This is a genomic window from Umezawaea sp., assembly GCF_036375055.1.
Taxonomy (GTDB): Bacteria; Actinomycetota; Actinomycetes; order Mycobacteriales; family Pseudonocardiaceae; genus Umezawaea.
This window is the reverse complement of the sequence record NZ_DASUSQ010000092.1, coordinates 1-57,671: the sequence shown is the minus strand read 5'-3', so window position 1 is coordinate 57,671 and position 57,671 is coordinate 1. Positions and strand designations below refer to the sequence as shown.

The 57,671-nt window shown below is 74.4% G+C and carries 37 protein-coding genes and 2 pseudogenes (1 of these 39 running past the window's edge); 28 read left to right on the top strand and 11 right to left on the bottom strand.

Going from position 1 to position 57,671, the window contains the following annotated elements; genetic code table 11:
• A protein-coding gene (gene bla, locus VFZ92_RS25400; RefSeq protein ID WP_330878537.1) for a class A beta-lactamase crosses the window boundary here: on the top strand, nt 1–527 show its 3' portion. Its footprint begins 379 nt before the window's first position; 527 of the gene's 906 nt are visible here — the last part of the coding sequence; its start codon lies beyond the left edge, outside the window; it ends in the stop codon at nt 525–527.
• A 61-nt stretch (nt 528–588) separates the two neighbouring features.
• On the opposite strand, the gene VFZ92_RS25395 is transcribed toward bla, so the two are convergent.
• Complete coding sequence (locus VFZ92_RS25395; RefSeq protein WP_330878536.1) at nt 589–1,188, bottom strand: chemotaxis protein CheB; 600 nt, start codon at nt 1,186–1,188, stop codon at nt 589–591.
• Between the two features lie 227 nt (nt 1,189–1,415).
• Here VFZ92_RS25395 and VFZ92_RS25390 point away from each other — a divergent pair, with 227 nt between their 5' ends.
• From VFZ92_RS25390 to VFZ92_RS25375, 4 genes are all read left to right on the top strand, one after another.
• Entirely contained in the window at nt 1,416–1,589 is a 174-nt protein-coding gene (locus VFZ92_RS25390) for a CsbD family protein (RefSeq protein WP_330878535.1), read from the top strand.
• Between the two features lie 71 nt (nt 1,590–1,660).
• Nucleotides 1,661–1,831: a PspC domain-containing protein gene (locus tag VFZ92_RS25385; RefSeq protein WP_330878534.1), complete on the top strand. Its 171-nt coding sequence runs from the start codon at nt 1,661–1,663 to the stop codon at nt 1,829–1,831.
• Nucleotides 1,832–1,996: 165 nt separating this feature from the next.
• A complete protein-coding gene (locus tag VFZ92_RS25380; RefSeq protein ID WP_330878533.1) occupies nt 1,997–2,956 on the top strand; it encodes an ATP-binding cassette domain-containing protein in 960 nt (319 codons plus the stop codon).
• The gene (locus tag VFZ92_RS25375; RefSeq protein ID WP_330878532.1) at nt 2,953–3,741 is read left to right on the top strand and encodes an ABC transporter permease; all 789 of its coding nucleotides are present in this window, start codon (nt 2,953–2,955) and stop codon (nt 3,739–3,741) included. Before VFZ92_RS25380 ends, VFZ92_RS25375 begins: the two co-directional genes overlap by 4 nt.
• Here the strand turns inward: VFZ92_RS25375 and VFZ92_RS25370 are convergent.
• Nucleotides 3,719–6,889: an ATP-binding protein gene (locus VFZ92_RS25370; RefSeq protein WP_330878531.1), complete on the bottom strand. Its 3,171-nt coding sequence runs from the start codon at nt 6,887–6,889 to the stop codon at nt 3,719–3,721. The two genes, VFZ92_RS25375 and VFZ92_RS25370, sit on opposite strands and share 23 nt — an antisense overlap.
• Nucleotides 6,890–6,998: 109 nt before the next feature.
• Here VFZ92_RS25370 and VFZ92_RS25365 point away from each other — a divergent pair, with 109 nt between their 5' ends.
• Both VFZ92_RS25365 and VFZ92_RS25360 read left to right on the top strand, forming a co-directional pair.
• Nucleotides 6,999–8,948 carry an FAD-dependent oxidoreductase gene (locus tag VFZ92_RS25365; RefSeq protein ID WP_330878530.1) on the top strand — a complete coding sequence of 650 codons (1,950 nt, stop codon included), beginning with the start codon at nt 6,999–7,001 and terminating at the stop codon, nt 8,946–8,948.
• A 62-nt stretch (nt 8,949–9,010) separates the two neighbouring features.
• A complete protein-coding gene (locus VFZ92_RS25360) occupies nt 9,011–9,841 on the top strand; it encodes a helix-turn-helix transcriptional regulator (protein WP_330878529.1) in 831 nt (276 codons plus the stop codon).
• 10 nt (nt 9,842–9,851) lie between these two features.
• Here VFZ92_RS25360 and VFZ92_RS25355 read toward each other — a convergent pair whose 3' ends face one another.
• Nucleotides 9,852–10,811 (bottom strand): YafY family protein, encoded by a 960-nt coding sequence (locus VFZ92_RS25355; RefSeq protein ID WP_330878528.1) that lies wholly within the window; start codon nt 10,809–10,811, stop codon nt 9,852–9,854.
• Between the two features lie 96 nt (nt 10,812–10,907).
• On the opposite strand from VFZ92_RS25355, the gene VFZ92_RS25350 reads away from it, so the two are divergent.
• The 4 genes from VFZ92_RS25350 to VFZ92_RS25335 all read left to right on the top strand — a co-directional run bounded on the left by VFZ92_RS25350 (nt 10,908) and on the right by VFZ92_RS25335 (nt 14,750).
• Nucleotides 10,908–11,933, top strand: a complete 1,026-nt coding sequence (locus VFZ92_RS25350) for a saccharopine dehydrogenase family protein (RefSeq protein ID WP_330878527.1) — start codon at nt 10,908–10,910, stop codon at nt 11,931–11,933.
• Entirely contained in the window at nt 11,930–12,307 is a 378-nt protein-coding gene (locus tag VFZ92_RS25345) for a hypothetical protein (RefSeq protein ID WP_330878526.1), read from the top strand. Before VFZ92_RS25350 ends, VFZ92_RS25345 begins: the two co-directional genes overlap by 4 nt.
• Nucleotides 12,308–12,697: 390 nt before the next feature.
• A complete protein-coding gene (locus VFZ92_RS25340; protein WP_330878525.1) occupies nt 12,698–13,198 on the top strand; it encodes a hypothetical protein in 501 nt (166 codons plus the stop codon).
• A gap of 31 nt (nt 13,199–13,229) precedes the next feature.
• The gene (locus VFZ92_RS25335) at nt 13,230–14,750 is read left to right on the top strand and encodes a DUF4185 domain-containing protein (RefSeq protein ID WP_330878524.1); all 1,521 of its coding nucleotides are present in this window, start codon (nt 13,230–13,232) and stop codon (nt 14,748–14,750) included.
• 26 nt (nt 14,751–14,776) lie between these two features.
• On the opposite strand, the gene VFZ92_RS25330 is transcribed toward VFZ92_RS25335, so the two are convergent.
• Complete coding sequence (locus VFZ92_RS25330) at nt 14,777–15,367, bottom strand: helix-turn-helix domain-containing protein (RefSeq protein WP_330878523.1); 591 nt, start codon at nt 15,365–15,367, stop codon at nt 14,777–14,779.
• 82 nt (nt 15,368–15,449) lie between these two features.
• Between VFZ92_RS25330 and VFZ92_RS25325 the strand changes: the two genes are divergently transcribed.
• From VFZ92_RS25325 to VFZ92_RS25305, 5 genes are all read left to right on the top strand, one after another.
• The gene (locus VFZ92_RS25325) at nt 15,450–16,931 is read left to right on the top strand and encodes a carboxylesterase/lipase family protein (RefSeq protein ID WP_330878522.1); all 1,482 of its coding nucleotides are present in this window, start codon (nt 15,450–15,452) and stop codon (nt 16,929–16,931) included.
• 216 nt (nt 16,932–17,147) lie between these two features.
• Entirely contained in the window at nt 17,148–18,182 is a 1,035-nt protein-coding gene (locus VFZ92_RS25320) for an iron-siderophore ABC transporter substrate-binding protein (protein ID WP_330878521.1), read from the top strand.
• Nucleotides 18,179–19,225, top strand: coding sequence for an iron ABC transporter permease (locus tag VFZ92_RS25315; protein WP_330878520.1), 1,047 nt, complete (start codon nt 18,179–18,181; stop codon nt 19,223–19,225). Before VFZ92_RS25320 ends, VFZ92_RS25315 begins: the two co-directional genes overlap by 4 nt.
• Complete coding sequence (locus VFZ92_RS25310) at nt 19,222–20,253, top strand: FecCD family ABC transporter permease (RefSeq protein WP_330878519.1); 1,032 nt, start codon at nt 19,222–19,224, stop codon at nt 20,251–20,253. The genes VFZ92_RS25315 and VFZ92_RS25310 overlap by 4 nt, the downstream gene beginning before the upstream one ends.
• A complete protein-coding gene (locus VFZ92_RS25305; RefSeq protein ID WP_330878518.1) occupies nt 20,250–21,056 on the top strand; it encodes an ABC transporter ATP-binding protein in 807 nt (268 codons plus the stop codon). The genes VFZ92_RS25310 and VFZ92_RS25305 overlap by 4 nt, the downstream gene beginning before the upstream one ends.
• Here the strand turns inward: VFZ92_RS25305 and VFZ92_RS25300 are convergent.
• Nucleotides 21,043–22,722: a serine/threonine-protein kinase gene (locus tag VFZ92_RS25300; protein ID WP_330878517.1), complete on the bottom strand. Its 1,680-nt coding sequence runs from the start codon at nt 22,720–22,722 to the stop codon at nt 21,043–21,045. The two genes, VFZ92_RS25305 and VFZ92_RS25300, sit on opposite strands and share 14 nt — an antisense overlap.
• A gap of 92 nt (nt 22,723–22,814) precedes the next feature.
• Nucleotides 22,815–23,192 (bottom strand): hypothetical protein, encoded by a 378-nt coding sequence (locus tag VFZ92_RS25295; RefSeq protein WP_330878516.1) that lies wholly within the window; start codon nt 23,190–23,192, stop codon nt 22,815–22,817.
• Between VFZ92_RS25295 and VFZ92_RS42520 the strand changes: the two are divergent.
• A pseudogene (locus VFZ92_RS42520) lies at nt 23,130–23,282 on the top strand (nitroreductase/quinone reductase family protein); the annotation flags it as partial. The gene VFZ92_RS25295 and the pseudogene VFZ92_RS42520 sit on opposite strands and share 63 nt — an antisense overlap.
• A 190-nt stretch (nt 23,283–23,472) precedes the next feature.
• On the opposite strand, the gene hemA reads toward VFZ92_RS42520, so the two are convergent.
• Nucleotides 23,473–24,696: a 5-aminolevulinate synthase gene (gene hemA / locus VFZ92_RS25290; protein WP_330878515.1), complete on the bottom strand. Its 1,224-nt coding sequence runs from the start codon at nt 24,694–24,696 to the stop codon at nt 23,473–23,475.
• Between the two features lie 255 nt (nt 24,697–24,951).
• On the opposite strand from hemA, the gene VFZ92_RS25285 reads away from it, so the two are divergent.
• The 8 genes from VFZ92_RS25285 to VFZ92_RS25250 all read left to right on the top strand — a co-directional run bounded on the left by VFZ92_RS25285 (nt 24,952) and on the right by VFZ92_RS25250 (nt 48,091).
• On the top strand, nt 24,952–26,496 hold the full coding sequence (locus tag VFZ92_RS25285) for an AMP-binding protein (RefSeq protein WP_330878514.1): 1,545 nt from the start codon (nt 24,952–24,954) through the stop codon (nt 26,494–26,496).
• Complete coding sequence (locus VFZ92_RS25280; RefSeq protein ID WP_330878513.1) at nt 26,493–28,034, top strand: long-chain fatty acid--CoA ligase; 1,542 nt, start codon at nt 26,493–26,495, stop codon at nt 28,032–28,034. The genes VFZ92_RS25285 and VFZ92_RS25280 overlap by 4 nt, the downstream gene beginning before the upstream one ends.
• A 53-nt stretch (nt 28,035–28,087) precedes the next feature.
• Entirely contained in the window at nt 28,088–29,668 is a 1,581-nt protein-coding gene (locus tag VFZ92_RS25275) for a BTAD domain-containing putative transcriptional regulator (protein ID WP_330878512.1), read from the top strand.
• A 151-nt stretch (nt 29,669–29,819) separates the two neighbouring features.
• A complete protein-coding gene (locus VFZ92_RS25270; protein WP_330878511.1) occupies nt 29,820–30,764 on the top strand; it encodes a hypothetical protein in 945 nt (314 codons plus the stop codon).
• Complete coding sequence (locus VFZ92_RS25265; protein WP_330878510.1) at nt 30,761–31,846, top strand: hypothetical protein; 1,086 nt, start codon at nt 30,761–30,763, stop codon at nt 31,844–31,846. The genes VFZ92_RS25270 and VFZ92_RS25265 overlap by 4 nt, the downstream gene beginning before the upstream one ends.
• A gap of 683 nt (nt 31,847–32,529) precedes the next feature.
• Complete coding sequence (locus VFZ92_RS25260) at nt 32,530–46,332, top strand: SDR family NAD(P)-dependent oxidoreductase (protein WP_330878509.1); 13,803 nt, start codon at nt 32,530–32,532, stop codon at nt 46,330–46,332.
• Between the two features lie 15 nt (nt 46,333–46,347).
• Nucleotides 46,348–47,430, top strand: coding sequence for an HAD-IIIC family phosphatase (locus tag VFZ92_RS25255; protein WP_330878508.1), 1,083 nt, complete (start codon nt 46,348–46,350; stop codon nt 47,428–47,430).
• On the top strand, nt 47,423–48,091 hold the full coding sequence (locus VFZ92_RS25250; protein ID WP_330878507.1) for an O-methyltransferase: 669 nt from the start codon (nt 47,423–47,425) through the stop codon (nt 48,089–48,091). Before VFZ92_RS25255 ends, VFZ92_RS25250 begins: the two co-directional genes overlap by 8 nt.
• A gap of 43 nt (nt 48,092–48,134) precedes the next feature.
• Here the strand turns inward: VFZ92_RS25250 and VFZ92_RS25245 are convergent, their stop codons facing one another.
• The 3 genes from VFZ92_RS25245 to VFZ92_RS25235 form a co-directional block, all read right to left on the bottom strand.
• On the bottom strand, nt 48,135–51,311 hold the full coding sequence (locus VFZ92_RS25245) for an ATP-binding protein (protein ID WP_330878506.1): 3,177 nt from the start codon (nt 51,309–51,311) through the stop codon (nt 48,135–48,137).
• A gap of 114 nt (nt 51,312–51,425) precedes the next feature.
• Entirely contained in the window at nt 51,426–51,683 is a 258-nt protein-coding gene (locus tag VFZ92_RS25240; protein WP_330878505.1) for an acyl carrier protein, read from the bottom strand.
• Nucleotides 51,680–52,561, bottom strand: a complete 882-nt coding sequence (locus VFZ92_RS25235) for a 3-hydroxyacyl-CoA dehydrogenase family protein (RefSeq protein ID WP_330878504.1) — start codon at nt 52,559–52,561, stop codon at nt 51,680–51,682. Before VFZ92_RS25235 ends, VFZ92_RS25240 begins: the two co-directional genes overlap by 4 nt.
• A gap of 189 nt (nt 52,562–52,750) precedes the next feature.
• On the opposite strand from VFZ92_RS25235, the gene VFZ92_RS25230 reads away from it, so the two are divergent.
• The gene (locus tag VFZ92_RS25230) at nt 52,751–53,959 is read left to right on the top strand and encodes a cytochrome P450 (protein ID WP_330878503.1); all 1,209 of its coding nucleotides are present in this window, start codon (nt 52,751–52,753) and stop codon (nt 53,957–53,959) included.
• Between the two features lie 139 nt (nt 53,960–54,098).
• Nucleotides 54,099–54,251 carry a hypothetical protein gene (locus VFZ92_RS25225; RefSeq protein ID WP_330878502.1) on the top strand — a complete coding sequence of 51 codons (153 nt, stop codon included), beginning with the start codon at nt 54,099–54,101 and terminating at the stop codon, nt 54,249–54,251.
• Nucleotides 54,252–54,318: 67 nt separating this feature from the next.
• Here VFZ92_RS25225 and VFZ92_RS25220 read toward each other — a convergent pair whose 3' ends face one another.
• The gene (locus tag VFZ92_RS25220) at nt 54,319–55,521 is read right to left on the bottom strand and encodes a cytochrome P450 (RefSeq protein WP_330878501.1); all 1,203 of its coding nucleotides are present in this window, start codon (nt 55,519–55,521) and stop codon (nt 54,319–54,321) included.
• Nucleotides 55,522–55,850: 329 nt separating this feature from the next.
• On the opposite strand from VFZ92_RS25220, the pseudogene VFZ92_RS25215 reads away from it, so the two are divergent.
• Nucleotides 55,851–57,671: pseudogene (locus VFZ92_RS25215) on the top strand (type I polyketide synthase); the annotation flags it as partial.

Sequence of the window (57,671 nt, the reverse complement as noted above, 5' to 3'; positions counted from 1 at the left end):
TGACGCTGCGCGAGGTCGCCGACGCGGCGATCCGGTACAGCGACAACACCGCCGCGAACCTGCTGTTCCGCGAACTGGGCGGTCCGGCGGCGCTGGGCGAGGCCCTGCGGGCGATCGGCGACACCACCACGCACGTCGACCGGCTGGAGACCGAGCTGAACGACACGGCCCCCGGCGACGTCCGGGACACCAGCACGCCCCGCGCGCTCGCCACGAGCCTGCGCGCCGTGGCCGTGGACGACGTGCTGCCCGCCGAGAAGCGCGAGGTGCTGGTGGACCTGCTGCGCCGCAACACCACCGGTGACAAGACGATCCGGGCGGGGGTGCCCGACGGGTGGGTCGTCGGCGACAAGACCGGCAGCGCCGCCTACGGCACGCGCAACGACATCGCCGTCGTCTGGCCGCCCGGCCGGGCCCCGGTCGTGCTGGCCGTGCTGACCGACCGGGACACCGTCGACGCCACGCGCGACGACGTGCTCCTGGCCCGTGCCACCGAGGTCGTCGTGGACGCGCTGGGCCTGGCGTAGCGGCGCCCGCGCCGGTCGGGCCCACCGGCCCACCGGCGCGGGTCGTCGGCGCGAGGTCGGCTCACCGGTGGGTGAGGACGTGCGCCACGACGGCCTCGGCGATGTCCGCCAGCGGCAGCACCCGGTGCACGAGGCTCGTGTCGATGGCGGCGGCGGGCATGCCGAAGTGCGCCGAGCTGGCCTCGTCCTGCGCGAACACGGTGCCGCCGCAGTGGGAGATGGCGCGGATGCCCGCCTGGGCGTCGGTGCCCCGCCCGGTGAGCACGACGGCGAGCGCGCGAGGGCCGCAGGTGACCGCCAGCGTGGCCAGGAGGAGGTCCGCCGACGGGCGGGCCGGGGGCAGCGCGCCGGAGTCGATCAGGCCGAGGCGGGCCTCGGAGGTGACCAGCAGGTGCCGGGCCGGTGGTGCCACCAGCACCGTCCCCCGTCGCAGTTCGTCGCGGTCGTGGGCCGCACGGACCTCCAGCGCGGTGCGCTCGTCGAGGATCCGCGCCAGGTAGCTCGGGTGTTCGGGGCTCTGGTGCTGGACCACGAGGAGCGCGGCGGGGAGGTCGGCGGGCAGCGGCCCCAGCGCCGCGGACAGCGCGGCCAGGCCACCGGCCGAGGCGACCAGCGCCACGACGGGGAAGGTGAGCGCGTAGGGGTCGGACCGGACGCTCATCGCGGTCCGCTCCCCGGTGCGCACCGGATCGTCCTGCTGTGCGTCATGGGGCCATCATCCCGCAGACCGCGGCCGGGTCGGACCCACCGCGCTGGGTCCACAAGCGACGCCGTCGCGCACGGTCCCGAGCGACCACGGGGCCGCGGTGGACCGGTGCGGGTTTACCCGCTCGCCGGATGGGGAATTCCCCGGGAGAACCGTTGCCGCACAAAAGGACGGAACAGCTCATGGGACTCGACGACAAGATCGACGCCAAGGCCGAGGAGCTCAAGGGCCACGCCAAGGAGGGCGTCGGTCGCGCGACCGACGACGAGCAGCTCGAGGCCGAGGGCAAGGGCGACCAGGCCAAGGGCAACCTGAAGCAGGCGGCCGAGAAGGTCAAGGACGTCTTCAAGAGCTGACGTCCCGACCCAGGCCGACACCACCTCGAACGTCCGGAGGGCTACCAGTGGACAGCACGGCACCACGAGCGTTGAGCAGGCCGAGGAACAACCGCAAGATCGCGGGCGTGTGCGCGGGGCTCGCCGAGCGGTGGGGCATGGGGGCGGGCACGGTCCGGCTGCTGTTCGTGCTGTCCTGCCTGCTGCCCGGACCGCAGTTCGTCGTCTACCTCGCGCTGTGGGCCGTCCTGCCCTCGCGCTGAACGACCGGGGGACCACCCCCGCGGCACCACCGGCCCCGGACCTCGTCCGGGGCCGGTCCCGTGTCCGCCGAACCTCGCTGAACCGCGGTGGAACCCCGCTGAACCCCGACGCGCGCACCCTCTGCCCAGACGTGGCCACCAGGCCACCGGGACGAGAGGGGAACCGTGACCACCACCGCATCCCAGCCCGCGGTCGGGGTGACCGGGCTGCGCAAGGCCTTCGGCGACCACGTGGTGCTCGACGGCATCGACCTGGAGGTCGAGGCGGGAACCGTCTTCGCACTGCTCGGTCCCAACGGCGCGGGCAAGACCACCGCGATCCGGATCCTGTCCACGCTGATCGGCGCCGACGGCGGCGAGGTGAGCGTCGCGGGCCACGACCTGGCCGCGAACCCCGACGGCGTCCGCTCCGCGATCGGCGTCACCGGCCAGTTCTCGGCGGTGGACGACCTGCTCACCGGCGAGGAGAACCTGGTCCTGATGGCGGACCTCCGCCACCTCGGCCGGGTGGAGGGCAGGCGGCGCACCGCCGAGCTGCTCGCCCGGTTCGACCTCGTCGAGGCCGCGCGGAAGCGGGTCGCGACCTACTCCGGCGGCATGCGCAGGCGGCTCGACCTCGCGATGACGCTGGTCGGCGACCCGAGGGTCATCTTCCTCGACGAGCCGACCACCGGTCTCGACCCGCGCAGCCGCCGCACGACGTGGCAGGCCGTCCGCGAACTCGTCGCCGACGGCGCCACCGTCCTCCTGACGACGCAGTACCTGGAGGAGGCCGACGAGCTGGCCGACCGGATCGCCGTCCTCGACCGCGGCAGGGTGGTCGCCGAGGGCACCCCGGCCGAGCTGAAGCGCCGGGTGCCCGGCGGGCACGTCCGCCTGCGGTTCCCGGACACCGCCGGTCTCGCAGCGGCGTCCGCGCTGCTCGGCGGGGTGGTCCGCGACGAGGGCGAACCGGTCCTCCAGGTCGTGGGCGACGGCGGTGCGGGCTCGCTGCGCGACCTGCTCGACCGGCTGGACCGCGCCGGGATCGACGTCGCCGAGCTGTCCATCCACACACCGGACCTCGACGACGTGTTCCTCGCCCTCACCACCCGGTCCACCCCCGAGCAGGAGGGCGCCCGATGACCACGACCTCCCACGCCGTGACCGACTCGGCGACGATGCTGCGCCGCAACCTGCGGCACGTCCTGCGCTTCCCCGACGTGCTGGTCATGTCCCTCGGGCTGCCCGTCATCCTGCTGCTGCTCTTCGTCGGGGTGTTCGGCAGCGCGCTCGGCGCGGGCCTCGGCGGCGCCGCGCGCGGCGGCGACTACGTCGACTACCTCGTGCCGGGGATCATCACCATGTCCGTGGGGTACGGGGCCACGACGACGGCGCTCGCGGTCAACAAGGACATGACCGAGGGCGTCATCGCCAGGTTCCGCACCATGGCGATCTTCCGCCCGGCGGTCCTGGTGGGCCACGTGGTCGCCGCCGCCGTCCGGACGATGGTGAGCACGGGCCTCGTCATCGCGGTCTCGCTGCTGCTGGGGTTCCGGCCCGCCGCGGGGCCCGCGGGGTGGTTCGCGGCCATCGGCGTGCTCGCGCTGCTGGTCCTCGCGCTCACCTGGCTGGCGGTCGCGATCGGCCTCGCGGCCCGCAACGCGGAGGGCGTCAGCCTCTTCACCCTCCTCGTCCAGGTGCTGCCGTTCACCAGCAGCGCGTTCGTGCCGCCGGACTCGATGTCGGGGGTGCTGCGCTGGTTCGCGGAGAACGAGCCGTTCACCCCCGTCATCGACACGATGCGGGGGCTGCTGCTGGGCACGCCGGTCGGTGGCAGCGCGGTCGCCGCGGTCGCGTGGTGCACCGGTCTCGCGGTGGCCGGGTTCCTCTGGGCGACGGCCCTGTTCAGGCGTGATCCGACGCGGTAGCCGGGGTTCCCAGGACCGCGAGGACGGCCTCCGCCAGGTCGCTGTCGTCGAGGCGGGCGTAGGTGGACACCGCGTCCTCGTACGCCCGCCGGTCGGCCCGCCGCGCGGCCCGCCGCGCGCGGGCGGGGGACATGGTGGGCTGGAACCCGCACGGGAAGCGGAGGCGCTCGGCCAGCGCGACCATCCGCGCTCCCGCCGCCGCGGCCCGCTCGTCGCCCGAGCGCTCGGCGAGGTCGAGCCGCACGACGGCCAGCGCCAGCAGCACCGCGCCGTGGGCCGGGAACTCCGCGAAGGGCATCGCCGACACCCCGGCCCGCCGGTCGAGCAGCGCCACCAGCGCGTGCGGCAGCCGGTCGACGACGTCCGCCACCCGATCGGCCGCGCCGCCGTAGGCGTGGGCGACCACGGCGGCGGACTGGACCTCCAGCGGCCACGGCTCCTCGTCGGCGGGCACGTCCAGCAGACCCGTGGTCCTGAGCCGGTCGACCGCGCGGCGCCACAGGTCCAGCCCGGCCTCGGCGTCGCCCCGTGCCAGTGCGATCTCGGCGCGGGCGCCGCGGTCGAACATCAGCACGTCGAGGGTGTCGTCCTCGCCGTCGAGCACCGCCTGCTCCAGCCAGCGCTCCGCCTCGTCGAAGGAGCCGCACTGGAGGTTGGCGAGCACCAGCGCCCACCGCACGCGGGCCGCGCTGGTGCTCGTGCCCAGGTGCTCCAGCACGGGCAGCATGGCCGTGAAGTGCTGCCTGGCCTCGTCGCCGCGGTCGAGCCTCAGGCACAGCTCGCCGATCCGGGAGTGGGCGACGGCCCGCAGCCAGGGCGTGTCCGCGTGCTCGAACGCCGCGAGCATCCGCCTCGCCGAGACCAGCGCCGCGTCGAGGTGGTTGGCCTGCTCCCGCGCGTAGCTGGCGGTGCTGTCGGCCATCCCGGCCACCAGGCGGTTCCCGTGCTCGCCGAGCGACTCCGCGGTGGCGCCGCCGTCGACCGTCGCGCGCAGCACGGCCTCCACCGCGCGGACGGGCGTGGTCGGAGCGACCGGTGGCAGGCGGCGGAGGACGAACAGGGCGCGCAGCGGGCTCGGGCCGCGGGCGAGGAGGTAGGCGGTCAGCGCGCTCAGCACCGCGGCCGTCCTGGTCACCTCCACGAACTCCGGGTCGGGGCGGAAGTGCGAGAGCACCCGCAGCGGGTCGCCGGTCAGCGTCGCCATGCGGGTCAGGTTGGACTCGATCGTCCACAGGCTGCCCAGCACGGCGGCCGTCGCCGCGACGGTGGGGCCGTCCTCCCGGTCGACGCCGAGGCGCAGCGCCCGCACGAGGTTGTCCTGCTCGGGCCGGATCAGCCGGAGGCCGCGGGAGAGGTCGGCCCCGAGCAGCGACTCGTGGTGGGCGAGGCCGAAGTCGCGGGCCCAGCCGAGGAAGCGGTCGGTCGCCGCGTCCGCCCCACCGGCCTCGTGGAGGCGGGCGGCGCTGAACTCGCGCACCGTCTCCAACATCCGGAAGCGCGCGTCCGTCCCGTCGTCCGACACCGCGAGCAGCGACTGGTCGACGAGCCGCTCCAGCACCGGCACGGCGTCCCCGCCGAGCACGGAGCGCGCGGCGTCCGCGCCGAAACCGCCGGGGAACACCGACAGCGCGCGCATCGCGGCCCGCGCGGCGGGGTCGAGCAGCGCCCAGCTCCAGTCGATGACGGCGTGCAGCGTGCGGTGCCGCTCCGGGGAGTCCCGCGCCCCGCCGCGCAGCAGGCCGAGCCGGTCGTCCAAGCGGCGCGCGACCTCGGTGACCGACATGACCCGCACGCGGGCCGCCGCCAGCTCCACGGCGAGCGGCAGCCCGTCCAGGTGCCCGCACAGCTCCCGCACCACCGCGTCCGGCAGGTCGACTCCGGGCCGCACCGCCCTCGCGCGCTGCCGGAACAGCTCGACCGCCGTGGACGGGCTCAGCGCGGGCAGCGGGTACACCGACTCCGACGACAGGCCGAGCGGGGCGCGGCCGGTGGTGAGCACGCGGACGTCCTCGGTCGCGGCCACCAGCGCCCGCACGAGTTCGGCGGCCCCGCGCACGACGTGCTCGCAGTTGTCCAGCACCAGCAGCACCGGGCCGCCGCCGAGCGCGGTCACGACGGCGGCGACGTCCCGCCCGGCGGTGGGCCGACCGAGCTGGCCGAGCCCCGACTCGCCGCCGCCGAGGACGGCCGCGACCTCCGCGACGACGTCGCTCTCGGCCGTGACGCCCGCGAGCGCGACGAAGTGCACGACCCGCTGCTCCGCCCGACGGCTGACGGCGTGCGCGAGGCGGGTCTTGCCCAGCCCGCCCGCTCCGACGATCGACGTGACGCGGGACGTGCGCAGCAGGCCGGTCACGGCGGCGATGTCGGCCTCGCGGCCGAGCAGCGGGTTGGGGTCGTGCGGCACGCGGTGCCGGACCGCGGGGGCGTCACCGCGCAGGAGCCGCTCGTGCACGGCCCGCAGCTCGGGACCGGGGTCGCTGCCCAGCTCCTCGCGCAGCGCCCGCCGGTACGTCTCGTACCTGGCCAGCGCCGTGGACGGCCCGAGCGTCTCCGCCTCGCAGCGCAGCAGCTCGGCCAGCACCTCCTCGTCGCGCGGGCGTTCGCGGGCGAGGTCGGTGAGGGGGTGGGCCGCCTCGGCGCGGCGACCCAGCCTGGCCAGCGCGAGCGCGCGGGACCGCACCAGCGACCGGAAGGTCGACGCCCGCTCCGCGCGCAGGTCGGACAGCGGGTCGTGGCGGTCGGCGTCCCAGGCCGCGGGCCCGTCCCACAGCGCGAGCCCGGCCTCGGCGTGGTCGAGGGCCGAGGAGTGGTCGCCGGTCCGGGCGTGCCGGGCGCTCGCGGCGGCCCTGAGCAGGATGGCGGAGGCGTCGACCTGGTCCTCGCCCAGCGCGAGCCGGTAGCCGACGGGGGTGGTGACGATGACCTCGGACCCCAGCCGCGCGCGGGCGTGGGAGACGAGGACCTGGAGGGCCTTGGGCGGGTTCTCCGGCCGCTCGTCCGGCCAGAGCCCCTCCACGAGCCGGGCCGTCCCGCAGCCCGAGCGCAGGTCGCCCGCGAGGAGCGCGAGCAGTCCGCGCAGCCGCGGCCTCGTGATCTCCTCGCCGCGGTAGGCCACCCGTGACAGCAGGGCCAGCTCAGTGGTCACCGGACCAGGGTAGTCAGCAGGGCCGGGCACGGGGACAACCCGGACGGCCCAGCGCGAGCACACGATCCGGGACTGTCCCGGACCGAGCACGACGACCGACAATCGGACCATGCCGCGAGAAGCCACAGAGGACGGTCCACCCAGCGTTCTGGTCGTGGGAGCCGGGATGTCCGGTCTGGCCGCCGCGCGAGCGCTGCGGGAACTCGGTCACCCCGTGACCGTCCTGGAGGCGCGCGACCGCCTCGGCGGTCGGATCTGGACCGACGAGCACGGGGTCGACCTCGGCGCGCACTGGATCCACGGCACGGACGGCAACCCGATCACCGAACTGGTCGAGGACCTCGGCATCCCGCACAGCTACGTGGGCGGCGACAGCGCCTACACGGGAGGGTTCGACAGCCTGGACCTGTTCGGCGCCGACGGCCGCGCGGCGGGCCACCGGCACAAGCGCCGCACCCTGGAACTGGCCGACGACGTGCTGCACGAGCTGGAGCGCCGCGCCGACACCGCGCGCCGGGGCGAGCACCCGGACATCCCGCTCGGCGAGGCCGTCCGCCAGGTCCTCGCCGAGCGCGGGCTGTCGGAGGAGGACGCGCAGGCGGTCCGCTACCACCTCAACGTGATCCTGCGCGAGGACGTCGGCGAGGACGCCGACAAGCTGTCGCTGAAGTACTGGGAGGACGGCTACCTGGTCTACGGCTACGGCGACAGCACCCTGTGCCACGGCTACCGGTCGGTGGTGGACGCCGTCGCCGAGGGGCTGGACGTCCGGCCGCGGCACGTGGTCACGCGGATCGACACCGGGGCCCGGCCCGTGCGGGTCACGACCGACCGCGGTGTCTTCGAGGCGGACAAGGTGCTGGTGACCGTGCCCCTCGGGGTGCTCAAGGCCGGGTCGGTGCGCTTCGAGCCGCCGCTGCCCGAGGCCAAGCGCTCGGCCATCGCCCGGCTGGGCTTCGGCACCCTCAACAAGATCGCCCTGCACTACCGGGAACCGTTCTGGCCGAGGGACCAGTACGTCTTCGGCTACCTGTGCCGCGACACCGACCGCTACCCGACCGTGGTCATCAGCATGTGGAAGTCCCACGGCAAGCCGATCCTGGTGATGCTGCTGGGCGGCTCCCTCGGCCGCGAGGTGGAGACGTGGTCCGAGGAGGACGTCTCCACCTACGCCACGACGGTCGTGCGGGACGTCTTCGGCGCCGACGCGCCCGCGCCCGAGCACGTCTCTCGCACCGCGTGGTCCACCGACCCCCACTCCCTCGGCTCGTACACGTGCATCGGTGTCGGCTCCTCGGCCAAGGACCTCGGCACGCTCGCCGAACCGGTCGGCGACCGGCTGTTCTTCGCCGGTGAGGCCACCAACCCCCACCACTGGGGCTGCGTGCACAGCGCCTACGAGTCCGGCAGGCGCGAGGCCGCGCGGATCAGCGGGGACGAGACCCTCCACGTCCCGCCGGGCACCGGCACGTCCCGCCGCCGGACGCGCGACACCGACCGGACGCTGCGCTTCGCGCGGATGCGGATGACGCACCTCTCCGAGCGCGAGCTGGCCGAGCGGGTGGCGTGCCTGCGGGAGGCCGTCGACCCGCACGGGGTGCGGCTGCTGGCCCCGCTGGTCGACGCGGAACTCGACACGCTGGCCTCGATGTTCGACGAGATCCCCTACGGCGCGGGCGATTCCCTCTGCCGGGAGGACGACGAGGCCAACGGGGTCTTCCTCGTCACGAGCGGGCGGGTCGAGGTCGACTTCGGCGGCGTCTACGACCGCGCGGTGCTGGGCCGCGGCGCCCTGCTCGGCCACCACGACCTGTTCTTCAACGCCCGCACGACGTCGGTCACGGCGCTCACGGACGACGTGGTGGTGTACTACCTGGACCACTACCGGTACCGGAGCTTCCTGCACGCCTTCCCCGACGTCCTGATGCTGATGATGACCGACGTGGTCACGCGGTGGGAGCGGCTGGAGACCGCGCTGGGCTCCGCGCCGCTGCCCGGCGCCCAGCGGGGGACGGCCACCGTCACCGGTGCCGGCTCGACGGCCTCCCGCCCGGCGTGAGCCGCGGCGTGGCGGTACCCGTGCCGAGGACAGCGGCACGCCCCGCCGGTACCGTCGCGGCCATGCCCGCTGACCAGGACAACCCGCTCGGCGCCTTCCTCCGTGCGAGCCGCGCGCGGCTGGACCCCGCCGACGCGGGACTCGTCGGCGCGGGCGGCAGCCGTCGGGTGGCGGGCCTGCGCCGGGAGGAGGTGGCGGTCCTGGCCGGGGTGAGCGCGGACTACTACGCCCGGCTCGAACAGGGCCGGGAGCGCAACCCGTCGGCGCAGGTGCTGGCGGCGATCGGCCGGGCGCTCCGGCTGCGCGCGGACGCCGAGGAGCACCTGTACCGGCTCGCGGGGCTGACCCCCCGCCTCGGCCAGGACAGCCCCCTCGCCCTCGTGCACCCGTCGCTGCTCCAGCTCCTGGAGGCGTTCCCGACGTCGGCCGCCTACGTGCTGGGCCCGTCGTTCGACGTGCTGGCCGCCAACACCGTCGCCACCGCCCTGCTGGCGCCCTTCGAGGGCACCGCCAACGTGGTGCGGGTGCTGTTCCAGCACCCGGTGGCGCGGTCGGTGTTCGTCGAGTGGTCGACGGTCGTCCGCGCCACGGTGTTCGCGCTGAGGCTCAACGCGGGCCGGTTCCCGAACGACCGCGAGATCTCCGAGCTGGTCGACGACCTGCTGGAGGCCTCACCGGAGTTCCGGGAGCTGTGGGAGGACCAGTCCGTCGGCGGGCTGACCCGCGCGTTCAAGGTGTTCGCGCACCCCGTGGTCGGTCGTGTCGACCTGACCTACCAGACCTTCGACGTGCACGACGCGCCCGGCCAGCAGCTCCTCGTCGGCACCGCGGAACCGGGCAGCCGCAGCGCGGAGGCGCTGTCCCGCCTGGTCTCCCAGCACGCGGGGAGCTGACGCGCCGCGGTCAGGGGGCGGTGGGCGGGTTGTCCTCGGCCAGCGCCAGCGCGTGCCGGTGGACGGCGTCGCGCACCGCGTCCGGTGACAGCACGCGGAACGGCGTGCCGAGCTGGAGCAGCCGCCGTGCGAGCGACTCGGGGTCCACGCCGCCGATCGTGACGACCGTGCCCCCGGCCCCGTCGGCCTCGCACGTGCCCGCCGTCGGCGGGACCAGACGGCGCGCCTGGTCGGGCGACCGCGCCAGCGCCACCCGCGCGTACACCGGGTAGTCGCTGGTGAGCACGCGCGCCACCATCTCCGCCGCGTCCGGCGGTGTGCCGAGCTCGACCGCCTGCCCGGTCGACCTGGCGTCGGCCACGCGGTCGGCGCGGAACGTCCGCCACCGTCCTCTCGCGACGTCGAGCGCCACGAGGTACCAGCGGTGGCCGGTGAACACCAGCCGGTGCGGGTCGACCTCCCGGACCGTCTCGCGCCCCTGCCGGTCGCGGTAGGACAGTCGCACGCGCTCACCCCGGCGGCAGGCGCTGGCCAGCGCGGCCAGCAGTCGCGAGGACAGCGGCTGCTCACCGGGACCGGAGGTGTGCTCGACGGCCGTGTCCATCCCGGCGAGCCGGGCCGCGACACCCGACGGCAGCAGCCTGCTCAGCTTCAGCAGCGCCGACAGCACCGCCTGGTCGCCGCCCAGCACGCCGGTCCGCGCGGCTTCGCGCAGGGCGACGGCGACGGCCAGCGACTCCTCGTCGTCGAGCACCAGCGGGAGGGCGCTGCGCCCCACACCGAGCCGGTACCCGCCCCACGGACCGGGATCGGACTCGATGCCGTACCCGAGTTCGCGCAGCCGCGCCACGTCGCGCCGGACCGTGCGCTCGGTGACCTCCATGCGCTCCGCGAGCGCCCCCGCCGTCCACGACGGACGCGACGACAGCAGGGAGATCAGCCGGAGCAGACGGGCGGAGGTGCTGATCACACCTGCGGATGGTAGGGCACGACCCGGACAGAACCTGTCCGGATCTCGCCCTAGCGTCCCCGGTGACCGCAAGCGCTGAACGGAGGAACGGGACTGATGAACGGACACCTGCTTGTCTACGGGGCCACCGGCTACACCGGGCGGCTGATCGCCCACCGGGCGAAGGAGGTCGGCCTCGACCTCACCGTCGCGGGCCGCGACGCCGCGCGGGTCACGGCGCTCGCCGAGGAACTCGGCGTGCCCGCCGCGGTGTTCCCCGTGGACGACGAGGAGGCGCTGCTCGCCGGGCTGGCCGGGATCGCGGTGGTGCTCAACGCGGCGGGCCCCTTCGACCGCACCGCGGGCCCCGTGATGCGGGCCGCCGTCCGCGCGGGCGTGCACTACCTCGACACCACCGCCGAGTACGCCGTCTTCGCGCTCGCGGAGTCCCTCGGTGACGCCGCCGAGGCGGCGGGGGTGATGCTCCTGCCCGGCGCCGGGTGGGACGTCGTGCCCAGCGACGGCCTCGCCGCCCACACCGCGCGCCGCGTGCCCCGCCCGCGCACGCTCAAGATCGGCCTCAAGCTCTACCGGGGACCCGACCCGGACGAGGTGTTCGCGGGCGGGTCGATGTTCTCGCGCGGGTCGCTCGCCAGCAACGGCTCGATCGGTGAGCTGGGCGCGCTCGTGCGGGCCGACGGCCGCATCACGGCGCTGCCCGAGCCGACCACGGCCCTCCTCGACTACGGCGACGGCCCGGAGAGCTCCGTGCTGCTGCCCATGGGGGACCTCGTCACGGCGTGGCGCTCGACCGGGGTGCCGAACATCGAGGTGTACTTCGAGAACGGCCGGGCGCTGCCCGCCCCCTCAGGCGACCTGGCGGACCTGCCGGACGGCCCCACCGAGCGGCAGCGCGCGCTGGGCAGGAGCCGGGTCGCGGTCGAGGTCACCGACCACGACGGCACCGTGGTGCGGTCGTTCGCCGACACCCCCACCGGCTACGGCTTCACCCGGCTGTCGACCGTCGAGATCGCCCGCCGGGTGCTCGCCGGGGACGTCAGGCCGGGCTTCCAGACGCCCGCATCCGCCTACGGTCCGGAAATCGTCACCGCCATCGCGGACAGCCGGATCGTCGACCTGTGAAGGAGAGCACCACGACCGGGCACCACGGGGAACTCGCGGCGGCGAAGGACCGCGCACTGCGGGTGCGCGCGCTCTACGAGCGGCTGGAGGAGCACCTCAACGGCAAGACGTGGACGCTGCACGAACTCGTGCTGGGCTTCGGCAACGACGTCGGCTGCATCGGCAGGCTGCTGCTCGCCCACGAGGGGACCCGGGCCGTCCCCGGCGATCCCACGGCCGAGCTGGAGCACAAGCTCGCCGAGAGCGTCTGGTGGAGCTTCGTGCTGGCCGACCGCCTGGGCATCGACCTGGACCGCGCCTACGGGGAGACCATGTCCCGCATCGAACGCGACCTGGAGCGGCGCGTCCGGGAGATCCCGCGAGCGCCGGTGTGAGCACGAGCGCCGGACGGCCGTCGTCGTGTGCGGTGGGGCAGGCCCGCGGGCGTTCGCGGCGGTGGTCACCGGATCGTCGCCCGGTCCGCTCGGTCCGCTCGGTCCGCCCGGTCCGCCCGGTCCGCCCGGTCTGCTCGGTCTGCTCGGTCTGCTCGGTCTGCTCGGTCTGCCCGGTCTGCCCGGTCCGCCCGGTCCGCCCGGCGCGAGGACGCAGCCGTGTCCGAGGTGCGCCGCTCCGGGTGCCGCACCCACCCCCGGCGTCGGGTCGGGTTGTTCGGCGTCCCGTTCCGCACCTCCGCCGCCCGACCGTGAACAACCGGGCGGCGCTAGGGATGACCCCAGCGCGGCGACTGGTCGGCAGTCGCCGGACTTCCCGATCAGGGGGTTCTCATGGACGTCAAGCGGACGACTCTCCTCGCGGCGGGTGCGATCCTGCTGCTGGCCACCGGGGGGCACGCGGCGAGCGCGTCGGCTCCGGCGGGCCGCGTCGAGGGGGCCGCCGTGCCGTTGGCGGGGTGCGAGGTCACCTTCGTCCCGGACGTCGGCAGCGAGGTCGGGCGGACCTGCCTGACGCCCGCCACCCGCACCGGTCCGGCGGTGGCGGCGGAGGCCTGCTCGTTCGCCTACTACGAGAACGGCCCGTACGGCTCGCCCGAGTGGGACGCGGGCTGGTCGGTGTGCGTCACCGGCGGTCCCGGCACCCACTACGTGCCGCTGGACCTCAACGACCAGGCCAGCTCGTGGGACTCGTGCGCGAGCGGCACGTTCTTCGCCGGCCAGCCGGACACCGACCCCCGCCAGGGGATGCCGGGGTTCAGCCGCGGCAACTTCCCGTGGGGTGCCGTGCCCAACGACTCGCTGTCCTCGGCCTACGTGAACCGGACCTGCTGACCCGGCGCACGACTCCCCGGAGGGGAAGGACATGTCCCGATCCACCGCACTCGTCGCGGCGGCGGCGCTGGTCGCCACCGCCGCGACCGGCGTCACCACCGCCCGTGCCGAAATTCGGCAGACCACCACCCTCTCCCCGGCCCAGCCCGTCGCCCTGGTGGCGGGGCAGGGCGCGGGCGACGTCAACCGCACCGCCGAGCGCTTCACCGTCCACGCCACCGACCTGGGGATCATGTGGCGGGACAGCCGGGGGCGGGTCGCGACCGCGTTCGGCGACACCTACGGCGCGGACTGGACGGGACCGGGCGCGGGCGGTCCGGCGGACTGGCGCTTCAACACCCTGGCCCACTCCACCGACACCGACCTCACCGACGGCATGACCATCGACTCCATGGTCACCGACCGGCCCGGTCACGCGCGGCAGGTCCTGCCCGCCGACCCCTCCGTGCCGGAGGTGACCGTGATCCCGACGGCGGGCTTCAGCGACGGCTCGCGCGACTACCTGCACTACATGTCCGTGCGGGAGTGGGGACCCGGCGAAGGGCAGTGGCGCACCAACTACGCCGGGATCGCCCACTCCGACGACGGCGGCCGGACCTGGGTGAAGTCCACCTCCGCCCGCTGGCCCGACAGCGGCGGAGGAGGCCGGTTCCAGCTCGGCGCGTTCGCCGAGCGGGACGGGTACGCCTACCTCTTCGGCACGCCGAGCGGCAGGTTCGGCAACGCCCACGTCGCCCGCGTCGCCAAGGCGCGCGTCCTCGACACCGCCGCGTACGAGTACTGGACCGCGGCCGGGTGGCGGGTCGGCGCGGTGGACAGCTCGCTGCCGGTCATGTCGGGCCCGGTGGGCGAGCTTTCCGTGCTGTACAACGGCTACCTGGGCCGGTGGGTCGCGCTGCACCTCGACCTCACCCGGCGGGCGGTCGTGCTGCGCACCGCCACCGAGCCCACCGGCCCGTGGACCGGCGGCCAGGTCGTGGCCCACGACGGCGACTTCCCCGGCCTGTACGGCTCGTACCTGCACCCGGCGAGCGCCGACGGCCCCGACCTCTACTTCGCGATGTCCCAGTGGGGGCCCTACCACGTGCGCCTGATGCGGCTGCGGCTCGGTGACGTCGCGCTGGACCCCAACCTGCTGCACGACGGCGGTTTCGAGAACCGGCCGCCCGGCGCGGGTCCGGCGCCGTGGCGGGTCACCGGCCGCGGCGGGATCGACTACGACGGCCAGTCCCACTCGGGCACGAACAACGGGTGGGTGCGGCCCGGATCGGGGTGGAACGACCTGTTCCAGCCGATCGTGGTGCAGCCGGGGCGGCGGTACCGGTTGACCGCGTTCGTGCGTGGTTCGGCGGGGTTCTTGGGTGTGCGGCGGCCGTTCGGGCAGGGGGTGGTGGTGGAGCGGTCGTTCGGTGAGCTGTCGGGGTACACGTGGTTGAGCGTGGACTTCGCGGTTGGGGTTGAGGTGGATCTGGAGGTGTTCGTGGGTGGTTGGTCGGTTGCGGGGCGGGATTTGCGGGTGTTGGTGGATGACGTGGTGCTCGGTCCGCCGTGATGCCGGTTGGGTCCGGTGTGGACGGTTCAGTCCCTGATCGCGGCGACGGCCTCGTGGTACAGGGCCGGGAACGGGGTGGTGCCCCCGGTGGCGACCCACACCTCCCGCGCCGCGTCCAGGCACGCGAGTGCCGCCGCGACGATGGCCGTGGCGCGGATGTCCGGGCCGTCGGCGGTGCCCATCCTCCGCTGGAGGACGGGGACGAGGGCGCGTTGCCAGGCCGCGTGCTTCTGGGCGTGGCGGGCGCGCAGGGACGGTGTGGTGAACACGAGCTTGGCGATGGCGAACGCGCGGTCCTCGGGGAAGCGGGACGACGGCAGGGCGGACGCCGCCCTTTCCAGCGCCGTCCACGGGTCCTCGTCGCTCGGGCGGGCGGCCAGCGCTTCGGCGAACAGCGGGCCGAGGGTGTCGGCGTCGCCCAGCACGATGTCCTCCTTCGTCCCGAAGTAGCGGAAGAAGGAGCGCCTGGAGATCCCCGCCGAGGCCACCACCTGGTCGATCGTCGTCTCCTCGAACCCCTGGGCGAGGAACAGGTCGAGGGCGACGTCGGTCACCTGGGAGTGCACGAGGGCGCGGGTCTTGTCCCACAGGGTCGGCACGGGCGGTGGCTGGGGCACGGCCGACAGGCTACCGGACGCGCCAGGTTGGCACCGAGTGCCAGCCTGGCGTAGCGTGCCGTCATCGACGTGAGGAGACGACATGACGGACCACGAGTCGGCCGACACGACCGCGGGCCGGGTGCGCGGATCGGTCCGCGACGGCGTCGCCGCGTACCTGGGTGTTCCCTACGCCGCTCCACCAGTCGGGGACCTGCGCTTCGCCGAGCCCGAACCGGCGCTCCCGTGGATCGGCGTCCGCGACGCGCTGGTGCCGGGGCCGTCCGCGCCGCAGGGGGCGCTCGCGTTCCCCGGCATCGACACGGTCCCGATCACGGGTCCGGGGTGGCGGCGCGGGGACGACTACCTGACCCTGAACGTCTGGGCCCCGGTGGGGGCCGAGCGCCGCCCGGTCCTGGTCTACGTGCACGGCGGGGGACTGGTGCTGGGCAGCAAGGACGCCGCCGTCCACGACGGTCGCGCGTTCGCCCGCGACGGCGCGGTGGTCGTCGCGGTGAACTACCGCCTCGGCGTCGAGGGCTTCGTCGCCGTGCCGGGGGCGCCGACGAACCTCGGGCTGCGCGACGTCCTGGCCGCCCTGCGGTGGGTGCGCGCCAACATCGCCGCGTTCGGGGGTGACGCGGAGAACGTGACGCTCTTCGGCGAGTCCGGGGGCGGCATCGCCGTGTCGGCCCTGGTCACCAGTCCGCTGTCGGTCGGGCTGTTCGGCAGGGCGATCGTGCAGAGCGGCCACGGCTCGGCCGTGTACCCGGTCGAGATCGCCCACCGCGTCACCCACCGGCTCGCCTCGACCCTCGGCGTCGCGCCGGACCGCGACGGGTTCCGGGCGGTCGACCCGGAGGCGCTCGTCACCGCGCTGCGGAAGGCCGCCCGGCCGGGCGCGGTGTCCATGCGGGACGAGTCCGGGTTCGACCCGTCGTTCGGCCTCGGGGTGGTCAACCCGGTCGTCGGGGACGACGTGCTCCCGGTCCACCCGCTCGACGCCCTGCGCGCGGGGGCGGGCCGGGAGGTCGACCTGCTGATCGGCACGACCGAGGACGAGGCGAACTCGTGGTTCGCCCCGTACCGCCTGCTCGGCGTTCCCGCGTGGGCGGCCCGCCTGGCGCTCGGGCGCCTCGTCCCCCGCGGCGGCGACCTCTTCCGCCGCTACCGCGAGGAGCACCCCGGCCTCCGGGGAGGCGAGGTGCTCTCGCGCGTCCTCGGCGACCTGTCGTTCCGCCTGCCCGCCCGGCGGTACGCGGCGGCCCACCGGGGCCGCACCCACTTCTTCGAGTTCGACTGGCGCTCACCGGCCTCCCGCGGGCGCCTCGGGGCCGCCCACGGCGTGGACCTCGGCTTCGTGTTCGACACGCTGCCCTCGGTCTCCGGCCCGCGCGGCATGGTGGGGGAGGACCCGCCGCAGGCGCTGGCCGACCACGTCCACCGGACCTGGCTCCGTTTCGCCACCGACGGCACCGCCGACTGGCCGGAGTACTCCGACGCCGCGCCCGCGGTCTCGCGGCTGTTCGAGGGGCGCGTCGAGGTCGAACGGCCGTTGCCCGCCGCCGGGTTCCTCCCCGGATGAGTGGTCGACACGGGGCGTGACCGCACGGGCACGGGACCTCGCTGAAACGGGTTTCAGATCACACCGGGTAGATCTTCCGACCCCCTCGTCTGCCGCTTAGCTTAGGCAAGGCTAAGCACACTTCGCGCCGTGGTGGGAGCGTCACCTCCACCGACCGGACGCGTGGGGTGCGGCACCGCCGCCGGTGCTCTGCCGCAGATGAGAGGGGTTCTTCCCGTGCGTTCACGCCGTTTCCTGGCCGGGGCCGTCGCCGCCGCGCTGGTCCTCAGCGCCTGTTCGTCCCCGAGCGGGGACGGCGGGGGTGAGGCCGGCGCGGGGCAGACCCCCGCCGCGGACTCGTTCCCGGTCACGGTCGAGCACGCGCTCGGGAAGACGACGATCAGCAAGAAGCCCGAGCGCATCGCCACGGTCGCCTGGGCCAACCACGAGGTGCCGCTCGCGCTGGGCATCGTGCCCGTGGGGATGGCCAAGGCCAACTTCGGCGACGACGACACCGACGGCCTGCTGCCGTGGGTCTCGGCGAAGCTGAAGGAGCTGGGCGCCCCGACGCCGGTCCTGTTCGACGAGACCGACGGCATCGACTTCGAGGCGGTGTCCGACACCCGCCCCGACGTCATCCTGGCCCCGTACTCCGGGCTCACGCAGGAGGAGTACACGACGCTGAGCGAGATCGCCCCCGTCGTCGCCTACCCCAAGGCCGCCTGGGCGACCCCGTGGCGGGAGAGCATCACCCTGAGCAGCAAGGCGATCGGCCGGTCCGCCGACGGCCAGAAGATGATCTCCGACATCGAGGGGCGGATCGGTGCCGTCAAGGCGAAGTACCCGCAGCTCCAGGGCAAGTCGACGATGTTCATGACGCACTTCGACACCACGGACCTGAGCCAGGTCGGCTTCTACACCACGCACGACACCCGCGCGGAGTTCTTCCTCGACCTCGGCATGACCACGCCCGGCAGCATCGCCACCGCCTCGGCGTCCACCGACAAGTTCGCCCTCCAGCAGAGCGCGGAGCAGATCGACGCCTTCGACGACGTCGACATCGTCGTCGGCTACGGCGACGAGCAGGTGGGCCGCACGCTCGCCGCCGACCCGCTGCTGTCCAAGATGCGGGCCGTGGCCGACGGCGCCGTGGTGATGCTGTCCGGCAGCTCGCCCGCCGGGACCGCCGCCAACCCGACGCCGATGTCCGTGTCGTGGGTGCTGGACGACTACGCGGGCAAGCTCGCGGCCGCCGCCGACAAGGTCAAGTGACCACGTCGACGGACCGGGGAGAGGACCGGGGTGCCGCCACCGCGCGGCACCCCGGTCGCGTCCGGACCTCCTGGCTGCTCCTCGGGCTCGCCGCCCTGCTCGTGTCCGCGGTCGCGTCGGTGGTGGCGGGCGCGCGCGACGTCGGCCTGGACGACGTCCTCGCGGGCCTCACCGGCACGCGGGACACGCTGGCGCAGGCCGCCGTCTCGCAGCGCGTCCCGCGCACGGTGCTGGCCGTGCTGGTCGGCGCGTCCCTGGGCGTGGCCGGAGCGGTGATGCAGGGCGTGACCCGCAACCCGCTGGCCGACCCCGGCATCCTCGGGGTGAACACGGGCGCCTCGCTCGCCGTCGTGACCGGCATGGTCTCCTTCGGCCTGGTCGGCGAGACCGCCCACGTCTGGGTCGCCATCGGCGGTGCCGCGACGGCCGCGGTGTTCGTCTACGCCGTCGGCTCCCTCGGCCGCGGTGGACCCACGCCGCTCAAGCTCGCCCTCGCGGGCGCGGTCACCTCGGCGGCGCTCACGTCGATGATCAGCGCGGTCGTGCTCGCGCGCAACGACATCTCCGAGACGTTCCGGTCCTGGTACGTCGGCGGGGTCGGCGGCGCGTCGTTCGGCCGGATCTCGCTGGTGCTGCCGTTCCTCGCGGTCGGCGCGGTCCTGTGCCTGGTCACCGCGCGCGGGCTGAACTCGCTGGCGCTGGGCGACGACCTGGCCGCCGGTCTCGGTGAACGGGTCGCGCTCACCCGGCTCAGCGCCTCGGTCGGGGCGGTGGTGCTGTGCGGCGCGGCCACCGCGGCGGCAGGCCCCATCGGGTTCGTCGGCCTGGTCGTCCCGCACCTGTTCAGGCTGCTGATCGGGGTCGACCACCGCTGGCTGCTGCCGTTCTCCGCGCTCGGCGGCGCGGTGCTGCTCACCTCGGCCGACGTCGTCGGCCGCCTGGTGACCCGGCCGGAGGAGATCGACGTCGGCATCATCACCGCGCTCGTCGGAGCGCCGTTCTTCATCTGGATCGTCCGACGGCAGAAGGTCCGTGCCCTGTGAGCGCCACCGTCGACCTCGTCGCGCGCACCAGGACCCGCCGGTCCCGGCGCCGCCGCACCGTGATCGCGCTGCTCGGCGCGCTGGTCCTCGCGGCCGTCGCGACCTCGCTCATGGTCGGCCAGCGGTTCTACCCGCCCGCCGACGTGATCGCCGTCGTCCTCGGCGAGCAGGTGCCGGGGGCGTCGTTCACCGTGGGCAGGCTGCGGCTGCCGCGCGCCGTGCTGGCCACGCTCGTCGGGCTCTGCTTCGGCATCGGCGGCGTGACCTTCCAGACGATGCTGCGCAACCCGCTGGCCAGCCCGGACGTCATCGGCATCAGCGCGGGCGCGAGCGCCGCCGCCGCGTTCGCGATCGTCTCGCTCTCGCTGTCCGGCGCCGCCGTGGAGGTGTTCGCCATCGCCGCCGGGCTGGGCGTCGCGCTGCTCGTCTACCTCCTGTCCTACCGGGGCGGCGTCGCGGGCACCCGGCTCGTCCTCATCGGCATCGGCATGGCCGCGATGCTCACCAGCGCCATCAACTGGGTGCTCGACGGCGCGGGCAACTGGGACCTCCAGCAGGCGCTGCGGTGGCTCACCGGCAGCCTCAACGGCGTCGCCTGGTCCGACGTCGTCCCCGTCCTGTGCGCCGCGGTCGTCCTCGGCCCGGTGCTGCTCGCCCAGACCCGCCGACTGGCCACCACGCAGCTCGGCGACGACGCTGCCTCGGCGCTCGGCGTGCGCCTCGACCTCACCAGGATCGTCGTGATCGTCTCCGCGGTCGGCCTGATCTCGTTCGCGACGGCGGCCACCGGGCCGATCGCGTTCGTGGCGTTCCTGTCCGGACCGATCGCCGCCAGGCTCGTCGGACCGAGCGGGTCGCTGATGATCCCGGCGGCCCTGGTCGGCGCGCTGCTGGTGCTGGTGGCGGACTTCAGCGGCCAGTTCCTGCTCGGCGCGCGCTACCCGGTCGGCGTCGTCACCGGCGTGCTGGGAGCGCCGTACCTGATCTACCTCATCGTCCGCACCAACCGGGCCGGAGGCTCGCTGTGACCACCACCCACACCCTCGCGGTGGAGGAGCTGACCATCGGCTACGGCGACCGCGCGGTCATCACCTCGCTGGACCTGGTGATCCCGCCCGGCGAGATCACCGCGATCGTCGGCGCGAACGCCTGCGGCAAGTCGACCCTGCTGCGCTCGATGTCCCGGCTGCTGGCCCCGAAGGCGGGCCGGGTGCTGCTCGACGGCAAGCTGGTGCACCGCACCCCGGCCAAGGTACTGGCCAGGACGATGGGCCTGCTCCCGCAGTCGCCGCTGGCCCCCGAGGGCATCACCGTCACCGAGCTGGTGGGCCGGGGCCGCCACCCGCACCAGGGCGTCCTGTCGCGGTGGCGCCGGGAGGACGACGTCGCCGTGGCCGCCGCGCTGGACGCGACCTCGACGGCCGACCTGGCCGACCGCTCCGTCGACGAGCTGTCGGGTGGCCAGCGCCAGCGCGTCTGGATCGCGATGGTGCTCGCCCAGCAGACCGACCTGCTGCTGCTCGACGAGCCGACCACGTTCCTGGACGTGAGCCACCAGATCGAGGTCCTCGACCTGCTGACCGACCTCAACCGCGACCGCGGGACGACCATCGTGATGGTGCTGCACGACCTCAACCTGGCCGCGCGCTACGCCGACCACCTCGTCGCGCTGGCCGACGGTGGCCTGCACGCGGCGGGCACCGCCGAGGAGGTGCTGACGGCGGAGGGCGTGCGCGCCGCGTTCGGCCTGGAGTGCCGGATCATCGTCGACCCGGTCTCGGGCAGGCCGCTCATGCTCCCGGTGGGCAAGCACCACGTCAGCCCGCGGTGACGAAGCCCTCGTCCCGGACGTACACGTAGCCGACGCTCGCCTGGTCCGCGGCGCACTGCTCGGTCGCGCACGTGGCGTTGTCCTCGCGCTCGGCGTTCCAGAACAGCCGCAGCGGGACCGTGCCGGGCCGGGGGGAGCTGTACACGAAGCCCTCGTCGCGGAGGAACGTGTAGCCCACCACGGCCTGCTCGTCCACGCACGCCTGGGTGCCGCAGGTGACGACGTCGCCGCGGGCCTCGTTCCAGAAGCTCTTCAGCGGCACCGCGCCGTCCTCGGGGGACACCAGGACCCGGCCCTGCACCCCCGCGAGGCCGTACCCGCCGCGCTCGCGGACGAGGCAGTTCTCGTCCGCGCAGGTCGCGTTGTCCTGGAGGTCGCCGTTCCAGTAGAGCCGCAGCTCCTTCAGGGCCGGGGGCTCGGCCGTGGTGGTGGTCGTGGGGGAGGAGGACTTCGCCGAGGTCGTGGTCGACGTGGTACCGGCCGTGGTGGTGGTCGTGCCCGCGGTGGTGCTCCGCGACGCCCCACCCGTGTCGCCGCTCGCGCTCCCGGACAGCGGCCACTTCTGCCAGACGACCGCCCCGCCCGCCACCAGCGCGACGACGGCGGCGCTCGCGGCGACCACCACACCCCACCGAGGGCCCCGGCGCGCGGGCGGCGGCGGTGCCTCGCCCCCGTGCTGGACCTGGGCGCGCTCGACCGCGGCGTAGACCGAGGTGGGCTGCGGCCGGGGCACGGCCACGCGGATCGTCTGCTCCTCCAGGGGAACGGACCCCGGCCCGGCGGGCAGGAAGCGGGAGACGGCGGCGCGCTGGTCGTCGATCAGCCGGTGGACGGCGGGCAGCCAGGGCCGCACCGACGGCGGGACCGGGTGCGCCAGGTCGAGGACCTGCTCCGGTCGCGGCCGTCTCCTCGGGTCCTTCTCCAGGCACCGCTCCACGATGTGCCGCACCCGCGGCGGGAGCGCCGAGAGGTCGGTGCGGACGCTCACCACGTTGTTCAGCGTCTGGAGCGTGGACGCGCCGGTGAACGGGCTCCGGCCCGTGCACGCGGCGGCGAGCACCGCGCCGAGGGAGAACACGTCGCTCGCCGGACCGAGCGTGCCGTCCTCGATCTGCTCCGGCGACATGAACCCCGGCGAGCCGACCATCGAGCCCGCGTGGGTGAGGTTGTTGCCGGGGTCGTCCACGGCCTTGGCGATGCCGAAGTCGATCACGCGGAGGCCGTCGTCGGTCAGCAGGACGTTGGAGGGCTTGAGGTCCCGGTGCACCAGGCCGACCCGGTGGATCTCCATCAGCGCCGTCGCGAGCCCGGCCGCCAGGCGCAGCGCGGACTCCTCCGACAGCGGCCCGGTCGCCGCCACGGCGTCGTGCAGCGAGGGGCCGGGCACGAACACCGACGCCAGCCAGGGGATCTCGGCCTCCGCGTCGGCCTCGACGACCGCGGCGGTGTAGGCCCCGGAGACCTTCCTGGACGCCTCGACCTCGCGGCTGAAGCGGACGCGGAACCCCTCGTCCCCGACGAGCCCGACGTGGATCAGCTTGACCGCGACCAGCCGCCCGTCCGGACCGGAACCCAGCAGCACGCGGCCCATGCCGCCCCGGCCCAGCTCTGCCAGGATCCGGTACCGACCGATCGCGGTCGGGTCGGACGCACCGAGCGGCTTCACGGCAATCCCTTCGAGCGGGTCGGGGGCGCCTCGGATCCGGACGCCCCGGCGGTCGTCGCGCGGAGCGCGCTCCCGCGAGAACGTGAGCCATCCTACGGTTGATCAACCGCGCCACCGCGCGGGGCGCGGACGGACACGCGTCCCGCGGCGGTCGGGTGGCCATCGGGCGCGTTCGCACCCCGTGCGGACGCGCCGAAGGCGGTGGGGTGGGCGAGGAGCGCGCGTTGACCGCCCGCGGCGCGGCGCTGGACGCGGCCATCGCCGTCGTCGCGGACCCCGACCCGGCGACGTTGTCCGGCGGCGGCGCGGAGGGGTGCGTGGACCACCCCGACGACCCCACCGCGTCCGTCACCGCCGAGTTCCGGGCGAGCGGCGGCCGGGTCGGTGGCCGCGTCGCGGGCGCCACGCTGCTCCTGCTGCGCGGCACCGGAGCCCGCTGCGGCGCGGAGCAGGTCACCCCGCTGGCGCACCTCGCGGACGGGGGGCGCTACCTCGTCTTCGCCACGAAGGGCGGCGCGGACACCGATCCGGTGTGGTGGCACAACCTCAGGGCCGACCAGGCCACCACGGTCGAGGTCGGCGCCGAGCGGGTCCCGGTGCGCGGTGGAACCGCGCCCACGCCCGTCAGACCGCGCCGCACCCCGGCTTGGGCGACGACCAGCGGGCCACCAGCCGGGTCATCCCCGTGGTGGCCCTGGAACCGGTCCGGTGACGGCGGCGCGCGGCGGGAGCCCGCCGCACCGCCCCCGGTCAGGCGGCGTCCCGGCCGTCGTGCAGGCCGAGTTCGCGCCAGATGTCCCCGAGGGCCCGCGCGAACGCCTCCACCTCCTCCTCGGTGTGCACCGCGCTGGGCGCCACCCGGAGGATCTCCTGGCCCTGCGGGACGCTGGGCGCGTTGATCGCCTGCACGTACAGGCCGTGGCGCTCCAGGAGCAGGTGCGACGCGCGCTTGCACAGCTCGTCGTCGTGGACCTGCACGGAGACGATGTGCGAGTCCCCCGAGATGTAGGGGATCTTGCGCTCGTCGAGCAGCGCGTGCAGCGCCGCGGCGTTGCGGGCCAGCCGGTCGCGCTCCACCTCGGAGGAGCGGAGGTGGCGCACGGCGGCCAGCGCCGACGCGGCGACGGCGGGCGGCATCGCGGTGGTGAAGATGAAGGAGCGCGCGAACATCCGGACCGCCTGGATCACCGCGGACGGCCCGGTGAGGTAGCCGCCGGTCGCGCCGAAGCCCTTGGCGAGGGTGCCCATGATGACGGTGAACCGGTCGGCGATGCCGAGCCGCGCGGCGATCCCGGCCCCCTGCGGGCCGTACATGCCGACCGCGTGCACCTCGTCGAGGTAGGTCATCGCGCCGTACCGGTCGGCGAGGTCCGCGATCTCCGCGAGCGGGGCCACGTCACCGTTCATCGAGTACACCGACTCGGCGACGATGAGCTTCGGCCGGGCCGGGTCGGCCGCCGCGAGCAGTTCGGCCAGGTGTTCCACGTCGTTGTGCCGGAAGATCCGCTTCTCCGCTTTGCTGTGCCGGAGGCCGTCGATGATGGACGCGTGGTTGAGCGCGTCGGAGAACACCAGGCAGTCGGGCAGCCTGCCCGCGATGACCGAAAGCGACCCGTCGTTCGCGGAATAGCCGGTGGAGAACAGGAGGGCGTCCTCCTTCTCGTGCAGCCCGGCCAGTTCCGCTTCCAGCAGCACGTGGTAGTGGTTCGTGCCGCCGATGTTGCGGGAGCCGCCGGAGCCGACGCCGTGCTCGGCGATGGCGGTCGTCGCAGCCTCCAGCACCTTCGGGTGCTGGCCCATGCCGAGGTAGTCGTTGCTGCACCACACGCTGATGGGGGTGAGGTCGGCGCCGTCGGCCACGCGCGCGGTCGCCGACGGGAACCGGCCCGCGATCCGGCCGATCTCCAGGAAATCCCGCTTACCGCCTTCGAACCCCTCGGTGAGGTGCGAGAAAATGTCCAGATAACGTTCCATCGCGTCGATTCGCTCCGCTCCGCGGTTGATCACGGGTGAAGAATGCTGCCCTTGCCGGAAAGGTAGCCGACGGAGTGCCGTGCGCAACGCCCCGCGTTCCACTCGCCGGTAATCGGGGCATCGCGGAATTGGTGTCCGGATTGGCGTCCGGTGGAACGATATCGCGACGCTACGCGCGCCGTGCCATTGTGCGGCGGCAGAATGTGATCCGAATTCGCGGGTCGACGGGAAAAACGCGGACTGGAGTTGACGACGGTGACGAAACCGCCGACCGGCCATTACGTCTCCACCATCCTCGGGGTGCTGGGCCGCGAGCCGGAGCGCACCGCTGTGACGTTCTCCGGGGGGTCGCTGACGGCCGACGGGTTCAGCCGCGCGGTCCGCGCGGCCGCGGACGTCCTCTCCGGGACGGTCACCGAGGGCGTGCGCCCGGTCGTGGCCATCCTGACCGAGATCAACACCCCGGCCACGCTCGTCCTGCGGTACGCGGCGAACCTGGCGGGCGCCATGGTGGTGCACCTGCACTCGACCAACGCCGTGGACCCGACCGACCAGCTCGCCGAGCGGCACCGGCGCGACATCCTCCGCGCCACCGGCACGACCGTGCTCGCCGTGGACGCGGCGAACCTGCCGCTGGCCCGCCGACTGCTGGACGGCGTGGACCGGCCGCCGCGCCTCGCGGCCGTGGAACCGCTCGCCGAGGACGTGCTCGACCTCTCCTCGGGCGACCCGGACGCGATCGACCTCGACTCCGTGCCCGAACGGCCGGACGAGCCCGCCGTGGTGCTCTACACCAGCGGCAGCACCGGCGCCCCGAAGGGGATCGCGGTCCCGTTCCGCCTGCGGCGCCTCTACATCGAGGCCGCGCTGTCGTCCGGGGAGACCCTGGTCTACCTCGCGACGCTGCCGGTCAGCCACTCGACCGGCGGCATGGCCGACAACACCCTGGCCTCCGGCGGGACCATCGTGTTCCACGAGGGCTTCGACGCGGGCCGGTTCCTCGACGCCGTGGAGCAGGAGGGCATCTCCCTCGCGGTCGTCTCGCCGTCCCAGCTCTACCAGCTTCTCGACCACCCCCGCGTGCACACGGCCGACCTGTCGTCCCTCAAGGGCGTCATGTACGTGGGCAGCCCCGCCTCGCCGACCCGGCTCGCGGAGGCCGTCAAGGTCTTCGGCGAACGGCTGGTGCAGTTCTACGGCACCACCGAGACCGGCGGCATCACGATGCTCGGTCCGGCCGAGCACTTCGACCCCGAACTGCGCCGGACCGTCGGCCGCCCGATGATGGCCGAGGTCCGCGTCCACGAGCCGGAGACCGACCGGGTGCTCCCCACGGGCGAGACCGGCGAGATCTGCGTGCGGTCGCCGTTGACCATGATCGGGTACTGGGGCGAGCCCGAGCTGACCGCGCGCACGATCCGCGACGGCTGGCTGCACACCGGCGACCTCGGCTCGCTGGACGACAAGGGCTACCTCCGCATCCACGGCAGGATGGCCGAGGTGATCAAGGCGCACGGCATCAAGATCCGGCCGAGCACCGTCGAGCAGGCCCTGCTGGCCCACCCCGCCGTGGCGCAGGCCGCCGTCTACTGCGTGAAGGACGCCGACCGGGGCGAGCACGTCCACGCCGTCGTCGTGCCGCGCGAGGACGTCTCGACCGAGGCGCTGGCCGCGCACGTCGCCGTGGAGCTGTCGGAGAAGCACGTGCCCGACGTGATCCGGTTCCGCGAGCACATCCCGCTCGACGGCGCGGGCAAACCCGACAAGACCCTGCTGGTGGCCGAGGACATGGTCCTGTGACGCTGTCGGCCGCCGCGATCCTCGCCGACACCGCGCGGCGCCGCCCGGAGCACCCGGCCGTCGTCTTCGGCGAGGAGCGCATCGGCTACGGCGACCTGTGGGAGGACGCCCGCCGCTACGCCGCGGTGCTCCTCGACCGCGGTGTCCGCGCGGGCGACCGGATCGCGGTGCTGCTGCCCAACACGCCGCACTTCCCCAAGGTGTACTTCGCGGTACTGGCCATCGGGGCCGTGGCCGTCCCGGTGCACGGCCTGCTGCGGTCGGGCGAGGTCGAGCACGTGCTGCGCGACTCCGGCGCGACCGGGCTGGTGTGCGGCGCCGAGATGCTGGGCGAGGGCGCTCCCGCCGCCGAGGCCGCAGGCGTGCCGGTGCTGACGGTCATGGCCGACGACGGGACCGGGCACCCGCGGCTCGACGTCCTCGCCGCGGCGGCCGAACCCGCCGAGGGCGTGCCGGTGCCGCGCGCGCCGGAGGACCTCGCCGTCGTGCTCTACACGTCCGGCACCACCGGGCAGCCCAAGGGCGCGATGATCACCCACCTGAACCTGGTGATGAACGTCGCCACGACGGCGGTCGCGCCGTTCGCGTTCCGCCCCACCGACGTCCTGCTCGGCTGCCTGCCCCTGTTCCACACCTTCGGGCAGGTCTGCGGGATGGCGACCTGCTTCCTGGCGGGCGGCACCCTCGTGCTGATGTCCCGCTTCGAGGGCCGCTCGGCGCTGGAGCTGATGGTCGCCGAGGGCTGCACGGTGTTCATGGGCGTCCCCACGATGTACCTCGACCTGCTCGACGCCGCCGCGGCCGACCCGCGCAGGCCCGCGCTGGACCGCGCGTTCTCCGGCGGGTCGGCGCTGCCCGTCGCGGTGCTGGAGCGGTTCGAGGAGGTGTTCGGCTGCCCGATCTACGAGGGCTACGGCCTCACCGAGACGTCCCCGGTGGTCAGCTACAACCAGGAGCACTGGCCCCGGCGGCCCGGCACGGTCGGCAAGCCGATCTGGGGCGTAGAGGTGGAGGTCGCGCGCGCCGACGTGGCGGACCGCGTCGAACTGCTGCCCCCCGGCGAGGTCGGCGAGGTCGTGATCCGGGGGCACAACGTGATGGCGGGCTACCTCGGCCGTCCCGAGGCCACCGCCGAGGCGATCGTGGACGGCTGGTTCCGCTCGGGGGACCTGGGCGTCAAGGACGCCGACGGCTACCTGTCCATCGTGGACCGGAAGAAGGACATGGTCATCAGGGGCGGGCACAACGTCTACCCCCGCGAGGTGGAGGACCTGCTGGCCCGCCACCCGGACATCGCGCAGGTGTCCGTCATCGGGATCCCCGACGAGCGGTACGGCGAGGAGGTCTGCGCCGTCGTGCGCACCCGGCCCGGCGTGGCCGACGACCAGGCGTGCGCGGCGGACATCGTCGAGTGGGCGAAGGCCAGGATCGCCCCGTACAAGTACCCGCGGCTGGTGCGGTTCACCCGCGAGTTCCCCCTGGGACCGAGCGGGAAGGTCCTCAAGCGGGACCTGGTCGCCCGGTACGCGGGCCGCTAGGACCCCGGTTCCGTGGCGCGTGGCCGAGGGGCACGCCGGTGAGAGGCACAACCGTGAGCACTTCGCTGGTGGAGGTGGCGCCGGTGCGCCTGCCGGACCGGCCGTCGGTCCGGTTCCGCGTGCTCGGACCGCTGGAGGTGACGGTCGACGGGCGCCCGCTGCCGGTCCGCGGGGTCGTGCAGCGCTCCGCGCTGGGCTTCCTGCTGCTCAACGCGGGCCAGGTGGTCACGACGAGCGACCTGGTGCGCGCGCTGTGGACCGGCGGCCCGCCGCCCAGCGCCCGCAAGATGCTCCAGAACGCGATCTCCGCGCTGCGCGGGACCCTGACCCGCAACGGGGTCGGCGCCGACGTCGCGGCGCTGCTCAGCCACGCCTCCGGCTACCAGTTCCGGGTGGCCCCGTCGGCCGTCGACCTGGCGGGGTTCCAGCGCCTCGCCGCGCAGGGCAGGTCCGACCTCGCCGCGGGTGACTGGGAGCGGGCGGCCTCGGCGCTGCGCGAGGGCCTCGACCTGTGGCGCGGCTGCGCCCTCGCCGACCTCGTCGAGACTGGTGTCGCGTGGTCGGAACTGGTGGAGCTGAGGGGTTTGCGCAGCGCGGTCCTGGAGGACCGCTTCGAAGCCGACCTCGCGTGCGGGCGGCACCACGGGATCGCCGCCGAGCTGGAGGTGGCCGTCGACCTGCGGCGCGACCGGGAACGGCTGTCCGGCCAGCTCATGCTCGCGCTCTACCGCTGCGGGCGGCAGGTCGACGCGCTCGCGGTGTTCCAGCGGCTGAGGACGCACCTGGGGGAGCGGTTCGGGCTCGAACCCGGCCGCGCCCTGCGGCTGCTCGAACGCGCGATCCTCACCCACGACCCGGTGCTGGACCAGCCCGCCGCGCTCTCGCTGATCGGGGGCGCGGGACCGAGGCCGCTCGCGCCGCCGGACCGCCCCCGGCAGGCGGCGGACCCCCGTCGTCCACCCCGGCCAGCCGCGGCCGGGCGGAGCCCCGAACTCGACGTGCTGCGGGGGCTGCTGGCGCTCACCCGGTCGCGGCGGCGTCCGCACCTCGCCACCGTCCTCGGCGCGCCGGGCAGCGGGAAGACCAGGCTGGTGGACGAACTCGCGGCGTCCGCGCACGAGGAGCGGACCTTCCGCTGCCTCGTGGCGAGGGCCCCGGCCGACGACCGGTCCGCCGCGGACCCGGTGGCCGCGCTGGTCCGGTCGTGCTGCGGGATCGGCGACCTCGACCCGCCCGCCGCCGCGCTGGAGCGGCTCGGGGTGGTCGTCCGCAGGCTGGCCGGACCGGGACGGGCACCGAACCTGCTGCCCTGCCTGGAAGAACTGCTGACCGGTGACCCCTGGCCGGTGGTCCCGGACGAGCGGTGGGCGCGGCTGGCCGCCGTCCGCGGGCTCCTGGAGCTCACCGCGGCGCACCGCGCGCTGGTGGTCGTCGTCGAGGACGTCGACCGGGCCGTGGGAGGTCCTCTGCGCGAGCTGGTCGAGCTGGTCGCGTCCGGTGGTCGGGCGGTGCCGATGCTCGTCGTGGCCACGGCCCGTCCCGGCCTGGACCGCGAGGGCTGGGGGAGCGGATTCCCCGGCGTCACGCTGCTCACGCTCGACGAACGACCCGGTGGCACGACCTCAGTGGACTGAATGAGCCGATTGTCCGAATTGCCTGCCGCGAGTGCGGAACGCGATACCCCGCCGCTATGCGCCCTGCGCAGACTTCGGCCCAGCGACCGGATTCCGGTCGCCGGGAGCCCCCGCGGATGGGCGTGCCGCGCCCCAGTTCTGGAGTGATGCGATGACGCTGGGATACCTGCTCGGTGGCGGCGTCGGTGCCGTGCCGCAAGGTACGGAGCTCTACGACGCGTTCCCCGGTGTGCAGCGCACCTACGACGAGGTCTCGGGTCTGACCGGTGTGCCGGTCGAGCGGATGCTCGCCGGGGAGCTGCCCGACGAGCTGCGCGAGCGCCGGACCATCGGCATGGTGCGGGAGGCCGCGCTGGCGCTGGCCGTGCACGACCAGCTCGCCGCGTCGGGCATCCGGCCGGGCGCCATCGGCGGGCTGAGCCTGGGCGCGATGACCGCCTCCTGCCTGGCCGGTGCGGTGGACCGGCCCGCGTTCCTGGACGTGCTGCTGCGCTCCGGCGCGCACGAGGAACCGTCGGGCGGGCCCGAGGAGGGCCTGGCCATCGCGGCGGTGCCGGGACCGGACGGCGCGGACGAGCTGACCGTCGACGGCGAGGTGTACCGGGCCGGGTACTTCGGCCGCACCGCGGACGGCGCCCAGGGCATCTACCTGCTGGCCGGACACCTGGACGCGCTGCACCGGGTCGCGGGTGAGCGGCCTGCCGGGCAGGTGACCGTGCTGCCGGGCCGCGCCGTGGCGGTGCACACGCCGCTGCGGAACCACCTGCGGGACGCGCTCGCCCCGCACGTCGCGGGCATGGCCTTCACCGCGCCGGACGTGCCGCTGTACTCCTGCTTCGACGAGAAGCGCCTGACCACGGCCGAGGACGTGCGGGACGTGTTCCTGCGCAACGCCGTCGACCCGATCGACCTGACCCAGGTGACGCGGGCGATGCACGCGGGCGGCGTGGAGCTGGGCGTGGTGGTCGGCGGGTCGATCCCGGAGGGGCTGCTGTCCTTCCCCTTCCCGGTGGTGCACGTGCAGCGCCCGGAGGACGTCGAGAAGCTGCTGCTGACCAGCTACGAACTGGGAGTCGAGCTGGGCACCGCCCCGTGACCGCGCCGGACCCGACGGCCGCCGAGTGCGACGAGCTGGTCGACCGCTGGCTGGGCACCGACCTCGACGCGTGGACCCGCGAGGTGGTGCGGCGCCACTTCGACCCCGAGACCGGCAGCCCGTACTGGCTGCGGACGGCGGCCGGGCTGCCGTTCGACCCGCGCGACATCACCCGGTACGACCAGCTTCCCGACCTGGGGCCGACCGACCTCGACCTGTTGCGGCACAACGATCCCGCCGACTTCGTGCCGCTGGCCGTGCCGCGCCCGCTCTCCGGGCGGGTGTGGGATTCGGGCGGCACGACGGGGTCGCCGTGCCGCGTGTTCTACACCCCCGAGATGATCGTGCACCGCGGTGTGTGGCGGCGCTGGTCGTTCGTCACCGAGGGCTTCGAGCCGCGGCGCCGCTGGTTGCAGGCGACGCCGACCGGGCCGCACCTGATCGGCAACGGCACGTGGGAGACCTCCGGGCTGCACGGCGGGCTGACCTACGCGATCGACATGGACCCGCGGTGGGTGAAGCGGCTGATCAGCGCGGGCAAGCTCGCCGAGGCCACGGACTACACCAACCACCTGCTCGACCAGGTCCTCGACGTCCTCCGGGTCGGCGGGATCGACTACCTCAACACCACGCCCGCGCTGCTGAAGGCGTTGCTGCGCCGCGATCCCGCCGCCGTGGCGCGGCTCGGGGGCGTGCGGCTGAGCGGCACCCAGCTCAGCCCGCGGATGTACCGCGAGTTCGTCGCCGCGCTCGACGGCGGGATCTGCGGTCTGAGCTACGGCAACACCTTCGGCAACGCGGCCGGGCTGCCGGTCGAGCAGGGCGGTGACCTCATGCCCTACACGCCGAACTACCCGCACGTGACGATGGCCGTGGTGGATCGCGCGGACGGTCGTACGGTCGTGCCGGTGGGCGCGGTGGGGCGGGTGCGGCTGACGGTGCTGCACCGGGACCTGTTCCTGCCCAACGTGCTGGAGCGGGACGAGGCGATCCACCACCGGCCGAGCTCGGGACTGGCGGACGGCGTGGCGAACGTGCGCCCGCTGGCGGCCGTTCGCACCGGGGTGGAAGGTCTGTACTGACCGCTCGACCTCCACGGGGGAGCGTGACGGTCACGGGGGTCGCGGTCCTGTGTGGACGGTGAGCGGTCGAGGGGGCCCGGCCGAACTCGCGTCCCGCCTCCCGGTGCGGGCGCCGCCACGGGCATCGGGGCCGGAGCGTTCCCGTGCTCGGTGGTGCGGTGCGCCGAGCACGGGAACCGGGGCGCGGGTCCAGCTCGTCACGCGAGGCTCCACCTCTCGTGCTCGCGGTGGTGGCCATCACCGGCCGGTTCGAAGCACGGGCGGGTGAACGCGCGACCGGTCCTGATGTCCCTCGTCGCAGAGCCGCGTCCCGCGACGGGTGGCATTCCGGCTCCTCCGTCCGCACCGCCCCGCACCCGTGAAACCCGGCTGTCGCACGCCGGAACCCCGCGCGCGGGAGGGATGGACCGCGAAGTGTCCGCTGGGTCAGGCTCCGAGCACGTCCGTTGTGGATTGTCCTGGTGGCGGTGAGTCCGCCCGTGGGCCGCGGGTGTGAACGGCGGCCGGACGAACGGTGCGGTGCCCTGGCGGCCGTTCCGCCCGGTGGCGGCGAAGGCGAGATATGCGGGCGCTATCGGCGCGCGGCGTGGGGGCGGTGGAATGGCCGGTGAGTCGACCGCGCGCCCGTTGTCGGCGGGCCCCGGCGGGGTGGGACTAGCGCCGAACGTTGGGGAAGGAAGCGGATGGAGATGTCGCTGGGCGAGGACGGCGGCTCGGTGCCCTGGGTGTTGTCCGCGGAGGGGCTGCCTGAGCTGCGGGACGTTGCCCGGCGGTTGGAGGGGCGGCTGCGGGGGCTGCCTGACGTGGGTGTGGACGAGGTCGGGCGCTGGTTGATGGCGCGGGCAGGCTCGTCGGAGCGGCGGCTGGAACCGGGGCAGGCAGCGGAACGAGGGCCCGCGGCGCGGTCGTGGCGGGCGTCGGTCGGTGGGCGGGACCGCGAGGCGCTGCTGGACGGGCTGGTCGGGCTTTCGTCGGGGCGGCTCGGTGGTGAGGTGGCCGTGGGGGCCGCGGAGACGGCTGATCCGGTGTTCGTGTTCTCCGGCATCGGCTCGCAGTGGCCGGGGATGGCCAGCGGGTTGATGGCCGCTTCGCCGGTGTTCAGGGCGCGGATGGACGAGTGCGCGCAGGCCCTGGAGGCGTTCGTCGACTGGCCGGTGGTGGAGGTGGTGGCCGACCCGACCACCAGGGGGATGCTCGATCGGGTCGATGTGGTGCAGGCGTTGTTGTTCGCGGTTCAGGTGTCGTTGGCCGAGGTGTGGCTGTCGCTGGGGGTGCGGCCCGCCGCTGTCGTGGGGCAGAGCCTGGGTGAGGTGGCCGCGGCGGTCGTGGCCGGTGCGCTGAGCCTGGACGACGGGGCGAGGGTGGCCGCGTTGCGGGGGATCGCGCAGGTGCCGCTCGCCGGGCTCGGTGACGTGGTGTCGGTGCGGGCGTCGGTGGACGTGGTGCGCGAGTGGGTTGGTCGCTACGACGGCGAACTGGTGGTCGCCGGGGTGAACGGTCCCACCACCGTGCTGGTGTCCGGTGGGAGCGGGGCCGCCGCCGACCTGGTGGCGGCCATGACCGCGGCCGGGGTGTCGGCGCGTCGGTCGGCCGTGGACCTCGCCACGCACTCGCCGCAGTTCGACGCGATCGTGCCGCGGATGCGGGCGGACCTGGCGTCGGTGCGGTCGCGGACGCCGGACCTGCCGTACTACTCGTCGTTGACCGGTGGGCTGCTCGGCGAGGTGCCGATGGACGCCGACTACTGGTGCCGCAACCTGCGTGATCCGCTGCGGTTCGACGAGGCGTTCCGGGCGCTGCTCGACGACGGCGGGCGACGCGTGCTGCTGGAGGTCAGTCCGCACCCGCTGCTCACCGGGGCGATGCTGGAGATGGTGGAGGAAGCGGGGAGCACCAGCGCGGTGTGCGCCACGCTCCGGCGAGGTCACGGCGGGCCGCGGGCCGTGTACGCGGCGATGGGCGAGCTGTACGCGGCCGGTGCGCGGGCCGACTGGGCCGTCAACGCGCACGGTGCGGACGCGGAGGTCCCGCCGCTGGACCTCGACGTCGACACGCCCGTGGTGGACGTCGCGAGCCCGGCCGTCGAGTCGCTGGACGTGGTGTGTTCGGTGACCGCGTCGGTGCTCGGTGGCGAGGCGCTGAGCGCGGCCGACCGGCGGCGGTCGTTCGTGGAACTGGGGCTGGACTCCGTCACGGCGCTGGAGGTGCGGGCGAAGCTCTCGCAGGCGCTGGGCGTTCCGCTGCCCGTCGCGGTGGTGTTCGACCACCCGACCCCGGCGAGGTTGGCCGAGTACCTCGACGGACGGACCACGGCCGTCGAAGAGGCACGGCCCGCTCGGGTGCACGACGATCCGATCGCCATCGTGGGCATGGGGTGCCGGCTGCCCGGCGGGGTGAACGGCACCGACGACCTCTGGCGGGTGCTGGCCCGCGGCGTGGACGCGGTCGGCCCGTTCCCGGTGGACCGGGGCTGGGACACCGCGGGCTACGACCCGCGACCCCGCACGCCCGGCCGCCACTACCAGCGCGAGGCCGGGTTCCTGCACGACGCGGACCGGTTCGACGCCGCGTTCTTCGGGATCTCACCGAGGGAAGCGCTCGCGATGGACCCGCAGCAGCGGCTGCTGCTGGAGACGTCGTGGCAGGCGCTGGAGTCGGCGGGCATCGTGCCGGACACGCTGCCGGGCAGCCGGACCGGCGTCTTCACCGGGCTCTACACGCTCGGGTACGGGTCGCCGCTGGACCCGGCGTCCGGGTTGCAGGGGTACGGCTTCACCGGGTCCACGGGCAGTGTCGCGTCGGGTCGGGTGGCGTACGCGCTGGGCCTGGAGGGGCCCGCCGTCACCGTGGACACGGCGTGCTCGTCGTCGCTGGTGGCGCTGCACCTCGCGGTCGGGTCGCTGCGGTCGGGCGAGTCGGACCTCGCGCTGGCCGGCGGGGCGACCGTGCTGCCGACGCTGGACACGTTCGTGGAGTTCTCGCAGCTCGGGGCGCTGTCGCCGGACGGGCGGTGCCGGTCGTTCGCCGAGGAGGGGAACGGGTTCGGCCTGGCCGAGGGCGTCGGGGTCGTGGTGCTGGAACGGCTGTCCGACGCGCGCCGCAACGGCCACCGGGTGCTCGCGATCGTCAAGGGCACGGCGATCAACCAGGACGGTGCCTCCAACGGGCTCACCGCGCCCAACGGGCCGTCGCAGCAGCGGGTGATCCGGGCCGCGCTGGCCGACGCGGGGGTGACCGCCCGCGACGTCGACGCGATCGAGGCGCACGGCACCGGCACGGTCCTCGGCGACGCCATCGAGGCCGAGGCGCTGCTCGCGACCTACGGGCAGGGCCGTGACGCGGAACGTCCGGCGTGGTTGGGCTCGGTGAAGTCGAACATCGGCCACACGCAGGCGGCGGCCGGTGTGGTCGGGGTGATCAGGACGGTGCTCGCCCTGCGCCACGAGGTGCTGCCCCGGACGTTGCACTCGGACGTGCCGTCCACGCGGGTGGACTGGTCGCAGGGGCACCTCGCGCTGCTCGCCGAGCCGAGGGCGTGGCCCCGGACCGCCGACCGGCCCCGGCTCGCGGGGATCTCGTCGTTCGGCATCTCGGGCACCAACGCGCACGCGGTGCTGGCCGAAGCACCCGAGGAGGAGCCCGCGGCGGCCGTCGCGCCGCTCGCGGTCCGGCCGTGGGTGCTGTCGGCCCGCACGGGGGACGCGGTGCGCGAGCAGGCGGCCCGGCTGCTGGAACGGGTGCGCGCGGACGACGCGCTCGACCCCGCCGCGGTGGGGGCGTCGCTGGTCCGCACGCGGACGTCGTTCGACCACCGGGCCGTCGTCGTGGGTGCCGGCCGCGAGGAGCTGCTGGACGGCCTGCGGTCGCTCGTGGTCGAGGGCACCGGTCCCGGCGGCAAGGTCGTGTTCGTCTTCCCCGGCCAGGGTTCCCAGTGGGTCGGGATGGCCCGCGACCTGCTGGGGTGGTCGCCGGTGTTCGCGCGGTCGATGGCCGACTGCGAGGCCGCGCTGGACCCGTTCGTGGACTGGTCGCTCGCGGACGTCCTCGGTGACGCCGAGGCGCTGGAGCGCGTGGACGTCGTGCAGCCCGTGCTGTGGGCCGTGATGGTGTCCCTGGCGGAGCTGTGGCGTTCGGCGGGTGTCGAGCCGGACGCGGTGCTCGGCCACTCGCAGGGCGAGATCGCCGCGGCCGTGGTCGCCGGGGCGCTGTCCCTCCAGGACGGTGCGCGGGTGGTGTCCTTGCGCAGCAGGGCGATCCTCGCCCTCGCGGGCAGCGGTGCGATGGCGTCGGTGCAGCTGCCGCTGGACGAGGTGCTGGCCCTGCTGCCGGACGGCGTGTCGGTGGCCGCGGTGAACGGCCCGTCGTCGGTCGTGGTGTCCGGTGGTGTCACCGGGGTGGCGTCGGTGCCGGGGGCCCGGCGTATCCCGGTGGACTACGCGTCGCACTCGGAGCAGGTCGAACGGATCGAGCAGGACGTCCGCACGGCGCTGGACGGCATCGCGCCGCGGGCGGCGCGGGTGCCCTTCCTGTCGTCGGTGACCGCGGACTGGGCCGAGGGCGCCGACCTGGACGCCGGGTACTGGTACCGCAACCTCCGGCAGCCCGTGCGGTTCGCCGACGCCGTGACCGCGTTGGCGGACCGCGGTTTCCGCGCGTTCGTCGAGGCGAGCGCGCACCCCGTGCTGACGCCGGGGATCGCGGAGGCCGTGCCGGACGCGGCCGTGACCGGCACCCTGAGGCGGGACGAGGACGGGCCGCGGCAGTTCCTCACCGCGGTGGGCAGGCTGCACGTCCACGGGGTCGCGGTGGACTGGGCGCCGTTCTTCGACGGCGTGACCGGGCGCGTCGACCTGCCGACCTACCCGTTCCAGGGCGAACGGCTGTGGCTGGAGCCCGCGCGGGCGGTGGCGTCCGCCGCGGTGGACGACTCGTGGTGCTACCGGATCGGTTGGCGCAGGCTCACGCCGAAGGCCGCTCCCACCGGGCGGTGGCTGGCGGTGCTGCCCGAGGACGGGGCAGGCGCGGACGTCGTCACGGCCCTGCGGGACGCCGGGCTCGACGTCACCACCGACGGCCTGCCGGACGGCGACTTCGCGGGCGTGCTGGCGCTGGGCGAGCACGCCGACCTGTGGGCTGCGGTCGAGCTGGCGCGGTCGACGACCCGGCCGCTGTGGGTGCTGACCCGCGGCGCGGTGGCCGTCGACGGCACCGAGGACCTCTCACCCGAGCAGGCCGCGACGATCGCGCTGGCCAAGTCGTTCGGCCTGGAGAACCCGGACCGCTGGGGCGGCGCGATCGACCTGCCCCGCGACCTGGACCCGGCCGGTGCCGCGCTGGTGGTGGCCGCGCTCGCGTTCGGCGACGAGGACCAGCTCGCGGTGCGCCGGAGCGGTCTGCACGGCCGCAGGCTGCTGCCGGGGCTGCGCTCCCCGGAGGGCTGGACGCCGCGGGGCACCGTGCTGGTGACCGGCGGGACCGGCGGCCTCGGCGTGACGGTCGCGCGCTGGCTGGTCGACGCGGGCGCCGAGCGGGTGCTGCTGGTGAGCCGCCGCGGCCCGGACACCCCCGGCCTTCCCGACCTCGGACCGGCGGTCACCGCGCTGGCCTGCGACGTGGCCGATCGCGACGACCTGGCGCGGCTGCTGGCCGAACACCCGGTGGACGCCGTGGTGCACGCCGCGGGTGTCCGCGACGACGCCGCGCTGGACGCGCTCACCCCGGAGCGGCTGGAGTCCGTGCTGCGGGCCAAGGTCACCTCCGCGGTCAACCTGCACGACCTCGCGGGCGAGCTGGACGCGTTCGTCGTGTTCTCGTCCGTGATGGGCGTGGTCGGCAACGCAGGGCAGGCCAACTACGCCGCCGCGAACGCCTCCCTCGACGCGCTGGTGGCCCGCCGCCGCGCGGCCGGGCAGCCGGGCCTGTCCGTCGCCTGGGGCGTGTGGGGCGGGGCGGGGATGCTGGAGGACGCCCTCGCCGCGAAGCTGGCCGCCCGCGGGCTGCCGGGCATGGACCCCGAGCGGGCCGTGGAGCTGCTCGGCCGGGTCACCGACCCGCTGACCGTGGTCGCCGACGTCGACTGGGGCCGCTACGCCGAGGCGGCCGGGCTGCGCAGGGCGCTGGTCGCCGAACTCCCCGGCGTGGCGGCGGAACCCGAGGCGCGCGGGTCCACCGTGGAGGTCATCCGCACCCACCTCGCCGCCGTCCTCGGGCACGCGTCGGGGGACGCGGTGCCGGTGCGCACGGCGTTCGCCGAGCTGGGCCTGGACTCGCTGACGGTGCTGGAGCTGCGGAACCGGCTCAACGCCGCGCTCGGCCTGCGCCTGCCCACCAGCGCGCTGTTCGACCACCCGACGCCGCAGGCGCTCGCCGACCACCTCGACGGCCCGACGGACGCGCCGGTCGCGGCCAGGGCCGCCGCGGCGGAGCACGAGCCGATCGCCGTGGTCGGCATGGGCTGCCGCTTCCCCGGCGACGTGGACACCCCCGACGACCTCTGGCGGCTGCTGGTGTCCGGGCGGGACGCCGTCGGGCCGTGGCCCACCGACCGCGGCTGGGACGTCGGCGCGCTCTACCACCCCGACCCCGACCACCCCGGCACCAGCTACTCCCGCGAGGGCGGGTTCCTCAGCGGCGCGGCCGACTTCGACGCCGGGTTCTTCGGCGTCTCGCCGAGGGAGGCGCTGACCATGGACCCCCAGCAGCGGCTGCTGCTGGAGACCACGTGGCACGCGGTGGAGGACGCCGGGATCGCGCCCACCGACCTGCGCGGCCGTCCCGTCGGCGTGTTCGTCGGCACCAACGGCCAGGACTACCCGGTCGCGCTGGCCGGTGGCGCCGACGTGCCCGAGGGCCACCGCCTCACCGGGAACCTGGCGAGCGTGCTGTCCGGGCGGATCTCCTACGTGCTCGGCCTCCAGGGCCCGGCCCTGACCGTGGACACCGCCTGCTCGGCGTCGCTGGTCGCGCTGCACCTGGCCGTGCAGGCGCTGCGGCGCGGCGACTGCGAGCAGGCCATCGCGGGCGGCGCGACGGTGATGAGCACGCCGTGGCTGTTCACCGAGTTCAGCAGGCAGCGCGGCCTGGCCCCGGACGGCCGCTGCAAGGCCTTCTCCGCCGACGCCGACGGCACCGGCTGGAGCGAGGGCGTCGGCGTGCTGGTGCTGGAGCGGCTGTCCGACGCGCACGCCCGCGGCCACCGGGTGCACGCGGTGATCCGCGGCAGCGCGGTCAACCAGGACGGCGCGTCCAACGGCCTCAGCGCCCCCAACGGTGTGGCGCAGCAGCGGGTGATCGCCGACGCGCTGGCCGACGCGGGCGTGGCGCCGGAGCAGGTGGACGTCGTCGAGGCGCACGGCACCGGCACCCGGCTCGGCGACCCGGTCGAGGGCAACGCCCTGCGCGCCGCCTACGGGCGGCGGGACCGGCCGCTGCTGCTGGGCGCGGTCAAGTCCGCCATCGGCCACACCCAGGCCGCGGCGGGCGTGGCGGGCGTGATCAAGACGGTGCTCGCGCTCCGGCACGCCGAGCTGCCGCCGACCCTGCACGCCACCGAGCTGAACCCGGAGATCGACTGGGACCCGGCCGTGCTGCGGCTGGTCACCGAGCGCGAGCCGTGGCCCGCCCACGACGGTCCGCGCCGCGCGGGCGTGTCGGCGTTCGGCGTCAGCGGCACCAACGCCCACGTGATCCTGGAGAGCGCCCCACCCGCGCCCGCCCCCGCGCCCCGACCGGCCGGGCTGCCCACGCCGCTGCTGGTGTCGGCCGCGAGCCCGGAGGCGCTGCGCGTCCAGGTCGAGCGGGCGCGTCCGGAGTTCGCCGACGCGCTGGCCACCCGGCGCGCGCACCTGCCGCACCGCGCCGTGATCGGCGAGCGGACGACCACCGGCGTCGCGGGTGAACCGGGCCGGATCGCCTTCCTGCTGCCCGGCCAGGGCAGTCAGCGGGTCGGGGCGGGGGCGGAGCTGTACGCGGCGGAGCCCGTGTTCGCCGCCGCGCTGGACGAGGTGTGCGCGCTCGCCGACCGGCACCTCGACCGGCCGCTGCGCGAGGTGCTGTTCGACGGCGGGGACGGTCTGCTCGACCGCACCCGGTACACGCAGCTCGCGCTGTTCGCCGTCGGGGTCGCGCTGGCCCGGCTGCTCGACGACCGCGGGGTGCGGCCGGACGTGCTGCTCGGCCACTCCGTCGGAGAGCTGACCGCCGCGCACCTCGCGGGCGTGCTGGACCTCCCCGACGCCGTGGACCTGGTCGCCGCGCGCGGCAGGCTGATGGACGCGCTGCCGCCGGGCGGGGCGATGGTCGCGGTCGAGGCGACCGAGGACGAGGTCGCAGACTCCGGCTTGGACGTCGCCGCGGTCAACGGTCCCACCGCGGTCGTGCTGTCCGGTGACGCCGACGCCGTCGAGCGGGTCGCGGACGCCTTCCGCGCCCTGGGCAGGCGCACCAAGCTGCTGCCGGTCAGCCACGCGTTCCACTCGGCCCGCATGGACCCCGTGCTCGCCGAGTTCCGCGAGGTCGCGGCAGGGCTGACCTACCGGGCGCCGCGGCTGGACGTGATCTCCAACCGCACCGGCGCCCCGGCGAGCGCCGAGCAGCTGCGGTCGCCGGACCACTGGGTGCGGCACGTGCGCGAGACCGTGCGGTTCGCCGACGGCGTCCGCGCCCTGGGGGCGGCCACCGTGTTCGAGGTGGGCCCCGGCGGGGTGCTGTCGACGCTGGTCGACGGGGCCGTGCCGCTGCTGCGCGACGACCGCTCCGAGGTGGAGACGGTGGTCGGCGCGCTGGCCCACGCCCACGTGCGGGGCGTGCCGGTGCGGTGGCTCGCGGGCGGCGAGCACGTCGACCTGCCCCTGTACCCGTTCCAGCGCCAGAGGTTCTGGCCCGAGGGGCGGTTCGCGGCCACGGCGGCGGTGGACCGGCTGCTGTACCGGGTCGAGTGGACGCCCGTCCCGGTCGAGGCCTCGCGGACGGGGTCGTGGCGGCTCGTCGGGGACGCGCCGGGTGCCGACCGGATCGCCGCCGCGCTGGGCGAGGGCGAGCCCGCCGGGGTGCTGGTGCTGCCCGGCACCTCGCCCGCCGAACTGGTCGACGTGGTCGCGGGCGCCGAGGCCCCGGTGTGGGTGCTCGCCGACCCCGACGACCCGCGCCAGGCCCAGCTGTGGGGCATGGGCCGCGTGGCCGCGCTGGAACACCCGGACCGCTGGGGCGGACTCGTCCACTGGTCGCCGGACGCCGACGTGGCGGACCTGGTGGCGGTGCTGGGCGGGGAGTCCGGCGAGGACCAGGTGTCGGTCCGCCGGGACGGCGTGCGGGCCCGCCGGCTGGTGCGCGCGGACCGGACCCGGTCCGGCTCGCGCTGGCGGCCGAGCGGCCGGGTGCTGGTCACGGGCGGCACCGGCGGGCTCGGCGGGCACGTCGCCCGCTGGCTGGCCGAGCACGGCGCCGACGAGCTGGTGCTGGTGAGCCGGTCCGGCGGCGAGGTCCCCGACCTCGGCGTGCCGACGACCGTGCTGGCGTGCGACGTCGCCGACCGCGAGCAGGTGGAGCGGCTGGTCGCCGAGGCGGGGCCGTTCACGAGCGTGTTCCACGCCGCCGGGGTCGCCACCGACCGCGCCTTCGCCGACTGCACGCCCGACCACCTCGCCGCGCAGGCGGCGGCCAAGGTGCTCGGCGCGGAGAACCTGGACGCCCTCGTCGGTGACGTGGACGCGTTCGTGCTCTTCTCCTCGGTCGCCGCGACCTGGGGCAGCGGGGGACAGGCGGGCTACGCCGCCGCCAACGCCGCGCTGGACGCGCTCGCCGTCGACCGCAGGAGGCGCGGGCGCAGGGCCACGTCGGTGGCGTGGGGCCCGTGGGCCGGGGAGGGCATGGGCGCGGGCGAGACGGGCCTCCGGGCCCAGCGGCTCGGCCTGACCGCTCTGTCGCCCGCCGTCGCGCTGGCCGCGCTGCGGCACGCCCTGGACACCGACGAGACCGCGATCGTCGTGGCCGACGTGGACTGGTCGCGCTTCCTGCCGACGTTCACCGCGACCCGCCCGAGCGCGCTGTTCCGCGACCTGCCCGAGGCCCGGCCCGCGGTCGAGCCCACCGTGGACGCACCCGTGCGGGCGCTGTCGCGGCGGGAGGTGGCCGAACTCGCGGCGGACGTCCTCGGGCACGCCGACGCGGTGGCCCTGGACGCCGACCGCTCGTTCCGCGACCTCGGGTTCGACTCGCTGCTCGCCGTGGACCTGCGCAACCGCCTGGTGGAGCGCACGGGTCGCGCGCTGCCGGTGACCGTGGTGTTCGACCACCCGTCCATCGCCGCGCTCGCCGCCGCGCTGGGCGACGACGTGCCCGCCACCGCGGCTCCCACGACCGCGTCCGCCCCGGACGAACCGCTGGCGATCGTGTCGATGGCGTGCCGGTTCCCCGGCGGGGTCGCGAGCCCGGAGGACCTGTGGCGGCTGGTGGACGAGGGCCGCGACGCCATCGGCGAGCTGCCCGGTGACCGGGGCTGGGACCTGGGGCGGCTCTACGACGCCGACCCCGACCACGCGGGCACGTTCTACGCGCGCGGCGGCGGGTTCCTGGCCGACGCGGGTGACTTCGACGCCGCGTTCTTCGGCATCTCACCCCGCGAGGCCCTGGCGATGGACCCGCAGCAGCGGCTGCTGCTGACCGCGAGCTGGGAAGCCCTGGAACGCGCGGGCGTGGACCCGTCCTCGTTGCGCGGCAGCACGGGCGGCGTGTTCGTGGGCGTCGCCGGGCAGGGGTACGGCACCGGCCCCGCGGGCGAGGTCGAGGGCCACCTGCTCGCCGGAACGGTGACCAGCGTCGCGTCCGGCCGGATCGCCTACACCCTCGGCACCGAGGGCCCCGCCGTCACGGTGGAGACGGCGTGCTCGTCGTCGCTGGTGGCGCTGCACCTGGCGGGCCAGTCGCTGCGGGCGGGCGAGTGCTCGTTCGCGCTCGTCGGCGGTGCGGCCGTCGTCGCGAGCCCCGACCTGTTCGTGGAGTTCAGCAGGCAGCGCGGGCTGTCCGCGGACGGGCGGTGCCGGTCGTTCGGCGCCGGCGCCGACGGCACCGGCTGGTCCGAGGGCGTCGGGGTCCTGGTCGTGGAACGGCTGTCCGACGCCCGCCGCCTCGGGCACCCGGTGCTGGCGCTGGTGCGCGGCACCGCGGTCAACCAGGACGGCGCGTCCAACGGCCTCACCGCGCCCAACGGGCTCGCGCAGCAGCGGGTCATCCGGCAGGCGCTGGCCAACGCGCGCCTGGAACCGTCCGACGTGGACCTCGTGGAGGCCCACGGCACCGGCACCACCCTGGGCGACCCCATCGAGGCGACGGCGCTGCTGGCCACCTACGGCCAGGACCGCGACCGGCCGTTCGGGCTGGGGTCGGTGAAGTCGAACATCGGCCACACCCAGGCCGCGGCGGGCATCGCCGGGATCATCAAGGTCGTCATGGCCATGCGGCACGGCGTGCAGCCGCGCACCCTGCACGTGGCCGAGCCGTCCGCCCAGGTCGACTGGTCGACCGGCAACGCGCTGCTGCTGGAGGAACCCCGGCCGTGGGACGGCCCGCGCCGCGCGGGCGTGTCCGCGTTCGGCATGAGCGGCACCAACGCGCACGTGGTCCTCGAACACGTCCCCGACGACGTCGTCGAGCGCGCCCCGGCTGATGACCTGCCGCTGCCGCTGTCCGCCCGGACCGCTCGCGCGGTGGGCGACCAGGCCGCCAGGCTGGGTGAGTTCCTGCGGGGCGGTCCCGTCGCCCCGGCGGACCTGGTGCGGACGCTCGCGGCGAGGCCGCGGTTCGAGCACCGGGCCGTGGTCGTCGGGGACCACCTCGCCGGGCTCGCGTCGCCGGACACCGCGCCGAACGTCGTGCGGGGCCGTGCGACCGGTGGCGGTGTCGTGTTCGTCTTCCCCGGTCAGGGCACGCAGTGGACCGGCATGGCGCTGGAACTGGCCGCCGAGGAGCCGGTGTTCGCGGCGCGGCTGGACGAGTGCGCACGGGCGTTGGCGGCGCACGTGGACTGGTCGCTGCGGGAGGTGCTGGGCGACGAGGAGGCGTTGAAGCGGGTCGACGTCGTGCAGCCCGCCCTGTTCGCGGTGATGGTGTCCCTGGCGGCGGTGTGGCGTTCGCACGGTGTCGAGCCCACGGCCGTGGTCGGTCACTCGCAGGGTGAGATCGCCGCCGCCGTGGTGGCCGGGGCGCTGTCCCTTGAGGACGGTGCCAGGGTGGTCGCGCTGCGCAGCAGGGCGATCCTGGCCATCTCGGGGCACGGCGGCATGGTCGCGGTCGCCGCCGGTGAGGCCGTGGCAAGGGAGCGGTTGGCCGGGTACGCCGGTCGGATCGAGATCGCCGCGGTGAACGGGCCGGACGCCGTGGTGGTGGCGGGGGAGCCGGACGCGCTGGACGAGTTGGTCGCCGACTGCGTGCGCGACGGCCTGCGGGCCCGGTCGATCCCGGTCGACTACGCCGCGCACTCGGCCCAGGTCGAGCCGCTGCGCGACGAGCTGCTCGCCGCGCTGGCAGGCATCGAGCCGCGCGCCACCGACGTGCCGCTGCTGTCCAGCGTCCTCGGCGAGTTCGTGGACGGCACCGCGCTGGACGCCGGGTACTGGTACCGCAACCTGCGGGAACCGGTCGGCTTCGGCGCGGCCACCGACCAGCTCGTGAGCGGTGGCCACACCGTGTTCGTCGAGGTGAGCCCGCACCCGGTGCTGGTCGCCGCCATCGAGGGCACCGCGGCGGACCGGCCCGTCGCCGCGCTCGGCACGCTGCGCCGCGACGCCGGGGGCCGCCGCAGGCTGCTCACCGCGTTGGCCGAGGCGTGGGTCGCGGGCGCCGACGTGGACTGGACCACGATCACCGGCGCGGGACGGCTCGTCGCGCTGCCGACGTACCCGTTCCAGAACGAGCGGTACTGGCTGCCCACCCCCGGCCGTTCCGGTGCCGCGCCCGCCCGGCAGCTCACCTACCGCACGGAATGGCGCAGGCTGCCGGACCCCGCACCGCGCCCCCTCGACGGCTGGGTGGTCGTCACCCCTGTGGACGGCCACCCCGCTGCGGCACTTCCCGGCGCCCGTGTGGTCACCGATCCCGAGGACGTCGGGATGGCCATCGGCGTCGTGTCGGCGCTGCCGCCCGACGCGACCCTCGACCTGGTGCGCCGACTGGACCCGGCGATCCCGTTGTGGCTGGTCACCACCGACGCCGAGCACGACCCCGACCAGGCGCGGGTGTGGGGGACCGGGCAGGTGCTGGGGCTGGAGCAGCCGGAGCGGTGGGGCGGTCTGGTCGACCTTCCGCGTGAGGCCGACGACACGGTGATCGCCCGCCTGGCCGGTGTGCTCGGTGGCGAGGAGGACCAGCTCCGGGTGCGGGCCGACGGGGTTCGTGTTCGCAGGCTGGTGCCGTTCGGCTCGCCGCCGCGTGGCGACCGGCCGTGGCAACCCGGTCGCGTCCAGGTCCGCGGAGCCGACGCGGCCCTCGCCGCCGAGCTGACGGCGTGGCTCGACCGCAACGGCGTGGAGGAGGTCGACGAGAACCCGGACACGGTCATCCAGGTGCTCCCGTCCGAACCGGCCGGGGGCGTGCTGCCGGACGTGGATCTCGGGGTGTTGCCGGACATCCCGGCCGCCGACACCGTCGTCCTGCTGCACCCGCTCGGCGGGTTGTGGGGCGCGGCGCGGCAGGGCGCGGCCGGTGCGCGGTGCGTCGGGACGGCCGCTCTGGCGCGGGTGGCGGGTCGACGGGCCGTCGCGGTCGCGGTCGGCGGCTGGGAACCGCAGCAGCGCGCGGTCGACGTGGACGAGGTGATGGCCGCCGTCCGGCAGGCGCTGGACCACGACGAGCCCGAGGTCGCGGTGCTCGACGTCGACTGGACGTCGATCGTGTCCACCGTGTCCTCACCGCGTCAGCTCAACCTGTTGGCGGAACTGCCCGAGACCCGTGAGGCGCGACGGCGGGACACCACCGGCGGCGACGGCCTGGCCGAACGGCTGGCCGGGCTCTCCGCCGACGAGCAGCTGCGCGCCCTGCTGACCCTGGTCACCGAGCAGGCCGCCGCCGCGCTCGGCCACACCGGGGCGGGCGGGGTCCAGGCCGACGCGCCGTTCGCCGCCGCCGGGTTCGACTCGCTGCTGGCGGTGCAGTTCCGCAACCGCCTGGTCGCCGCGACCGGGCTCGCCATCGCCGCGACCGTGGTGTTCGACGAGCCCACCCCCGCCGCGCTCGCGCGGCACCTGCACGAGCGGCTCTGCGCGCCGCCGGACCCGGTGGCGCTGGCGCTGGCCGACCTGGACCGCCTCAACGGCGTCCTGGACGGGCTGCCCGCCGACGAGAAGGTCGGCGCGCGGCTGCGCGCGCTGCTGCGGCGCTGGGACGAGCGCGGCGCGCCCACCGAGCGGGGAACGCCCTCCCGCGGCGGCGAACTGGAGACCGCCAGTGCCGACGAGCTGTTCGCACTGCTCGACACCGACTTCAGCACGGGCTGACGAGAACGGAGCGGCATGACAGACGATCGGGTGATCGTGAAGTGCCTGGTGTGGGACCTCGACAACACGCTGTGGCGGGGGACTCTCGCCGAAGGCGACGACGTGGTCGTGCCGGACGAGATCCGGCGCGTGATCACCGAGCTGGACGCCCGCGGCGTCCTCCAGTCGGTGGCCAGCAAGAACGACCACGACGTGGCGTGGGCACGCCTCGAACAGGTGGGGCTGGCGGAGTACTTCGTCCTGCCGCACGTCGGCTGGGGCCCGAAGTCCGCGTCCGTGCGGGCCATCGCGGAGAAGCTCAACTTCGCCGAGTCCACCATCGCGTTCGTGGACGACCAGCCCACCGAACGCGCCGAGGTCGCCTACCACCTGCCCGAGGTGCGCTGCTACCCGGCCGAGCAGGCCGCGGAACTGGCCGGGCTGGCCGAGTTCAGCCCGCCGGTGATCACCGAGGACTCGGCGCGGCGGCGGAAGATGTACCAGGCGGGCTTCCGCCGGGACGCCGAGCGCGAGGGGTTCACCGGCCCGGACGAGGACTTCCTGCGCACGCTGGACCTCCGCATGACGGTCGTGCGCGCCACCGAGCGGGAGCTGGCCCGCGCGGCGGAGCTGACGCTGCGCACCAGCCAGATGAACGCGACCGGCGTGCCCTACGACGACGCCGCCCTGCGTTCGCTGATGACCGATCCGGAGCACGAGGTGCTGGTGGTCGGCATGTCCGACCGGTTCGGCCCGCACGGCGCCGTCGGGATCGTCCTGCTGCACCGGACGCCCGAGGTGTGGCACCTGAAACTGCTCGCCACGTCCTGCCGGGTGGTGGCGTTCGGCGCGGGCAGCACGCTGCTCAACTGGATCGTCGACCGGGCCGCCCGCGCGGGCGTGCACCTGGCGGCGGACTTCCGGCCGACCGACCGCAACCGCATGATGGACATCGCCTACCGGTTCGCCGGGTTCGACGACGAGGCCTGCGCGTGCCTCCTCCCGCTCGGGTCCACCGCGGCCGAGGGGGTGCTACGGCTGCACCTGCTGCCCGAACCGCGGCAGGCGTCGCCGGTCGTGACGCTCGACGCGGTCGACCTGGAGGTGGCCCATGGCTGAGCAGGTGGACGTCTCGGCGGCGCTGGCCGAGTACGTGCGCGAGATGTCGTTGCGGGAGGACGAGGTCCTCCGCGAGCTGCGGGAGGAGACGGCGGAACTGCCGGGCGGCCGCTCGTTGCAGGTGATGCCCGAGGAGGGCCAGTTCCTCGGGCTCCTGGTGAGCCTGCTGGGCGCGCGGTCCGTGCTGGAGCTGGGCACCTACACCGGGTACAGCACGCTGTGCATGGCCAGGGCGCTGCCGTCCACCGGGCGGTTGGTGACGTGCGACATCACCGGGCGGTGGGCCGACATCGGCGTCCCGTTCTGGCGGCGGGCCGGGGTGGAGGACCTGATCGACCTCCGGGTCGGACCGGCGGAGTCCACCATGGACGCCCTGCTGGAGGGCGGTGGGGCGGACGGGTTCGACCTCGTGTTCGTCGACGCCGACAAGGCCGGGTACCCCGCGTACTACGAGCGGGCGTTGCGGCTGGTGCGGCCGGGTGGGTTGGTGGTGCTGGACAACACGCTGTTCTTCGGCCGCGTCGCCGACCCGTCGGTGACCGATCCGGACACCGAGGGGGTGCGGAAGGTCAACGCCCTGATCCGCGACGACCAGTCGGTGGACATCGTGCTGTTGACGATGGCGGACGGGGTGACGCTGGTGCGGCGGAAGACGACGTAGGGGGATGGGGGACGGCCGTCCCCCATCCCCACGCGACCGGCGCTCAGAAGTGGCTGAACACCTCGCTCAACGGGTCCGAGGGGTACCGCTCGGGGACGTCCTTGCCGAGGAGCCGCGTCCGCAGCTTGTCCCACTGCGCGTGCAGCCCAGGGTCGAGGAGCTGCTTGCCGTGGTCCAGGACCAGGTGGAGTGCGTCGCGCACACCGGCGTAGAACGCCCGGTTCTGGAACCTCGGGGTGTGCAGCAGCACCTTCGGGTGAACGTAGGCGATGGCCAGCACCGTCCTCGGGCTGATGTCGAAGGTGTCCGGGTAGTGGGCGAGGGTCTGCACCGCCTTGACGACGAACTCCTGGGAGAGCGTGCGGGTACGCGTGCGCAGGAGGACGACCAGCGCGTCGCCCACGGCCTCGACGTCCGCGTAGTGGGTGTTCTCCGGTGGGGCGACCAGTTCTGGCAGGTGATCCGTGCCCACGGGGGAGAACACCTGGGCTTGCACCCACGTGAGCGTCTCGTCAGCCCAGTCCGGACCCTGGTTGTAGAACACCGAGCTGTCGACCAGGGCGATGCCACGGCGGATCCGAGAGGCGTGCGCGTCGTCCCCGCCGACCCTGGCGGTCCAGTACTCGTCCGCACCGCGCATGTCGAACGAGATGAACTCCGGTGCGCGGTCGACCAGTGCGGCGCCCTCCAGGTTCAACGAGGACAGCAGCGCTCGCCAGCTGTCGTGGTCCAGACCGGACCGCCACAGCGACAGCGTCGACCGCCAGTTCGCCGTGGCCTCGGTGTCGTCGTCGCCGAACGCGCCCACCAGTCGGAACCCGGTCTCGGGATCGCTGAACAGGATCGACAGCGTGGTCAGGTTCGCCGAGTAGGCCGCGAGTTGGCGGACGAAGTCGAGCGGTGTCGGGCGGTAGGTGTCGAACTCCGTCGACCGTCGCCGCTGTCGGAACGACTGGAGCAGGTCCACCAGCGCCCGGCGGACGTCGTCCTGCTCGTCCGACGGCATCGCGGCGAAGATCTCCTTCGCGAAGTCGCCGATGGACCGCCGCTCGGCCAGTGCGTGGTGCGAGAGCAGGGCGAACAGCACCTCGTCGTTGGGAGCGCGGTCCTGGTAGCGGCCACCGTAGGCGGCGTTGGCCAGGCCCGCCAGTTCGTCCACGACGTGCCGCGCCACCAGGTACTCGCCGAAGGTGGCGTGCAGGAACTCGTAGGCGCGCTCCTTCGTCCGCGTCGTCGCCTCCGGCGCGTGGACGAAGAAGAACTCGCCGAGCAGCCTGGCACCTTCGTCGTCCGGGAGGTTGTCCCGTCCGGTGAGCGCCGCGAGGTCGGACCGCAGGTCCGTCTCCCGCACGCTCTGCACGCCGCGGTTGAACATGGACAGCGCCGCGACCGCCAGCCGGAACACCTGGTCCGACACGCGGCGCTGCAACTCCTGGCCGCGCAACCGGCCCACCGCGTGCTTGCGCACCTCACGTCGGGCGAAGCTGTCGAAGATCCGCTCGTAGAGGTCCGACTTCGACAGGCCCGCGTCGAGCTGCGGCGCCCTGGGATTGGCGGCGTACAGGGCGAGCATGAGCAGAAGCAGGGGCTGTCTGACCAGGTCGGCCTGGTGCAGCGCTTCGGCGGCGGTCAGCTCGCGCACCGCCCCCGACCGGATCGCCTGGAGGTTCGTGGCGCGCCACTCGTCCAGCCAGGCGGTGACCTGGTCGTCGTCGAACTCGCCGAGTTTGACCACGGTCGCGCCGGGCGGCACGTCCACCCGGTCGGCCACCACGGTCCGGGACGTCACGACGACCGCCACCGGTCGGTTCTGCTCGCCTTCGATCCGCTGGAACTCCATGACCTCCCGCAGGTACCCGCTGCGGTCGAAGTCGGCGGCCTGCAACAACTCGTCCAGTCCGTCCAGCAGGACCACCAGCACGGTGTCGGCGTGGTCGGACAGCGCCTGCCACCCCAGCCGGTTGTTGCTCGCGATGTCCAGGGCCTGCTGGATCTGGTCGGGGATCGGGGCGCCCGCCGACACACCGCGCAGCGGCACGCGGACGACGGTGTACTCCTCCGGTGGAAGCTGGGCGGCGAGGACCTTGGTGAGGATCGACTTCCCCGCACCGGGGTGCCCCAGCAGCAGCATCGGCACCGATGTGGAGTCGGCCGAGGTGAAGTGCGCGGCGAGCATCAGTTCCAGGTCCTGCGCGACCGGCCGCGTCGACCACCAGCCCTCGTCCGCGGGGCGGCTGTCCTTGTCGTGCGCCGCCATCCGGTAGTGCGGCGTGACGAAGGCCCGTTCGATCGTCGGGAACGTGACGTCGGCGTCGTAGCGCTCGGTGTCGCTCGGCACGATGGGCTTGGCGAGCAGGGCCGTGTTCGCCTTGCGCAGCCCCTCGCGCTGCCGACCGATGTCGAGGCCGCGGTCGGAGAGCAGACCGAGCAGCACCTGGATCCGGGAGAGTGCTTGCCCGTGCGACTCCAAGGCGGCCCGCACATCGGCGTTGAGGGTGTCGAAGTGGTGCCTCGTGGCGGCGTGCTCGCCGAGCAGTGCCCAGAACACGAACTCCGGGGCCTTCTCGGCCAGCGCCAGGTAGTGCGACTGGTAGCCGTCCAGGACCAGGCCGCGGAAGGCCGGACCGAACACCCTGCCGACGCCCGCCCCGGCGGTGAGACCGCTGAAGAAGTCGTGTGCCTCCGCCATCACCTCGTCGAGCCAGCGGGCCAGGCGGGGCAGGTTATCCTGGAACCCGCACGACGGTGACGGAGCCGGGATCGCCGACCAGTAGAGGGCGTCGTAGTAGTCCCTCGTGGCGCGCTTGCGCAGGCCGGTGAGCAGCCGCCGTTCCGCGTCGGTGACCGCCAGCGCGCGCATCCGCTGGGCGCCGAGCCGTTCCTCCAGCGCCTCGAAGAACGCGGCGGCCACGATGGTGCTGTGCGCGGCGGTGATCAGGTCCCGGCGCGCCACACCCCTGGTGCCCGCCATCCGGTCGGACAACTTCCCGACCAGGCCCCGCAACAACCCGGTGGCCTCGTTCTTCTGGTCGACCCAGCCCCACACCGCGGCCAGCAGCGCCGCCGGTACGAGCGCGGCGCCGCCGCCGACCACGGCCACGGCGCCCGCGGCGAGGATGGTGCCGCCCAGCACCTTGTCGAGCTTGTCCACCGCCTCGGGCTCGTGCTTGCCGAGGATGCGCAACGCGCCTGCGAACGTGAGGGCGGGCTTGCGGGGCATGGGCGACTCCGGTGCGGTGGGCTTCCTCCCGTACATCGAGCGGAAGCCCGCTTCGTTAGCGCTCGGAGCTCACGAGCCGCCGGTCTCGCGCACCGCGACGGCCGTCCCCGCCTCTCAGGCTTCGTCGCGGAGGCGGACGACCAGCTCCACCATCGCCTTCACCGTGCGGAAGTTCGCGAGCTTCAGGTTCGCCCCGGAGACGGTGACGCCGTAGCGCTGCTCCAGGTGCACCACCAGTTCCATCGCGAACAGCGACGACAGCCCGCCCTCGCCGAACAGGTCGCGCGTGGCCGTCCAGCCCGCTTTCGTGCGGGTCTCCAGGAAGTCGATCAGCTCCTGCTCGATGGTGTCCGGGGTGGCCGAGACCGTCATGGTTGCGCCTCTTCGTAGTCGTAGAAACCGCGACCGCTCTTGCGGCCGTGGTGGCCGTCGCGGACCTTCTCCAGCAGCAGTTCGCACGGGCGGCTGCGCTCGTCGCCGATGCGGCGGTGCAGCACGTCCAGCGCGTCGACGAGGTTGTCGATGCCGATGAGGTCGGCCGTGCGCAGCGGGCCGGTGGGGTGGCCGAGGCAGCCGCGCATGAGCGCGTCGACGTCCTCGGCGGACGCGACGCCCTCCTGCACCAGGCGGGCGGCGTCGTTGATCATCGGGTGCAGGAGCCTGCTGGTGACGAACCCCGGCGAGTCGCGCACGACGATCGGTGTGCGGCGCAGTTCACCGAGGAGCTTCTTCGCCGACGAGACCACGTCCGCGGCGGTGCGCGGGCCGGGGACGACCTCGACGGTGGTGATGAGGTAGGCCGGGTTCATGAAGTGGGTGCCCAGCAGGTCCGCCGGACGCGTCACGGCGGCGGCCAGTTCGTCGACGGGGATCGACGAGGTGTTGGAGATGATCGGGGTGCCCGCCGACACGGCCGAGGACACCTGGGCCAGCACGGCGGCCTTCGTCGCCGGGTCCTCGACGACGGCCTCGATCACGGCTACCGGGGCCGGGCCGGAGAGGGCGTCCGCCAGTGAGGTGACAGTGGTGAGCGGCCCCGGTGTCGTGTCGGACGGGGCGGCGCCGAGCAGTGTCGCGGTCCGCAGGTTGCGGGTGATCGCGGTCTCGGCGCGGTCCAGCACGGCGCGGTCCACGTCCACGAGCGTCACGGGGACGCCGTGCACCAGGGCCAGCGTGGTGATGCCGGTGCCCATCACGCCCGCGCCGACGACGACGAGCGGACGAGCCTCCTCGTGTGCCGCGGCCGTCACGGGACCTCCTGCTCGTGGATCGGGGTGTTCGGGGGCCATCGTCGGTCACGGCCGCTAGCGTCCCGATAGCGTGGAGGCCTCGCCGCCGCCGCTAGATCGGCGCTATGGCGGGTGGTTAGCCTTCCCGACCGGCAGGCCGGGCCACCTGTTGCGCCCGCCCGGCCCGGCGAGCACCTGGGAGAGGACACCGTGGACACCACTCGGGCCGAGCCGGTCGGCTATCCCTTCAACCGCGCCGAAGACCTGGAGCTGGACGAGCGCTACGCGACGGCGCGCGCGGGCCGGACCCTGGTCCGGGTCACGATGCCGTACGGCGAGGACGGCTGGCTCGCCTCCCGTCACGAGGACGTCCGGTTCGTGCTGGGGGACCAGCGGTTCAGCCGCGCCGCCGCGGCGGCGGCCGGTCTTGCGGAGCCGCGCACGTCACCGCAGACCGTCGGCCCCGGCGTGATCCTGTCGATGGACCCGCCGGAGCACTCGCGCGTCCGCAGGCTGGCGGGCAAGGCGTTCACCCACCGCAACGTGGAACGGTTGCGCCCCAAGGCCAAGCAGGTCGCGAACGACCTGGTGGACCGGATGGTCGAGCACGGCTCACCGGTCGACCTCATCGAGAACTTCGCGTCACCGCTGCCCGTCACGATGATCTGCACGATGCTCGGCGTGCCCGTGGCCGACCAGCACCAGTTCCTCGACTGGTCGGAGGTGTTCGCGTCGGCGACCACCCTGAGCGAGGCGGAGACCCAGCAGCGCCTGGGCAGCCTCGTGGGGTACATGTCGGAACTGCTGCGGCAGCGCCAGGAGGAGCCCGCCGACGACCTGCTCAGCGGTCTCGTCCTCGCCCGCGACCAGGACGACCGGTTCACCGCCGACGAGATCCTCAGCCTGGCGATCGTGCTGCTGGGCGCCGGGCACGAGAACATCACCAGCCAGATCCCCAACTTCGTCTACACCCTGCTGCGCCACCCCGAGGAGCTGGCGCGACTGCGGGCGGACCCGGAGCTGGTGCCGCAGGCCGTCGAGGAGCTGATGCGGTACATCCCGCTCGGCCTCGGCCCCGTCCTGGCCCGCTACGCGCTGGTCGACGTCGAGGTCGGCGGTGTGCTGGTCCGCGCCGGGGAACCGGTGGTGGCGTCGCTCGGTTCGGCCAACCGCGACGAGGACGTGTTCGAGCGGGCGGACGAGCTGGACCTGACCCGCCACCCCGGCCCGCACGTGGGGTTCGGCCACGGCCCCCACCACTGCCTCGGCGCCGCGCTGGCGCGGATGGAGATGCAGATCGCGCTGGAGACGCTGCTGGAGCGCTTCCCGGACCTGCGGATCGCCGTGCCCGAGGAGGAGCTGAAGTGGCGCACCGGGACGTTCATGCGCAGCGTCGTGGAACTGCCCATCACCTGGTGACCTGAGGACGCGGAAGGGGGCGGGGCCAGCGGCCCCGCCCCCTCCGTCGGTCCTCCGGTCCTCGCCGCGGCAGCCCCGCGGCTCACGGCGCGCCTCGTGGCGGCCGCGACGGCGGTCCTCACGGCGGAGGTGGTGGCCCGTGCACGAACGGCACCCGTTGTCCAGGTCGGCCAGGTGGTGCCGGTTGCCGGTCCGGTGGCAGCCGCTCGACCGCCTGGCCGAGGACGTGCTGTCGACCGTGATCTCGGCGGGCGGCGTGCGGGGCCCGTACCGGTGGCCGGGGCTGTCATGAGACCGGGTGCACCGTGATCACGTCCGACCGGGAGGGTACGTCGTCGAACCGGGGGTGCGCCGAACGCTCACCAGGTCACGGGAAGCGCCTCCACACCGCGGATGAGCACGCCCTCGCGCCACTGGACCTCCTCCGGCGCCACGGCGAGCCGCAGGTCGGGGAAGCGGCGCAGCAGCGTGCCGAGGGTGACCTGGAGGTCCACCCTGGCCAGTTGCGCGCCGATGCAGTGGTGCGGCCCGAAGCCGAACGTCAGGTGCTGGATGTTCTTCCGGTCCAGGTCCAGCACGTCCGCGTCGGGGAACACGCTCGCGTCGCGGTTGGCCGAGGCGATGTCGGCCACCAGCGTCTCGCCCGCGCGCACGGTCACGTCGCCGAACTCCACGTCCTCCGTGGCGACCGTGCCGAACGCGCCGCCGGAGTTGATCGGGACGTGCCGCAGCAGCTCCTCCACCGCCTGGTTGATCAGCTCCGGGCGGGCGCGCAGCTTCGCCAGCTCGTCCGGGTTGGTCAGCAGCGTGTAGGTGAAGTTGAGGACGGTGTTGAGGATCGTCTCGTGCCCGCCGACCAGCAGCGCCACCGCGAGCGACGCCAGCTCGATCTCGCTGAGCCGGTCCTCGCCGTCCACCGCCGTGACCAGCGTGCTGAGCACGTCCTCGCCGGGCTCCGCGCGCTTGGCCGCCACCAAACCGTTGAGGTAGTTCAGGAACTGGGCGATCGACGCCTGCGCCTCGTCCGAGGTGAACACCCCGGACATGATGGTCTCGGTGAGCACGCGGAAGTCGGCGCGCTCGTCGACCGGGATGCCCAGCACCTCGCAGATCACCATGACCGGCAGGGGTTCCGCGACGAACTTCTTCAGGTCGGCGGGCGAGCCGTGCGCGACCATCTCGTCCAGCAGCCCGTCGACGATCTCCTGCACCCGAGGCCGCAGCTTCTCGATGCGGCGCACGGTGAACGCCTTGGCCATGAACCTGCGCACCCTGGTGTGGTCGGCGCCGTCCATGGTCAGCACCGAGCCCACGGGCGGCGTGCCCGGCACCATGCGCGGTGCCGCCTCGCCCAGCTCGGCCGAGGCCGCGCGGCTGAACCTGGGGTCGGACTGGGCCGTGCGCACCGACGAGTGCCGCACCGCCAGCCACGCCTCGCCGCCGTAGGGCATCCGCACCCTCGCCACCGGGGCCTCGTCGCGGGCCTCGCCGTACCACGGGTCCGCGGTCAACCTGCTGGTGTCGCCGACGGGGTACTGCGGCGTCGTTCCTTGCGTGCTCATGTGATTCCTCCCGGACCGGTCCCCGAGGCGGCCCGCGCCGGATCGTCACGCCCGGTCGCCCCGCGCCGCGTTCCCACGTCCGCGCGGCGTCCCGGTCGTTCGGGTGACCTCGGTCCTGATGATCGGGCATCGGCACTATCGTCCCGATAGCGCCGCACCCCGATGTGTTGTCGCTGGTGAAGGGCGATATTTCCGCGCTATGCGCACTTCTTAGCTTGGGCTGGGTCCGGGAGGGCCGCCGAGTTCTGCGCGGAAGTCGAAGACGGGGTAACCAATGTTCTGGCACGGGTCACGGCGCGCGGGCGACCACTTCGGGACGGTCTGATCACATGGCCGAGGACGAGAAGCTGCTCGGGTACCTGCGTCGCGCGATGGGGGAGCTGGCCGACGCCCGCACCCAGGTGCGCGACCTGGAGGCCAAGGCGGGGGAGCCGATCGCGATCGTCGCGATGAGCTGCCGCTACCCCGGTGGGGTTCGCTCCCCGGAAGACCTGTGGGACCTGCTCGCCGAGGGCCGCGACGTGATCGCGGAGTGGCCGGGGGACCGCGGCTGGAACACCGCCGACCTCTACCGGCCCGGCGCTCCGGTGCCCGGCAAGACCTTCTGCCGCGAGGGCGGTTTCCTCGACGACGCGGGCGACTTCGACGCCGGGTTCTTCGGCGTGTCCCCGAACGAGGCCCTGGCGATGGACCCGCAGCAGCGGCTGGTGCTGGAAACCTCCTGGGAGGCCGTGGAACGCGCCGGGATCGCGCCGTCGTCGTTGCGCGACAGCCGGACCGGCGTCTTCGTCGGCGCCATCGCCAACGACTACGGCTCCCCGGTGTTCGACGTCCCGTCCGGCGCGGAGGGGTTCCTGGACACCGGGACGCACACCAGCGTCGTGTCCGGCCGGGTCTCCTACACGCTCGGGCTGCGCGGCCCGGCGATCACCGTGAACACGGCGTGCTCGTCGTCGCTGGTGGCCCTGCACCTCGCGGCCCGCGCGCTGCGCGCGGGGGACTGCACCCTCGCGCTCGCGGGCGGCGTCACGGTCATGCCCGTGCCCGATCCCTTCGTGTCCTTCAGCCAGCAGGGCGGCCTGGCCCCGGACGGGCGCTGCAAGGCGTTCGGCGCGGACGCCGACGGCACCGGCTGGTCCGAGGGCGTCGGGATCGTGCTGCTGGAACGGCTGTCCGACGCCGTGCGCAACGGCAGGCGCGTCCTCGCCGTGCTGCGGTCGAGCGCGGTCAACCAGGACGGCGCCAGCAACGGCCTGTCCGCCCCGAACGCCACCGCGCAGCGCGAGGTCATCCGCGACGCGCTGGCCGCCGCCGAACTCGCGCCGATCGACGTGGACGCCGTGGAGGCGCACGGCACCGGCACCCGGCTGGGCGACCCGATCGAGGCCGGGGCGCTGCTCGCGGAGTACGGCGCCAACCGGGAGGCCGACCGTCCACTGTGGCTCGGCTCGCTCAAGTCCAACATCGGCCACACCTCCGCCGCCGCGGGCATCGGCGGCGTGATCAAGGTCGTGCAGGCGATGCGGCACGAGCTGCTGCCGCGCACCCTGCACGCCGAGCAGCCCTCGCCGTTCGTCGACTGGTCGGCCGGTGAGGTCCGGCTGCTGACGGAGGCCCGCGCCTGGCCCGCGTCCGACCGGCCGCGCCGCGCGGGCGTGTCCGCCTTCGGGATCAGCGGCACCAACGCCCACGTCATCCTGGAGGAGGCCCCGGCCGCCGCGCCCGCCGAGGTCGTCGAGGCCGACGGCGTCGTGCCGTGGGTGCTGTCCGCCCGGTCCGGTGCCGCGCTGCGCGCCCAGGCCGCCGGGCTGTCCACCTGGCTGGCCGGGCACGGCGACGTGCGGGCCGCGGACGTGGCCGCCGCGCTGGCGGGCACCCGGTCCGCGTTCGAGCACCGGGCCGTCGTGGTCGGGCGGGACGCGGCGGACTTCGCCGCACGGCTGGACGTCCTCGCCGACGGTGGCGTGCCCGCCGACGGCGCCGTGCTCGCCGGTGGCCCGGTGGGAGCCGACGGCCGGGTGGTGTTCGTGTTCCCCGGTCAGGGTTCGCAGTGGGTCGGCATGGGTGTGGAGCTGCTGGAGTCGTCGGCGGTGTTCGCGGAGCGGATGGCGGAGTGCGAGCGGGCGTTGGCGCCGTTCGTGGACTGGTCG

What these genes read in the sequence shown, in the direction of transcription:
- VFZ92_RS25395 (WP_330878536.1), bottom strand. Translation starts at nt 1,188, where the DNA reads ATGAGCGTCCGGTCCGACCCCTACGCGCTCACCTTCCCCGTCGTGGCG.
- VFZ92_RS25390 (WP_330878535.1), top strand. Translation starts at nt 1,416, where the DNA reads ATGGGACTCGACGACAAGATCGACGCCAAGGCCGAGGAGCTCAAGGGC.
- VFZ92_RS25375 (WP_330878532.1), top strand. Translation starts at nt 2,953, where the DNA reads ATGACCACGACCTCCCACGCCGTGACCGACTCGGCGACGATGCTGCGC.
- VFZ92_RS25365 (WP_330878530.1), top strand. Translation starts at nt 6,999, where the DNA reads ATGCCGCGAGAAGCCACAGAGGACGGTCCACCCAGCGTTCTGGTCGTG.
- VFZ92_RS25360 (WP_330878529.1), top strand. Translation starts at nt 9,011, where the DNA reads ATGCCCGCTGACCAGGACAACCCGCTCGGCGCCTTCCTCCGTGCGAGC.
- VFZ92_RS25350 (WP_330878527.1), top strand. Translation starts at nt 10,908, where the DNA reads ATGAACGGACACCTGCTTGTCTACGGGGCCACCGGCTACACCGGGCGG.
- VFZ92_RS25340 (WP_330878525.1), top strand. Translation starts at nt 12,698, where the DNA reads ATGGACGTCAAGCGGACGACTCTCCTCGCGGCGGGTGCGATCCTGCTG.
- VFZ92_RS25335 (WP_330878524.1), top strand. Translation starts at nt 13,230, where the DNA reads ATGTCCCGATCCACCGCACTCGTCGCGGCGGCGGCGCTGGTCGCCACC.
- VFZ92_RS25325 (WP_330878522.1), top strand. Translation starts at nt 15,450, where the DNA reads ATGACGGACCACGAGTCGGCCGACACGACCGCGGGCCGGGTGCGCGGA.
- hemA (WP_330878515.1), bottom strand. Translation starts at nt 24,696, where the DNA reads ATGGAACGTTATCTGGACATTTTCTCGCACCTCACCGAGGGGTTCGAA.
- VFZ92_RS25270 (WP_330878511.1), top strand. Translation starts at nt 29,820, where the DNA reads ATGACGCTGGGATACCTGCTCGGTGGCGGCGTCGGTGCCGTGCCGCAA.
- VFZ92_RS25260 (WP_330878509.1), top strand. Translation starts at nt 32,530, where the DNA reads ATGGAGATGTCGCTGGGCGAGGACGGCGGCTCGGTGCCCTGGGTGTTG.
- VFZ92_RS25255 (WP_330878508.1), top strand. Translation starts at nt 46,348, where the DNA reads ATGACAGACGATCGGGTGATCGTGAAGTGCCTGGTGTGGGACCTCGAC.
- VFZ92_RS25250 (WP_330878507.1), top strand. Translation starts at nt 47,423, where the DNA reads ATGGCTGAGCAGGTGGACGTCTCGGCGGCGCTGGCCGAGTACGTGCGC.
- VFZ92_RS25245 (WP_330878506.1), bottom strand. Translation starts at nt 51,311, where the DNA reads ATGCCCCGCAAGCCCGCCCTCACGTTCGCAGGCGCGTTGCGCATCCTC.
- VFZ92_RS25240 (WP_330878505.1), bottom strand. Translation starts at nt 51,683, where the DNA reads ATGACGGTCTCGGCCACCCCGGACACCATCGAGCAGGAGCTGATCGAC.
- VFZ92_RS25220 (WP_330878501.1), bottom strand. Translation starts at nt 55,521, where the DNA reads ATGAGCACGCAAGGAACGACGCCGCAGTACCCCGTCGGCGACACCAGC.